This window comes from Klebsiella sp. 10, from assembly GCF_018223925.1.
Lineage (GTDB): Bacteria > Pseudomonadota > Gammaproteobacteria > Enterobacterales > Enterobacteriaceae > Klebsiella > Klebsiella pneumoniae.
On record NZ_JAGRRB010000010.1, the window covers coordinates 1 to 57,428 of the forward strand.

Sequence of the window (57,428 nt, forward strand, 5' to 3'; positions counted from 1 at the left end):
ATCCAACTTTATGGGGTCAGTCCACTGCGCTTGCCGGGCCTACAAATAGCCGCATAACGGTTTGATATTGCACTCTTTCGTAGGCCGGGTAAGGCGAAAGCCGCCACCCGGCAGACATGCGAGTACAATTTTGCGTTTACCTTACCCTCACCCCAGATACTCAATCACCGATAGCCCGCCGTTGTAATCGGTGCTGTAGATAATGCCCTGCGCATCGACAAACACGTCACAGGACTGGATCACCCGCGGGCGGCCGGGACGGGTATCCATCATTCTCTCAGGCGCAGCCGGCACCAGCGCCCCGGTCTCCAGCGGGCGATACGGGTTGGAAATATCGTAAGCCCGCACGCCGGCATTCTGATACGTGGCAAAAATCAGCGTTGAGCTGACAAAGCTCCCCGGCCGGTTCTCATGCAGGTTGTGCGGACCGAAATGCGCCCCTTTCGCCACATAATCCGCTTCGTCCGGCGGCGGGAAGGTGGCGATGCTCACCGGGTTGGTTGGCTCGCGGATATCAAACAGCCAGATCAGCTTCTCGCCGTCCTCCTGGTTGTCGAGCACCGCTTCGTCAAGCACCACCAGCAGATCGCGATCCGACAGCGGCAGCGCGGTATGCGTTCCGCCGCCGAACGGCGGGCTCCAGTTGCGATGACTAATCAGCCTCGGCTGGGTACGGTCTTTGACATCCAGCAGCGTCAGGCCGCCGTCGCGCCAGCTGCCGTAGGCGGTATCCCCGGCAATAATGGCGTGATGCAGCGCATAGCGTTTGCCCTGCGGCCAGTCCGGTGTTTCACCGCCCGCCTGGTGCATCCCCGGTAGCCACCAGCGCCCGGCCACTTTGGGCTTACGCGGATCGGCCAGATCGATGGTCAGGAAGATGTAGTCGGTAAAACCGTCGATCAGCGCAGACACATACGCCCAGCGCCCGCCGACGTACCAGATGCGGTGAATACCGATGCCGTTAAGCGACAGGAAACTGATTTCCCGCGGCTGCGCGGGAGTGGAAATATCAAAGATGCGCAGCCCGGCGCTCCATCCCTTGTCCTGCACATCGCTGACCGTGTCACCCACCGAGCGGGTGTAGTACACCTTCTCATCAGCAAAACGGGCGTCAGCAAACAGATCCCGGGCGTTGATCACCAGCAGCAGATCGTCATGCGCCTGGAGATGCACGTTCCAGGTGCCCGGCGGCGCGGCAATATAGTTGACGGTGGTGGGCCGGGTCGGATCGCGAACATCGACCACGGAAAAACCCTGCGACACCATATGGCCGATATAGGCGAATCCGCGGTGCACCATCAGCTGCACGCCGTCCGGACGACCGCCCTGATCGCTATGGCCAATCAGCCGCATATTGCGGCTGTATTCGGGGGAAGGTAATGCTGACATAGGGGATCCCTCTCGCCCGGTGGCATGGTTTTCCCCCTCTCCCTGCGGAGAGGGCCGGGGTGAGGGCACCAGGCCGCCACCCACCGCCACCCGGCTTGATTTTATTTGTTCTTCGCTTCCAGCGTCGAGAACCACGGCGCGATAAAGTCTTCGGTCTGGCCCCAGCCAGGGATAATTTTCCCCAGCGACGCCACGTTTACCGCTCCCGGCTGGGCCGCCAGCAGCGCCTGGGGAATCGCTGCCGCCTTGAAGTCGTAGGTGGCTGGCGTCGGCTCGCCGGCGATCTTGTTGGCGATCAGCCGCACGTTGGTCGCGCCGATAAGCTTCGGATCCACCGCCACGCTCACCTTCCACGGGCTGCCGGCCTCGCGCATCAGCTGCAAATCCTGGTTGGAAATATCAATGCTGTAGAGTTTGATCTCGGTGCGGCCATTCTCTTTCAGCGCTTTATAAGCTCCCTGGCTAAAGGCATCCCAAGTGCCCCAGATCGCGTCAATTTTCCCTTTCGGATACTTGGTGAGGATCGCCCCCACCTTGTTGGCAGTGTCGCCCTGCACATCGGATGACACGGCGCCGATCGACTCCAGCTCTTTAATCCCCGGGTTTTGCTTCAGCAGCGTCTGGTAAGCCGCCTGACGGCGCTCCATCGGCGGGAAGCCCGCCACCCACAGCTTGACGATATTGGCCTTACCGTTGAAGTCTTTCACCAGCTGGCCAAAGGAGAGCTCGGTCAGTGAGGCGTCATCCTGCTGGCTGACCGTCACCCCGGGGATCTCACCGCTTACCGCGGTATCGAACACCGCCACTTTGATCCCGGCGTCCACCGCCTTCTTCACCAGGGCGGTGGAATACGGGTCACGCCCCTGGGAGAGAATAATGCCATCGTATTTCTGGCTGATGGCCTGGTTGACGAAGTCCTGGAATTTGGCGTCATCGCCGTTGCTCAGGAAGGTGCTGATTTTGAAACCGAGCTTTTTGCCTTCCTGCAGCGCCCCGGCGACAAACTGGGTGGTGTTATCGTCAGACCCGAGGTTGCGGATCACGGCAATGCGGATCGGGCCGTTGTGTTCGGCAATCGCCGCCGGCACCGGCGTCGGGGCGGTGGCCAGCGCCGCCGTCGACTGCAGCAGACCCAGCGTCATCAGAGAGAGTGCGATCTTTTTCATGCGGTTTACCCTGTAAAATGTTAAGTACGGCGCTGAAAATAGGTCAGTGCCAGCGCGCCAGCCAGCACCAACCCTTTAATAATGTCCATCGCGTAATACGGCACCGAGAGCATCACCAGCCCGTTGGAGAGCACGCCGAGGATCACCGCCCCCACCAGCGTCCCCAGGGCGTTCGGTTTACCGGAGCCCGCCAGCGAAAAGCCGATCCAGGCCGCCGCCACCGCGTCCATCAGATAGCCGCCGCCGGCGTTGACCTGCGAAGAGCCGATGCGCGAGGCCAGCAGAATGCCGCCCAGCCCGGCCAGCAGCGAGGCAATCACGTATGCTGCGACTTTGTAACGCGTGATCCGCAGGCCGGAGAGCCGCGCCGCCTCCGGGTTGCCGCCGATGGCGTACATCCGCCGTCCGTGGGTAGTGAACGACAGCGCCAGCTGGGCGATCAGCGTCACCACCAGCATGATAATGACGATGGTCGGCACCTGCCCCAGCGCGCCAAAGGCCGCCGGGATAGTCCCCTCCGCCATCTCGCCGCTCGGCAGAACCATGTTTTCGGTAATCGACCCACCGTAGCTGTAGGTCATTGCCACGCCCTGAATCACAAACAGGCTGGCCAGGGTGGCGAGCATGTCAGGAATGCGCAGCACCACGATCAGAAAGGCGTTAAACAGCCCCACCAGGGTGCAGAGCGCGAGGGTTATCAGAATCGCTTCGGTGGTCCCCAGGCCATGCCAGACAAACAGGGAAATCACCAGCGCGTTAGCCAGCGATGCCGTCGATCCGACGGACAGATCGAAGCCGCCGATGGTGAGGGAAATCGACACCCCAATGGCAATCACCGTGACAATCGCGATCGAGCGCAGAATGTTGATGATGTTGAACGGGTCAAGGAAGTTGTCCGAGGCGAGGCCAAAGACCGCCACCAGCAGCACCACGGTCAGCAACATGCCCCACTTATAGAGAAAATCAAAAAATCGCTGACGGCCCGATACCGTCGCGTTTACTGCCAGGGCCTTGCTCACGCTGCCGCTCCTCCGGTTGAATAATAAAGCAGTGTCTCTTCCCGGGCTTCCGCGCCGGGGATCTCCGCTACGATCCGTCCGTCCCACAGTACGCAGATGCGGTCGCATAAACCGACCAGCTCGGCGAATTCACCCGAGGCATAAATCACCCCTTTGCCTTCCCGCGCCAGACCATCGATCAGCATGAACAGATCGGTTTTCGCTTTCACATCGACCCCTTTGGTCGGTTCGTCAAAAATCAAAACGTTGGCATCACCGCGCAGCCATTTGCCAATGGCCACCTTCTGCTGGTTGCCGCCAGAAAGACGGCGCAGCGTCTGACCGGGACCGGTAGCGCGCACGCCGAGGCGGGCAATCACCTCCTCCGCCCAGCGCCAGGCCTGCCGATGGCCAAACAGGCTCCAGCGCGAAAAGCTGTTATCGGCGCTGACCGCCAGGTTCATCGCGATCGGCTCTTCAATGAAAATGCCCTCTTTGCGTCGCTCCTCCGGGACCAGCGCCAGGCCGCGCCCCACCGAGTCGGCCGGATCGCGCGGTCGCCACGGCTGGCCGTTCAGCTCGCCACGCTGCACCCGGCTTTTGCTGGCGCCGAACAGCGCTTTGCACAGCTCGGTTTTGCCCGCGCCGGCCAGCCCGGCGATACCAAGAATTTCCCCCTTCCGCAGGCGCAGCGAAATATCCTGCAGCAACGCCTCATCATGCAGACCGTCAACCTGCAGCAGCACCTCTTCGCCGTGCGGCGGGCGCGGCGGCGGGAAGATATCGCTCAGCTCGTGGCCCAGCATCTTTTCGACGATCTGTTCGCCGCTCAGCGGCGCCATCGGGCCGCTCTCAATCAGCCGCCCGTCGCGCAGCACCGTCAGGGTGTCGCAGATCGCCTTCAGCTCATGGATACGATGCGAAATAAACACCATCCCGATCCCCTGATGCTGCAGACGGCGTACTACCGCAAACAGACGCTCACTTTCATGCTGATCCAACGGCGCGGTGGGTTCATCGAGGATCAAAAAGCGGCAATGGTGTGACAGGGCGCGGGCCAACAGGATTTGCTGTTTTTCGGCGAGCGTGCAGCTGTCAATGGAGCGCCGGACGTCCAGCGCCACATCCAGCTGCGCCAGCGCCTCGCGCGCCAGCTGCCGAACCCGCGACCAGCGGAAGGTCATGCCCGGCTCCGCCAGCCTGTCCAGCATAATGTTTTCGGCAATGCTCAGGCCCGGCACCAGCGCCACGTCCACCTCCTGCTGCACCAGGTGGATCCCCAGCTGTTTAGCATCCCGCGGCGAACGAATGGTGACCGGCAGGTCGTTGATCGTCACTTCGCCCTCATAGTGGGCGTGGGTGCCGCACAGCACGGCCATCAGCGTCGACTTACCCGCGCCGTTGGCCCCGGTCAGGGCATGCACCGACCCGCCATGGAGGGTAAAGTCCACCTTGTTCAGCGCCTGAAAGCCGGAGAAGGCCAGGCTAATGTTATGCATCTCAAGGCGATTCGCGCTCATCACTGCTCCCGTGCGGCAATTAATCTTCTGATTTAACGAATTTTTCATAGCCGCCGCTGGCTGACAACTGCGTAAAAAGCATAAGATACAACGAAATAATATTAGCCATCTGGATGTCCAGACATAACATCAGGTTAGCCCAACACCCATAAGGACAGCTTCCATGAGCAACAGCGATATCCGCGTCGTGCCCGGCCCGGCCAACTATTTCTCCCATCCTGGCAGCCTTGAGCGGCTGAGCGATTTTTTTAACGCCGACCAGCTCTCGCGAGCGGTGTGGGTCTATGGCGAGCGCGCTCTGGCCGGCGCCGAACCTTTTCTGCCGGCGGCCTTCCACCTGCCGGAGGCGAAAAAGATCCGCTTTACCGGCCACTGCAGCGAACGCGACGTGGCGGGGCTGGTGCAGGCCTCCGGTGACGATCGGGCGGTAGTGATTGGCGTCGGCGGCGGCACGCTGCTCGACAGCGCGAAAGTGCTGGCCCGCCGCCTGGGGGTACCGCTGGTGGCCATCCCGACTATCGCCGCCACCTGCGCGGCGTGGACGCCGCTGTCGGTGTGGTATAGCGACGCCGGACAGGCCCTGAATTTTGAGATCTTCGATGACGCCAACTTCCTGGTGCTGGTCGAACCGCGCATCATTCTCAACGCCCCGGCGGAGTACCTGCTGGCGGGCATTGGCGACACCTTAGCCAAATGGTATGAGGCCGTGGTGCTGGCGCCGCAGCCGGAGGCGCTGCCGCTCACCGTGCGGCTGGGGATTAACGGCGCGCAGGCGATCCGCGATGTGCTGCTGGCCAGCAGCGAAACGGCGCTGGCGGACCAGCGCCGCGGCGATCTGACCCAGGCGTTTCGCGATGTGGTGGAGGCGATTATCGCCGGCGGCGGGATGGTTGGCGGGCTGGGGGAACGTTACACCCGGGTCGCCGCCGCCCATGCGGTGCACAACGGACTGACGGTGCTGCCGCAGACGGATAAATTCCTCCACGGTACCAAAGTGGCCTACGGCATTCTGGTACAGAGCGCCCTGCTTGGTCAGGACGATGTGCTGGCGCAGTTAGTGCAGGCGTATCAGCACTTTAACCTGCCGACCACCCTGGCGGCGCTGGAAGTCGATATCAATAACCGCGCAGAGCTGGACCGGGTCATTGCCCATACCCTGCGCCCGGGCGAGTCGATTCACTATTTACCGGTGACGTTAACCCCTGAGGTTCTGCGCGCGGCGTTTGAGAAGGTGGAATACTTCAGCCGTTAATCACCCCGACCGTCTATACCTAATGATGATGCTCACCACTCTCGCAACGAGGTCATCATGCAGATCGATTTAACAGGTAAGAAGGCGCTGGTTACCGGCGCCAGCCGTGGGTTGGGTCGCGCCATCGCGCTGTCGCTGGCGCGCGCCGGCGCCGATGTGGTTATTACGTATGAAAAATCGGCCGATAAAGCCCAGGCGGTCGCCGATGAAATAAAGGCCCTGGGTCGGTACGGCGAAGCGGTACAGGCCGACAGCGCCAGCGCGCAGGCGATCCAGGAGGCGGTAACCCATGCGGCCCGGTCCCTCGGCGGGCTGGACATTCTGGTCAACAACGCCGGAATAGCCCGCGGCGGTCCACTGGAATCCATGACGCTGGCGGACATTGACGCGCTTATCAACGTCAATATCCGTGGGGTGGTCATCGCCACCCAGGAAGCGTTGGTGCATATGGCCGATGGCGGACGAATCATCAACATCGGCAGCTGTCTGGCTAACCGCGTGGCCATGCCGGGCATCGCGGTTTACGCCATGACCAAGTCCGCCCTCAACGCCCTGACCCGTGGCCTGGCGCGTGATTTAGGCCCTCGCGGGATCACCGTTAACCTTGTCCATCCAGGGCCGACCAACAGCGATATGAACCCGGAAGACGGAGAACAGGCGGAAGCCCAGCGCCAGATGATTGCGGTCGGCCACTACGGCCAGCCGGAAGACATCGCCGCGGCGGTCACCTTCCTCGCCAGCCCGGCCGCCGGGCAGATCTCCGGTACGGGGCTGGACGTGGATGGCGGATTGAACGCCTGATCGCACATTTTCTGCAAGCCTCTGTCGCCCGGCAGAGGCCTTTCCGCGCCGCCTCGACGGGTTGCGTTTTGCCTCTTACCTGCGTTTTTTCTCCGCTCTACAGTACCCCATAAGAAATTCGGAATTTATCTAATAGTCTTATTATTTCCTTATATTTTGTGTGGGCGTACAGTGGAGGTACGGATGAAAATTGTCTGGTCAAAAACGGCAGATAAGCAATTTTCTAAAATCGATACTCGGTATAAGAGCCGCATTAAATCCAGGCTGGAGAAGATGGATGATAAAGCTTCACCTATCTCGGATATCAAAAAATTGTCCTCTCCCGAAAACCACTACCGGCTGCGATTAGGTGATTACAGAGTCATCTACACCTTTGGGGATCCGCCGGGCGATACCTGCTACGTCGTGGCGGTTAAACGCCGAACCACCACCTACCTTCATGAGGAACATACCGAATATGACTATTCAGTACATCAAGGATGAAGAAGGAAAAGACCAGTATGTCGTCATTCCTTACAGCGATTACTTTCGTATGCGCCTGGCTCTGCTGGAGTACGACGACGAGGATGAAAGCGACTGGGAAGATATTCCTTATGAATCAGATATCTATGATGACGTCATGCTGCCGGGCGAAGTATGCGACGTGATGCATAAAGAAAACGTCAGCCTGCAGGCCGCGTGGCGCATCCTGCGCGGGATGTCCCAGCAGGAGGTAGCCGAAAAGCTTGGCATCAGCCAGTCCGCGGTGTCACAACTGGAAGCGCTGGACTCCCGTCCGCAGAAGCGCACCCACGAGAAGCTGGCGGCGATTTACGGCTGTACTCAGGAGCAGATCAGCCTCTATCTGCCGAAAGAGGGTTAACAGCACTTCGCCCCGCCCTTGCCGCCGTAGCGCGCGTCCTGGCGTTCGCGAAAGAACTCTTCATAGGTCATCGGCGTCTGATCCGGGTGGGTTATTCGCATGTGCTCGACGTAGTTATCGTAATCCGGCACGCCGATCATCATCTTTGCCGCCTGGCCCAGGTACTTACCTGCTTTGGAAAGGGTGTCAAACATAAGTCATTTCTCTTTTGTATCCCTCACCCCGAGCCTCTCCCAAAGGGAGAGGGAGGATCGGAAATGTAGGCCGGGTAAGGCGAAGCCGCCACCCGGCACACCGGTTAATGCGCCCCTTTCGCCTGGGTCTCAATCGCGTCCAGGTTTTCAGGCATTGGCTCATACGGCGTCTCTTTCGCCGTCGGTTTATCCTCTTTCAGCGCCGCCAGCGCGGTTTTAATCGAGAACAGCGCCAGCACCACCACCACAATCATAAAGAAGATGGTCAGCCCGGCATCGAGACGGTTGTTAAACACCAGCTGCGCCAGCTGTGATTCGGTATATTGCGGCGGAATGTTGCCGCTGTCGATCATCGCCTGGAATTTATTAGCGATCGCCAGGAAACCGACTTTGGTGTCCGGGCTAAACGACTTCTGCCAGCCGGCAGTCAACGTACAGATCAGCAGCCAGCTGGTCGGCAGCAGCGCCACCCACGCGTAGCGCTGGCGTTTCATCTTGAACAGGACCACCGCGCAGAGCATCAGCGCCATCCCCGCCAGCATCTGGTTGGCAATACCGAACAGCGGCCATAGGGTGTTAATCCCGCCCAGCGGATCGACCACCCCCTGATGCAGGAAGTAGCCCCACGCCAGCACGCACAGCGCGGTCGCCAGCAGGTTGGCCGGTAGCGAGCTGGTTTTTTTCAGCCCCGGGCTAATCACGCCCAGCAGATCCTGCAGCATAAAGCGCGCCGCGCGGGTGCCGGCGTCAACCGCCGTCAGGATAAACAGCGCCTCAAACAGAATGGCGAAGTGGTACCAGAACGAGACATCCATCAGTCCGCCCAGCGAGCCGTGCAGGATGTAGGCCATCCCCACCGCCAGCGTTGGCGCGCCGCCGGCGCGGGAGATAATCGACTGTTCGCCGACCTCGCTGGCGATTTGATGCAGCGTATCAGGCGTAATGCTAAAGCCCCAGCCGCTCACCACCTGCGCTGCCGAGGCGACGACATCGGTGGTACCCGCCGGCGCCAGCACCGCCATCGGGCTGTTCATCGCGAAGTAGACGCCCGGATCGATAATACAGGCCGCCACCAGCGCCATAATAGCGACGAAGGATTCCATCAACATGCCGCCGTAGCCGATAAAGCAGGCCTGGCTTTCGTTGGCCAACATTTTCGGCGTGGTGCCGGAGGAGATCAGCGCATGGAAGCCGGAGACCGCGCCGCAGGCGATGGTGATAAACAGGAACGGGAACAGGTTGCCGGTCCATACCGGGCCGGTACCATCGACGAACTTGGTCAGCGCCGGCATCGTCAGGGTCGGGCGCATAATCAGGATGCCAATCGCCAGCCCCACGATGGTGCCGATTTTCAGGAAGGTGGAGAGGTAGTCGCGCGGGGCCAGCAGCAGCCAGACCGGCAGTACCGCAGCCACAAATCCGTAGCCCACCAGGATCCAGGTCAGCTGTACGCCGGTGTAATCAAACCACGGCGCCCAGGTCGGGCTTTCCGCCACCCAGCCGCCGGAGATGATGGCGAACACCAGCATCACCAGGCCTATCACCGACACCTCGCCGATGCGTCCCGGACGCAGATAGCGGATGTAGATGCCCATAAAGATCGCCAGCGGAATGGTAAAGGCGACGGTGTATGTCCCCCACGGACTGTGGGTCAGCGCTTTCACCACAATCATCGCCAGGACCGCGAGGATGATCACCATGATCATAAAGCAGGCCACCAGCGCCAGGACGCCAGCGGTCGGTCCCATCTCCTCTTTAACCAGTTCGCCAAGCGAACGGCCATCGCGGCGGGTCGAAACAAACAGCACCATAAAGTCCTGTACCGCCCCAGCCAGCACCACGCCGGCGAGGATCCAGATCATCCCCGGCAGGTAGCCCATCTGCGCGGCGAGCACCGGGCCCACCAGCGGCCCCGCGCCGGCAATGGCGGCAAAATGGTGACCGAACAGCACTTTTTTGTCGGTTGGAACGTAGTCGAGGCCATCGTTATGCCGCACCGCGGGCGTCATCCGCGTCGGGTCAACGCCAAGCACGGTTTTAGCGATATACAGGCCGTAGAAACGATACGCGATCAAATAAACGCAGACCGCGGCGACGACAATCCACAGCGCGTTTATCTGCTCACCCCGGTTTAAAGCGATATAGCCGAGGGCGAAGGCTCCGATGACGGAGAGCAGCGCCCAGATAAGGTATTTCCCTGAATTATTCATTGTTGTGGTCCACCGGTAGGGTAATCAGGATGTTACATTTTGTTTCTAGATCACAACGCAGAATTTAACAACACCGAAACATCGCAGATGCCGTACACCCACAGAGATTTGTCTCACATTGCTAGCGAGATCACTTAAGGCAGGAAAATGAATGAAAGGGTTACCGTGAACGGTGCCGTTTTTTTTGTCGGGTGGCGGCTAACGCCTTACCCGACCTACAGATCCGTAGTCCTGCTAAGCGCAATGCGAGCAGGGAAACTCCCGGATGGCGGCGCGCTGCGCCTTATCCGGGCTACCCCATTGCGCCGATACGTAGCCCGGCTAAGCGTAGCGCAAGCCGGGGAAACAGCGGCTTCTTAGCCCAGCACCGCGGTGCCCAGACGACAGGTGCAACAGCGCCGCCCCTTCTCGTCATACACCACAATCTCCCAGCTCTGGCTCTGGCGACCAAGATGCAGCGGACGGCACTCGCCGCGCACTTTCCCGCTGGAGACGGCCCGGTGATGGCTGGCGTTAAGCTCAGTCCCGACGACGCACTGCCCTTCTTCGGTCATCAGCCAACCGGCCATCGAGCCCAGCGTCTCCGCCAGCGCCGCGGAAGCGCCGCCGTGCAGCAGGCCAAACGGCTGATGCGTGCGCGCATCCACCGGCATCTCCGCCTCCAGCAGCCCCTCTTCCAGTCGGGTGTAGATGATGCCAAGATGCGCCACCATGGTATTTTCGCTGCTGGCGTTCAGCGCCGCCAGCGTAAGCTCTCGCTTCCAGGCCATTTACGCCCCCAGCGTCGAGCCGCCATCAACCACGATATCCTGCAGGGTGATATGGCTGGCGTGAGAAGAGGCGAGGAACAGAATGGTATTGGCGATCTCCTGCGGGCGGGCGATTTTACCCAGCGGGATGCCGAGCTTAAACTGCTCGCCGAAGCCGCGGATCCGCTGCTGCTCTGCATCGTCGCTGACCCACAGGGTGCGCTGCATATCGGTATCGGTGGAGCCCGGCGACACCAGATTACAGCGCACCCCGCAGCCCGCCAGCTCAAGCCCGACGGTCAGCGCCAGGCTTTTCAGCGCCGCCTTCGAGGCGCCATAGGCGCTCATGCCGATGCGCGGCGTGTGCGCGGCATCGGAGGCGACGGTGACGATCGCCCCGCCCCGCTGGCGACGGAACTGGGCCATCGTCTGCTGAAACAGATTAAACGCGCCGCCGACGTTGACCGCGAAGGTCTGCTGCCAGTCTTCCGCGCTCAGCTGGTCGGTAGCGCCCATGCGCAGGATCCCGGCGGCGTTCACCAGCACATCTAAACGCTCGGTGTTCGCCAACAGCCGGCTGCATGCCTCGCGTACCTGGTCGGCATCGGCGACGTCCAGCGTTTCGGTGGTAAACGGGTAGCTTTCGCCGTCAAAGGCGAGGTCGAACCCGGTGACGTTGGCCCCGGCCTCGACGAAAGCCAGCGCGGTGGCATAGCCAATCCCTTTACCTGCGCCGGTCACCCACACGGTCTGGCCGTGAAAATCCAGCGCCGCCATTATTGCACCTCGCGGGTGAGCAGCGCCCACCAGGCGTCGATGGTCGGGTTTTTCGCCAGCATCACGAAGTCGATATCGCCGTGCACTTTGCGCCAGCGGGCGGCCAGGGCCATCATCCGCACCGAATCCAGACCGTAGTCGATCAGGTTTTCATCATCCAGCGGTTCATCGGATTCGTCGAGCAGCGGCAGGATCAGCGCGCGCAGCGCCGCTTTGGAGGCTGGGAGCGGTAGCAGCTCTTCGGTCATCACCACGCGGCCGGAGCGGCCAGCGACGTATTTCAGCGCCATCAGGTGCTCTTCACGGCTGAAATCTGCCAGCGCGTCGGCGACAAAGAACGGTTTGATATCGCGCATGAAAGCATCGGTGGCGGTGGTCATGCAGCCGATATGGGCGTAAACGCCGGTGATTATCAGCTGGTCGCGACCGGTCTCTTTCAGCATCTCCTCCAGCGGCGAGCGATGAAACGCGCTGTAGCGCCATTTCACCAGCACGGTATCGTCTTCATCCGGCGCCAGCGCGGCAATCACCTGCTGCTGCTCCGGCGAGCGGGTCAGACCCGGCCCCCACATATCATTCAGCAGGGCGCGGTCTTCATCGCTCTGCTCTTTCGGCTGGGCGGTGTAGTACACCGGAATGCCGTTCTGTTTGCAGAAGTCGCGCAGGGCGGCGATATTAGCCACCACTTTCTCCATCATCGCGCTGTTTTCGCCCCAGAAGTTGAGGAAATATTCCTGCATATCGTGGATCAGCAGCGCGGCGCGCGACGGCTCAAAGGCCCAGTTGACCTTGTTCGCCGGGATATCGCTGGCTTCCGGCAGCGCATATGCCTGTAATTTAGGGATTGCCATTCTCTGTTCTCCTTCAGCCCAGCTTGCCTTCGGCCAGCCACTGACGTAATTGTTTTTTATCGACTTTGCCCACCGGCGTCAGCGGCAGCGCGGCAACGCACTCCACGCGGTCCGGCAGTTTAAATTCCGCCACCCCCTGCTCGCGCAGGAAGCGGCGCACGGCGACGGCGCGCAGCGGCGAGGTCACCACCAGATAAGCGCAGCTTTTCTCGCCCAGCAGATTGTCTTCGATGCTGACCAGCGCGGCGTGGATCACCGCCTCATGGCGCAGCAGCAGGTTTTCGATCTCTTCAGCGGCGATCTTCTCGCCGCCGCGGTTGATCTGATCTTTTTCCCGGCCCTGGACGGTGATATACCCATCTTCGTCGATCGAAATCAGATCGCCGGAGCAATAAAACCCCTCGGCGTCAAAGGCTTCCGCGTTATGCTGCGGGCTGTTGTAGTAGCCGCGGAAAGTGTACGGCCCGCGGGTCATCAGGCGGCCCACTTCGCCGCGCGGCAGCGGGTTGCCGTCGGCATCCGCTACCCACACTTCATCGTCCGGGCACATCGGACAGCCCTGGGTATTGATGATCCGCTCCGGGCTATCGTTAAGGCGGGTGTAATTCACCAGCCCCTCCGCCATGCCGAACACCTGCTGCAGCTGGCAGCCGATTTCCGCCGGAATGCGCGCGGCGAGGGTCGCTGACAGGCGCGCGCCGCCGACCTGCAGCAGCTGCAGCGATTGCAGCTGGGCGTTGCTGCCCCATTCGTGAATCGCCTGCAGCCACAGGCTGACCGCCGGCGGCACCAGCGACGCGACGTTAATCTGATGTTTTTCGATCAGCGGGAAACAGAGCGTGGCGCTCGGGTCAGCGGCGAGGATCACCCGCCCGCCGGCGAGGAAGACGCCGAGCGAACCCGGGGAACTCATCGCATAGTTATGCGCCGCCGGCAGCGCGTTGAGGTAGCGCGTTTCAGCGTTAATCCCGCAGATCTCGTTGCTGCGGCGGATGCTGTAGTCGTAATCGTTATGGGTGCGAGGGATAAGCTTCGGCGTCCCGGTGCTGCCGCCGGAGAGCTGGAAAAAGGCCACTTCGTCGGCAGGGGTTGGATTGGCGATAAAGTTATCCGCCGGGCGGTTAATCTCCGTCGCCAGATCGCGCTCGCCGCCGTCGTTACGCAACAGTGCGACGCGCAGGGAAGGATGTTCCGCGATAAACGCGTGGAGAAAGCTATCGTCAGCAAACAGAGCGTGCTCGCGATCGGCAATCAGCAGCGCCGGTTTAATCTGCGCGGCGTAGGCGTTAAGTTCGCTGCGCTGGTGGTTGAACAAAGCGTTCACTGGCGCGACGCCGATGCGCAGCAGCGCAAAGAAGGTCATGTAAAACTCGGCGACATTGCCCAGCTGCACCAGCGCGGTCTCCCCGCGCTTCAGTCCCTGGCGCTGCAGCGAGCAGGCGAGGTTGTCCACCAGCTGGTTAAACTGGCGGTAGCTAATCTGCCGCTCGCCATCGATAATCGCCACGGCGTCATTGTCCGCGTGACGGGTGATCAGATTGGTTAACGGCAGATCCTGCCAGTAGCCTTTTTGACGATAGCGGGCCGCAAACTCTTCCGGCCAACGGGTAAATGCAATCATCCTTGCCTCTTAGTTCAAGCCAAATACGTTAAGCATGGTGGTCAGTTTGACGCCGGTTTCGCGCCATTCGCCCAGCGGCGAGGAGGCCGGAACAATGCCCGCGCCGGCAAACAGGCGCAGCGTACGCTGCTGCAGACGCGCGCAGCGGATAGTCACCACCCACTCGCCGTTGCCTTCGTCATCGCACCAGCCGACGATGCCGCCGAACAGCTGGCGATCGAAGGGTTCCAGTTCAGCAATCAGGCGCTTCGCCGCCTGATGCGGGAAACCGCTCAGCGCCGGCGTCGGGTGCAGCAGACAGGCCAGCGACATGGCGTTTTCTTCCGCCAGCGCGGTGCCTGCGATCGGCGTCGCCAGATGCCAGAGCGTCGGGGTGGTAATCAGCTGCGGCGACTCCGGTAGCGACAGCTGACTGCTGCGCGGGCCCAGCACGCTCTTCATCGCCTGGGTCACCAGCTCGTGCTCGTGGCGATCTTTGCCGGAGGCCAACAGCCTGTTGCCTGCTTCCCGGTCCAGCACATCGTCCGGCTGGCGACGGGCGGAGCCGGCCAGCGGCAGAGAGCTGAAGTGCTGTCCTTCTTTACGCAGCAGCAGCTCCGGGCTGGCGCCCAGCAGCACGCCGCCGTCGGAGAGCGGCACGTGGAAGTTAAAGCTGGCGGGGTTCTGGGCGATCAGTCGCTCCATCAGCGCGCCGCTGTCGACGCGGTCGCGGGTGGTAATATCGATAAGCCTTGATAGCACCACTTTGTCGACTTCCGGGGTGGCGGTCAGCGCGGCGGCGCGTTCCACCATGGCTAAAAACGCGTCCTGCTCCGGGATCTCCCGACGCTCCACCACCTCCATCGCCTCCAGCGGCGCGGCATAGCGGGCGGAACGCTGCTTTTCCGGGCGAGAGAACGCTTCCCAGCGCTCGGGGATATAGAGCTCGGAAGGCTGACAGGTGTCGAACGGGATAGCCCCGACCATCACCGGCTTGCGGATCCCCGCCGCCCGGGCCTCGGCAAAGGCGGCCGCCATCTGCTGCTGGAACTCGCCGTTCAGCGCATCGCCGCCAACGGCGGGCTGTGAGAAGCGACGGAAGCAGCCTGAAGTGGTAAAACTGCGGTACGGCGACATAAAGAAGAAGCTGTCCGGCGACAGGGTCCGGGTCGGTTTCTTTACATCCTCAGCCAGTGACGTTTCCATATCATCCTCCAAAAACGATAAAGATATTAAGAATAATTATCATTTATATTTTGGTTGGCTAACCTAAAAGGTATTGCCCGCCATGTCAACCGCGTTACGTCATGGCGCCGCCACTTTGGCTTGCATCCTGTTGACACAAAGTTGAAAATGAGACGCATTTATCACCTTTCAAATCAGGATGCGATGACGTGAACTTCTTTTCTTTCTGCCGCCGCGGTGCGCTGACCGGCATGCTGTTGCTTTTAGGAATTACCTCAGCCCAGGCGGCGGACTGGCCGCGCCAGGTCACCGACAGCTACGGGACGCATACCCTGCCGAGTCAGCCGCTGCGCATTGTCTCCACCAGCGTGACGCTTACCGGTTCGCTGCTGGCGATTGACGCTCCGGTGGTCGCCAGCGGCGCGACCACGCCGAACAACCGCGTCGCCGATAGCCAGGGCTTTCTGCGCCAGTGGAGCGAGGTTGCCAAAGCCCGCAAGCTGGCGCGGCTGTACATCGGCGAACCAAGCGCCGAAGCGGTGGCCGCCCAGATGCCGGATCTGATCCTGGTGAGCGCGACCGGTGGCGACTCCGCCCTGCCGCTGTACGATCAGCTTAAAACCATCGCCCCGACGCTGGTCATCAACTATGACGATAAAAGCTGGCAAACCCTGCTCACCCAGCTGGGGCAGATCACCGGTCATGAACAACAGGCCAGCGCGCGCATTGCCGACTTCAATAAACAGCTCGTTTCGTTAAAAGAAAAAATGAAACTGCCGCCGCAGCCGGTGACCGCCCTGGTCTATACCGCCGCCGCGCACAGCGCCAATATCTGGACGCCGGAATCGGCTCAGGGGCAGATGCTCGAACAGCTGGGCTTTAGCCTGGCGACGCTGCCGGGCGGCCTGCCCGCCAGCCATAGCCAGGGTAAACGCCACGATATCGTGCAGCTGGGCGGGGAGAACCTCGCGGCCGGTCTGAACGGCCAGAGTCTGTTCCTGTTCGCCGGCGACCAGAAAGATGCGGATGCCATCTACGCCAACCCGCTGCTGGCGCATCTCCCGGCGGTCGCAGGCAAACGCGTCTACCCGCTGGGCACCGAGACCTTCCGCCTTGACTACTACAGCGCTCTGCTGGTGCTCCAGCGTCTCTCCAGCCTGTTCGGCTAACGCGGGCTGCGCCATCAGGCCGGGCACTCGGCCTGCACACCTTGCCGGGCGGCGCTGCGCTTGCCCGGCCTACTGAGCTTGCACCGGCCTGCCGTACCCCAGGCCCGGTAAGGCGCAGCCGCCACCGGGCATCAGGCCGGGGCACGCAACCTGAACTCTTTGCCGGGCGGCGCTGCGCTTGCCCGGCCTACTGAGCTTGCACCGGCCTGCCGTACCCCAGGCCCGGTAAGGCGCAGCCGCCACCGGGCAAGCGCACCCTACTTAACTTTCGTTGACAATTTCCGGGCGCTGGAAACGGCGCAGCTCGCGTAGCAGCCCAACCAGCAGCACACCGACAAGCGCCAGCGCCCAGCCGCTGGCGCTGGCGGATGCCGCCGGCGTCATCACCGCCCCTAAGCCGCCGAGCAGCGCCGCGCCGATGGCGTCGCCGGTGACGTTTTGCGCGGTCCACAGACCGTTAATCCGCCCGAGCATATGTTCCGGCGTCTGGGTCTGGATCAGGGTGTACTGCAGCAGCGAGCTAATAGCGCTCAGCCAGCCAAACAGCGCCAGGCACAGCGCGCCCAACGCCCAGTGCGGCATCAGGCTGAACAGCGCAATGGCGACAAACGATCCCACCGTGGTCGCCAGCATCAGCGCGCCCGGCCGCACCGTCTGGGCCAGCTGGCCGCTGGTCAACGCCCCCAGCGCCGCACCGAGCGGAATAGCGGCGTACAACAGGCCAATCTGTCCGGCCGACATCTGCCAGCTACCGGCCAGCGCCGGATAGAGCACCCGCACCGCGCTGGCCATGGTCAGCAGACCGCCAAGCAGCGCAATCCCGCCGATAAGCGGGCTCCGGCAGAGGAAGGTCAGCCCCGCCAGCAGGGAGCGCAGCGGATGCTCGCGCGGCTGCGGAGGCGGCGGCAGCTGCGGCAGACGCAGCAGGGTTAAGGTGGTGATAAAGGTCCCCGCCGCCGCCAGGCCGAAGTTCCACGCCACGCCGCCGGTGGCCAGCAGCAGGCCGCCGATCATCGGCGAAATCACCGAGCCAAGGCGCACCGTCAACATGGTGATGGCCCCGGCCTGCATCAGGTTTTCCCGCCCCACCAGCGCCGGGGTCGCCGCCAGCAGCGCGGTCACCCCCAGCGAGGCGAAGAACCCATCCCAGATCCCCAGCAGATAAATCGCCGCCAGCGACGGCTCCGGCAGCAGGGCGTTCAGACACAGGCCGACAAAACCCACGCCGCAGGTGCCGCGCGCCAGCAGGATCAGGCGTTTACGTTCATAGCGGTCAGCCAGCACGCCCCCCACCATCAGACCAACAAACATCGACGCCCCGGTCAGCGTCACCGACAGCCCGACCTGCCAGGTCGAATGGGTCATCATCTGGATCTGCACCGGGATGGCCACGCCCAGCAGGCCAAGCGACAGAATAGAGATAAAGCGAGCGATAAAAACGGCGCGAAACGCCGGGTGAGTTTTCAGCAGGCTGAGATTGAGCAGCCAGGATTGTCGGTTCATTACAGCGCCTTGTCGTTATTTTTAATACCCTTTTTACTGTGGGTCATGCTACCATAGCTGAATAAAATCGATAACGATAATTACTATCATTATCATATCAGGGATGTCAGTTATGTCGTTTTCTACGACCGCGGTACGCTCTGTCGCCGTGCCCGGATTGTTGCTATTACTCGCCTTAGCCGCCGCGCTTAGCCTGACCATCGGCGCCAAATCGTTGCCGATCGGCACGGTATTCACCGCCTTCAGCGGAACCTGTCAAAGCGCTGATTGCACTATCGTGCTGGACGCGCGCCTGCCGCGCACTCTGGCCGGTCTGCTGGCCGGCGTCGCCCTCGGCCTCGCCGGCGCGCTGATGCAAACGCTCACCCGCAACCCGTTGGCCGACCCCGGCCTGCTGGGGGTCAACTCCGGCGCCAGCTTCGCCATCGTCCTCGGCGCGGCGCTGTTCGGGATCACTTCCCCGCAGGAGCAGCTGCTGCTGGCGTTCTGCGGCGCGCTCTGCGCCTCGCTGCTGGTAGCCTTTACCGGCAGCCAGGGCGGCGGTCAGCTGAGCCCGGTGCGCCTCACTCTCGCCGGGGTCGCCCTTGCGGCGGTACTCGAGGGGCTGTCCAACGGCATCGCCCTGCTCAACCCGGACGTCTACGATCAGCTACGCTTCTGGCAGGCCGGTTCGCTGGATATCCGCACCCTGCAAACGCTGAAAATTGTCCTGCTGCCGGTAGTCGTGGCGGGGATCGCCGCTCTGCTGCTGAGCCGGGCGCTGAACAGCCTGAGCCTGGGCAACGATACCGCCACCGCCCTCGGCAGCCGCGTCGCCCGCACCCAGCTGATCGGCCTGATCGTCATCACCGTCCTGTGCGGCAGCGCCACCGCCGTCGTCGGCCCCATCGCCTTTATCGGCCTGATGATGCCGCATATGGCGCGCTGGCTGGTGGGGGCCGATCATCGCTGGTCGCTGCCGGTCACCCTGCTCGCCACCCCGGCCCTGCTGCTGTTTGCCGACGTGATTGGCCGCCTGCTGGTGCCCGGCGAACTGCGGGTATCGGTGGTGAGCGCCTTTCTCGGCGCGCCGGTGCTGATCTGGCTGGTGCGCCGCCAGCCGCGGGGAGGTGGCCTGTGATTGCCCCGTCCCGCCGCCTGATAGCCAGCTGTCTGCTGCTAATGGCCGCCAGCCTGCTGATTTCCCTGCTCGGGCTGGCGCAAGGCCCGGTGCCCCTGACGATTGACCAGGTGTTCTCGGCGCTGTTCGGCGATGCGCCGCGCAACGTCGCGATGGTGGTGAACGAATGGCGGCTGCCGCGGGTGTTAATGGCGCTGCTCATTGGCGCCGCGCTCGGCGTCAGCGGCGCCATTTTCCAGTCGCTGACCCGTAACCCGCTCGGCAGCCCGGACGTGATGGGCTTTAACACCGGCGCCTGGAGCGGCGTGCTGGTGGCGATGGTCCTCTTCGGCCAGAACCTGACGGCGATCGCCCTGGCGGCGATGGCCGGCGGGGTGCTGACCTCGCTGGTGGTCTGGCTGCTGGCCTGGCGCAACGGGATCGAGACCTTCCGCCTGATCATTATCGGCATCGGCGTGCGCGCCATGCTGGTGGCATTCAACACCTGGCTGCTGCTGCGCGCCTCGCTGGAGACCGCCCTTTCTGCGGGCCTGTGGAACGCCGGATCGCTTAATGGCCTGACGTGGGGTAAAACCTGGCCGTCGGCGCCGCTGATCCTGTTGATGCTGGTGGGCAGCGCCCTGCTGGTTCGCCGGATGCGGCTGCTGGAGATGGGCGACGATACCGCCTGCGCGCTGGGGGTGCAGGTCGAGCGTTCGCGCCTGCTGCTGATGCTGGTGGCGGTGGTGCTCACCGCCGCCTCGACGGCGCTGGCCGGGCCGATCTCATTTATCGCGCTGGTGGCGCCGCATATCGCCCGCCGCCTGAGCGGCACGGCCCGCTGGGGACTGACCCAGTCGGCCCTGTGCGGCGCGCTGCTGCTGGCGCTGGCCGATTACGGCGCCCAACGGCTGTTTATGCCGTGGCAGCTGCCGGTTGGCGTGTTAACCGTCAGCCTCGGCGGTATTTACCTTATTGCATTGTTGATTCAGGAGTCCCGCAAAAAATGAGTGCTGTCCCCTCCCGTTTGCGCGGCGAGCAGTTAACCCTGGCCTACGGGAACAAGACCATCGCCGAGTCGCTGAACGTGACCATCCCTGACGGTCACTTCACCGCCATTATCGGCCCCAACGGCTGCGGCAAGTCGACGCTATTGCGCACCCTCAGTCGCCTGATGACGCCGGCCAGCGGCCACGTCTGGCTCGACGGCGCGCAGATCCAGCAGTACGCCAGTAAAGAGGTTGCCCGCCGCATCGGGCTGCTGGCGCAGAATGCCACCACCCCTGGCGATATCACGGTGCAGGAGCTGGTGGCCCGCGGGCGCTATCCGCACCAGCCGCTGTTTACCCGCTGGCGCAAAGAAGATGAAGAGGCGGTGAACAAGGCGATGCGGGCGACCGGGATCAGCGATCTGGCGCTGCAGAGCGTCGACACGCTTTCCGGCGGCCAGCGGCAGCGGGCGTGGATTGCGATGGTGCTGGCCCAGGAAACGGCGATTATGCTGCTGGATGAGCCGACCACCTGGCTGGACATCAGCCATCAGATCGACCTGCTGGAACTGTTGAGTGAGCTGAATCGCGAGAAGGGCTATACCCTGGCGGCGGTGCTGCACGATCTTAACCAGGCCTGCCGCTACGCCACCCACCTGATCGCCCTGCGCGACGGCAGGATCGTCGCCGAGGGGGCGCCGAAGGAGATCGTCACCGCCGATCTGATTGAACGGATTTACGGTCTGCGCTGCACGATCATTGAAGATCCGGTGGCGCATACGCCGCTGGTGGTCCCGCTGGGCCGCCGGTAATCTCCTCTTTCCCCGGCTTGCGCTACGCTGAGCCGGGCTACCTGCTGTAGCCCGAACTCAACCGTTACCCCAGAATCTCCCTGACCACCGGACCGATGGCCTCAAAGGCCTGCGGGGAGATGATATCGACGTGGGCGCAGTTCTGGCTGAACACCTCCAGTTCCCCCACCCACGGGCCCCATACGACCTGCGGATCCATCCCCTCCTGCCGCGTCTTCTCCGCCACGAACAGCGTCGCCTTGCCGTCAAACTTCGCGCTGTGGGCAGTAGTTAACAGCCGCACCGCATCGGCATAGTTGCCTTCGATGGCGCTGAACAGCTCGCCGGAGGCTTGCCCCTGCTGGGCGGCGAGGAACGCTTCGCGCTCGCGGTCGATCTCCGCCAGTACCTCGGGATCCAGCCCGTTGGCCTCTTTCTCTGCCCAGTTTTGCGTCTCCGGCGGCCAGGTATCCAGCAGGCCGAGGAAGGCCACCGCTTCGCCGCGCTGGCGCAAGCGGGCGGCAATCCCCTGGGCTAAGGTGCCGCCCAACGAATACCCGAACAGGTAATAAGGGCCGTGCGGCTGCTGCGCCAGCAGCGTTTGCAGATGATGCTCGCAGACCTCGTCGAGGCTGGCGGCGCTGGCCATCGGCCCCTGCGGGCGCGGCGACTGAATACCGGTAATTGACCAGCGCGGGCTGAGATAGCGCGCCAGCACGCTGAACTGCCAGGCGAAGCCGGAGGCCGGATGGAAGCAGAACAGCGTCGGACCGTCGCTCTCGCGCAGCGGCAGAAGCGTATCCAGCCCCAGGCGCTGAGCCTGCTCATCGCTGAGATCGGCGGCCAGCAGCGCGCTCAGTTTGCCCACCGTCGAGGCCACCATCACCTGCCCCGGGGTCACCTGCCGCGCCAGCTGGCGGCTGAGCTGTGCCGCCAGGCGCATCGCCAGCAGCGAATGACCGCCAAGGGCGAAGAAATCGGCGTCGATATCGTTCACCTCGCAGCCCAGCAGCTGGCTGAAGGCGGCGGCGACAAGAGTTTCCATGCCGGGCTCCGGCGGCCGGCCGCTGCGCTCGCCGCCGAGGGTCGGCAGCGGCAGCGCTTTGCGGTCCAGTTTGCCGTTGGCGCTCAGCGGCAGCTCAGCGAGCTGCATCAGCACCACCGGCACCATATGCGGCGGCAGCTGTTCCGCCAGCCGCGCTTTCAGCGCCGCGGTATCCAGCGGCAGGCCGGAGTCAGAGACCAGATAGCCCACCAGCTGTCGGGCATCACCGCCGGTCGCCGCCGCCTGGTTGAAGACGCAGGCGTGACTCACCGCCTGCCCCACGTCCGGCAGGGCCAACATCACCCGATCAATCTCGCCAAGCTCGATGCGCTGCCCGCGGATCTTCAGCTGATCGTCGCTGCGGCCAAGGTACTCCACCGCGCCGTTCGTCAGCCAGCGCGCCACGTCGCCGGTGCGATACATCCGCTCGCCGGGGGCAAACGGGTCGGCGATAAAGCGGCTGGCGGTGAGATCCGGGCGCCCCAGATAGCCCTGCGCCAGCTGGATGCCGGTGAGATAAAGATCCCCCGCCACCCCCGGCGGCACCGGGCGCATCGCGGCATCGAGAATGCGCAGCCCGGTGTTCCACACCGGCCAGCCAATCGGCACGCTGCTGCCGGTCACCGCCGCCAGCTCAGATCCGCAGGCCGGGTACCAGCTGACGTCCACCGCCGCCTCCGTCGGGCCGTACAGGTTATGCAGCGGCGCGCCGGTTAAGCGCTCCCACCCGCGGCACAATTCCGTCGGCAGCGCTTCGCCGCTGCAGAATACCCGCCGCAGCGTGCGGCAGGCAGCGACGCTGTCGGCATCCAGCGAGGCGACAAACGCCGCCAGCATCGACGGCACAAAGTGGGTGGTGGTCACGCCGTAGCGGGCGAAGAACTGCTGCATCGCCTGCGGGTCGCGGTGCGCCTCCGGCTCGGCCATCACCAGCTGCGCGCCGGCGATAAACGGCCACCAGAATTCCCACACCGACACGTCGAAACTGCACGGCGTTTTCTGCGCCACCACGTCGTCGGCAGATAACGGATAGCGATCCTGCATCCACAGCAGGCGGTTGACGATGGCGGTCTGGCCGACCATCACCCCTTTCGGCCGCCCGGTGGAGCCGGAGGTAAAGATGATGTAGGCGGTATGGTCTGGTTTTGACAGCGCCAGCGGCGCCTCATCCCCGGCGGCCAGCGGCTGCTGGTAGCAGAGGCTTTCCAGCCCGGGGATATCGCTGAAGCGGGCCAGTTGATCCTCCGTGGCGATCAGCAGCGACGGCCGGGCGTCTTCCAGCATCATCCGCAGGCGGTCGTCCGGGTAGCCGGTGTCCAGCGGCAGCCAGGCGGCCCCCGCTTCGACAATGCCGTGCAGCGCCAGGGTCAGGAACACCGAGCGCGGCAGGGCCACCGCCACGCTGTCCCCAGGCTTCACGCCGCGCTGACGCAGCAGCTGCGCGAGCGCCACCACCTGCTGACGCATCTCGCGATAGCTGAACTGCCAGCGGGCGTCCGCCAGCGCCGGCGCATCCGGGGTCTTCCGCGCCTGGTCGGCCACCAGCGCGCTGAGGGTGGTGGCAGGCAGCGGCACAGCGGTATCGTTGACCGCCGCCAGCCGGGCCAGCTCGTCGGCGGAGAGCATCTCTGCTTCGCCGCAGCGCAGCGTCGGATCGGCGGCGAACTGCGCCAGCAGCGCGGTCAGTCGCGCCATGTGGCGACGGAGCTCGGCTTCGTCGTACCGGGCCTTGTTGGCGAGGATTTCCAGCGACAGCCCGCCGGTCTCATCCGGGAACAGCGCCAGCTCGAGATCGTTGACCGGGCCGGTGGCGAGGGTGTGGGTCACTGCCTGCACACCATCGATATCCAGCTGGTAATCAAAGACTTTGACGTTCAGCACCGGGCCGAACAGCGGTTCGTCCCCTGCCGCTTTGCCGCTGTCGCGAACGATCTGTTCGGCGTCATAGCGCTGATGGCGGCGCATCTTTTTCAACTGACCGGCGAGGCGCATCGCCAGGTCCGCCAGCGTCTCCTGGGCGTCAATATGCACCGCCAGAGGCAGGACATTGAGCACCGGCCCCGTCGAGGTCAGCGCGGCTGAACCCATCCGGCGCATAAAGATAAAGCCCGCCGCGTAGTCCATCCGGTTGCACAGGCGGCCCAGCCACAGCGTGGTGAGCGCCAGCGCCAGGTCAGCGGGCTGACACTGCGGCGCATGGCTGGCCAGACGGCGGAAGGCGTCGGCGTTCATCTCCAGCTTCATCCGCCAGATATCGCTCCCGGCGGCGCGCCCGCCCAGTGGCGCGGCAGAGAGTGAGGCTGGCGCCGGTAACGCCTGGCGCTGGGCCTGCCAGAAGGCTTTATCCCGCTGCCAGGCCTCGCTGCCGGCGTAGCGCTGGTACTCGTCCACCACCTCGGCGAAGGGGGTGAAAGGCGACTCAGGAGTGGCTTCCCCACGCTGCCAGGCGCGGTAAATGGCGGCGATCTGCCGGGTTATCGCCGGGAAGCTGAAGCCATCCACCAGCAAGTGGTGATATCGCTGATACCAGTACCAGCGGTCGTCGCCGACGCACAGCAGCTGATGGCACACCAGCGGGTTGCCGCCGTCGACACGCAGATCCTGCGCCAGGTCCGCCTGCATCCGCTCCGTGGCGGCGCGATGCGGATCCGGCGCCGTACGCAGGTCAATGATCGACGGTTCGGCAAAGGTGCGGTCGGCCGCCAGCCACTGCCAGACTTCCCCCTCCTCTTCCTCAAAGCGCAGGCTGAGGGTGTCCGCCTGCTGCAGACCAGCGACAATCGCTTTTCCCAGCAGCGTCGGGTCGAGTGCGCCGCGCAGTTCAACATAGTGGGCCACGCTCCAGGCGCCTGGCAGAGTAGAGAGGCGCTCGGCCATCCAGATCCCCGGCTGCGCGGCAACCAGCGGTAAACGAGTGGTCATTGTCAGCTCCTTATGACGCATGATGGGCGGGGGTCAGGGTTGACCAGTTGGCCGCCAGCCAGGCGTTGCAGGCCTCGGCCGACTGCGGGGGGCACACCACCGTCCAGCCGGCAGGCAGGTCGCAGTGCGCCGGCCACAGGCTGTACTGCTGTTGATCATTGCGCAGAATGTAAAACTGCCCTTGCGGATTGTCGAAGGGGTTACTGAATTGCATATCAAACTCCTGTCGTAAAACGCGATGCTAAGGGTGCGACAGCAGAGGCTGCCAGAGCTGGATAAGCCCTGCCGTCAGCCCGCCGCGCCAGCAAAGCGCATCATGCCCGCCGTCAACCTGACGCCAGAAAATCGTCTGCTGTGTTGTGGTGAGTTGCGCCAGTAGCGCCTGGTTCGCGCGAAAAATGATCGGTTCGCGTTGGCCCGCTTCCAGCCAGACGCGCAGCCCGGCCGCGGACACCTCACCCTGGCGAAGCTGTTCGCCGATAAAGCCCGTCCCGCGGCCATCACGGTGCGGCCACCAGTAGGAGCCTGACTGGCTGAGCACGCAGCCAAAGCGCTGCGGCCAGTTGAGAGCGGCGAACATCGCCGCCAGACCGCCGAAGCTTTGCCCGGCCACCACCGTCCGATCCGGGCGGTCGCTGAACGGGGCATAGCCGTGGACCAGCGGCAGGAGCTCCTCCTGCACCGCCAGCCAGAAATCGCGGTGACAGGGCAGCTCAACCCCGCGGCGCTGGTTGTCGATCGCGTCGATCAGCAGGTAGACCGCCGGCGGCAGTCTCCCATCGCGGGTCAGGGCGGCCAGCGGCGACCACACCGGCATGCTCTCGGCCCAGAACTGGCCGTCGAGCAGGATCGCCAGCGGCCGCGTTTGCGGGTCGACAGCCTCGCCGGTGGTGTAGATCCAGACCCGGCGATGGTTGCCCAGACGCGCGCTGCGCCACTCAAGGCAACGGGCGGCAGGATGCGCCTCATTAAGCGGGTCCCAGCCGGGCTGCGCGGGGGCCTGCGGCATCTCCAGGGCGGACACGCCATGGCCGCGTCCGCCCCGCCAGCTGTGCGGGTTCAGCGGATCGGCTATCGCCCGCGGCAGCAGTTTGCGCCAGCCTTCGCGTAGCAGCGCGCGGTCGGGCGCATCAGCGCTGAACACCTCAGGGGAAAAATCATCGTCACGGTCGGAGGGAATAAAACAGTAGCTGCCGCGCCAGGTCGGCGACAGCGTAGTGCGCCAGAACCAGGCGTCGGTCCCGGGGAGACGTTGCAGCGATTGCGGACGCGCATTCTGATGGTGGTCGGTCACGCCGGTGATATAGAGCCATACCCGACGATGGGGAGAGCAGGTTTCATCCCCCGCCGGGTCCCGCCACCAGAACGTTACCTCGATGGCGCCATCCACTGCGCGGCACTGCGGCCCCCGCAGGGTTTGCCACCACTCCTCGCTTCCTGTCCTTAACATTCTGTCATTAACCCTATGTATAGCGTGACTTTTTTAATTAATTGTCATTATTTATTGATAATATTATTGATAACTATTTGCATTTGCAATAGCGTATTAGCGCGCCGTGGGAAGCGCGTCTTTCATCAGAACATGTCAAATCGGGCTTATTCAGCCAGCGACGGAGTGCCTTTGCCCGCTTTTGGCAACATTTATGCCGCCTCCCCTCCCGGTGGGAAGGGGCGTTTGGGGAACGTGGCGACAAAAAGCAGGAATAACAATGAATAACAGGATCAAATCCCTGGCCTTGCTGGTCAATCTGGGAATTTACGGGGTTGCTTTTCCGTTAAGCGCAGCGGAAACCGCCACCGACGATAAAAACAGCGCCGCTGAAGAGACCATGGTGGTCACCGCCGCCGAGCAGAACCTGCAGGCGCCGGGCGTCTCCACCATCACCGCCGATGAGATCCGCAAACGCCCCCCGGCGCGCGACGTCTCGGAGATCATTCGCACCATGCCGGGAGTCAACCTGACCGGCAACTCCACCAGCGGCCAGCGCGGCAACAACCGCCAGATTGATATCCGCGGCATGGGCCCGGAAAATACCCTGATCCTGATCGACGGCAAGCCGGTCACCAGCCGCAACTCCGTGCGCCTTGGCTGGCGCGGCGAGCGCGACACCCGCGGCGATACCAGCTGGGTGCCGCCGGAGATAATCGAACGTATCGAAGTGATTCGCGGCCCGGCCGCCGCCCGCTACGGCAACGGCGCCGCCGGCGGCGTGGTGAATATCATCACCAAAAAAACCGGCGATGAGTGGCACGGCTCATGGAACACCTATATGAACGCCCCGGAGCACAAGGATGAAGGCTCCACCAAACGCACTAACTTCAGCCTCAGCGGCCCGCTGGGCGGCGATTTTAGCTTCCGCCTGTTCGGTAACCTCGACAAAACGCAGGCCGACGCCTGGGATATCAACCAGGGCCATCAGTCCGAGCGTACCGGGATCTATGCCGATACTCTGCCGGCCGGGCGCGAAGGGGTGAAAAACAAAAACATCGATGGTCTGGTGCGCTGGGAATTCGCTCCGATGCAGTCGCTGGAGTTTGAGGCCGGCTACAGCCGCCAGGGCAACCTCTACGCCGGCGACACCCAGAACACCAACTCCAACGACCTGGTAAAAGAGAACTACGGCAAAGAGACCAACCGTCTGTATCGCAACACCTACTCGGTTACCTGGAACGGCGCCTGGGACAACGGGGTGACCACCAGCAACTGGGCGCAGTACGAACGCACCCGCAACTCGCGCAAAGGCGAAGGCCTGGCCGGCGGCACCGAGGGGATCTTTAACAGCAACCAGTTCACGGATATCGATCTGGCGGATGTGATGCTGCACAGCGAAGTCAGCATTCCCTTCGACTATCTGGTTAATCAGAACCTGACGCTGGGCAGCGAGTGGAATCAACAGCGGATGAAGGATAACGCGTCCAACACCCAGGCGCTGTCGGGAGGCGAAATTCCGGGCTACGACAGCACCGGCCGCAGCCCGTACTCGCAGGCGGAAATCTTCTCGCTGTTCGCCGAGAACAACATGGAGCTGACCGACACCACCATGCTGACTCCGGCGCTGCGTTTCGATCATCACAGCATTGTCGGCAATAACTGGAGCCCGTCCCTCAACCTGTCGCAGGGCCTGTGGGATGACTTCACGCTGAAGATGGGCATCGCCCGCGCCTATAAAGCGCCGAGCCTGTATCAGACCAACCCGAACTACATTCTCTACAGTAAAGGCCAGGGCTGCTACGCCAGTAAAGACGGCTGCTATCTGCAGGGTAATGACGACTTAAAAGCCGAGACCAGCATCAACAAAGAGATTGGCCTCGAGTTTAAACGCGACGGCTGGCTGGCGGGCGTCACCTGGTTCCGCAACGACTACCGCAACAAGATTGAAGCGGGCTATGCCCCGGTCTATCAAAACAATAAAGGTACCGATCTCTACCAGTGGGAAAACGTGCCGAAAGCGGTGGTGGAAGGTCTGGAGGGGACGTTGAACGTTCCGGTGAGCGAGACCGTCAACTGGACCAACAACATCACCTATATGCTGCAGAGTAAGAACAAAGAGACCGGCGATCGTCTGTCGATTATCCCGGAATACACGCTGAACTCCACCCTGAGCTGGCAGGTTCGCGATGACGTTTCGCTGCAGTCGACCTTCACCTGGTACGGCAAGCAGGAGCCGAAGAAGTACAACTACAAGGGTCAACCGGTCACCGGCAGCGAGAAGAACGAGGTTAGCCCCTACAGCATCCTCGGCCTGAGCGCGACCTGGGACGTCACCAAATACGTCAGTCTGACCGGCGGCGTGGATAACGTCTTCGATAAGCGCCACTGGCGCGCGGGCAACGCCCAGACCACCGGGGGCGCCACCGGCACGATGTACGGCGCCGGCGCCGAGACCTACAATGAATCGGGCCGCACCTGGTACCTGAGCGTCAACACCCACTTCTGATAGCGGGTTCTCCCTCCCCCGCCCTTGCTGGACAAAGGGCGGGGGCAACCGCGGTAACCTTATCCTATGCGCCACCATCGCACCGTTTTGCCTCTGGCCGGCTATACCATCCAGCAGATCGACTTCGACCCGGCGACTTTCCAGCCTGAAGATCTGTTCTGGCTGCCCTATCACGCCAGCCTGACCGGGTGGGGCCGCAAGCGGCAGGCGGAGCACCTGGCCGGACGCATCGCCGCGGCATACGCCCTGCGCGAGGTGGGGGAGAAACGGCTTCCCGCCATCGGCGATCGGCGCCAGCCGCTGTGGCCCACGCCCTGGTTCGGCAGCATAAGTCATTGCGGCCAGCGCGCGCTGGCGGTGATCGCCGATCGGCCGGTGGGCGTCGATATCGAGCGCCGGTTTACCCCACAGCTGGCCGCGGAGCTGGAGAGCAGCATTATCAGCCCGGCGGAAAAAACGGCGCTGCTGCACAGCGGCCTGCCCTTCCCGCTGGCGCTGACGCTGGCGTTTTCGGCGAAAGAGAGTGGGTTTAAGGCCTGGTCTTCACACGCTTTAGCCCTGCCCGGCTTCCACAGTGCCCGAATTGTGGCGCTCACTGCGCAGCAGGTTCATTTACGTTTTACCGCCAGCTTCTCCGTACAGCTTGCTGATTTCACCTTGCAAATCAATCATCTGATAAAAGACGATTTCGTTATTACCTGTACCTGCCCGCCTCGCGAAGCGTGATCCTTTTCGCTTTTTAAGAAATTACCTGTGCAAACCGTAGACAGTTCTGGCTGGCCGCTTTATGGTTACATTGAATAATAAATCATTATTGAATATATATTCAATGCGGAGATAATAATGAAAACTACCCTGATAAAGTCTGTTCTGTTTGCCTCCATGATGGCCGCATCTGGCTCACTTTTCGCCGCCGATAATGGCCTGATCGCGATCATTACCCCTTCACATGATAATCCATTCTTTAAAGCGGAGGCTGACGGCGCAGCGGCGAAAGCGAAAGAGCTGGGTTACAGCACCCTGGTCGCCTCCCACGACGACGACGTCAACAAACAAAACCAACTGATTGAAACGGCTATTGCGCGGAAAGCCAAAGCCATCATCCTGGATAACGCTGGCGCGGATGCCACCGTCGGCCCGCTGGAAAAAGCAAAAGCGGCAGGTGTGCCGGCATTTTTAATCGACAGAGAGATCAATAAAACCGGCGTCGCCGTGGCGCAGATCGTCTCTAACAACTATCAGGGCGCCCAGCTTGGCGCGGAAAAATTCGCCAGCCTCCTCAACGGTAAAGGCAAGTATGTCGAACTGTTAGGTCGTCAGTCCGACACCAACGCCAGCGTCCGCTCGCAGGGTTATCACGATGTGCTGGACGACTATCCGGAAATGAAAATGGTCGCCCAGCAGACGGCGAACTGGAGCCAGACGGAAGCCTTTACCCGTATGGAAGCTATTCTGCAGACCAATCCGGATATCGTCGGTGTGATTTCCGGCAACGATACCATGGCGCTGGGGGCGGAAGCGGCGCTGAAAGCCGCGGGTAAAAACGACGTGATTGTCGTCGGCTTTGACGGTAGCGACTACACCCGCGACTCGATACTCAAGCAGGGCAACATTAAAGCCACGGTTCTCCAGCCTGGCTGGAAGCAGGCGCAAATGGCCGTGGAACAGGCGGACTTTTTCCTGAAGAACGGGAAAGCCCAAAAAGAAGAGAAGCAGTTGATGGACTGCATCCTCATCGATAGTGGCAATGCGAAAAAACTCAACATGTTCAACCTCAGCGAGTAAGGCGGAAATGATGCGGTTAAAACAATGGGGCGCCGTGCTGATGGGCTGCGCCGCCCTGTTGCTGACGGCCTGCACGGTGGTGGACTTAGATGAGAATGGCAAGCCAGTGCTGCCTGCCGACCCGAACGCGAAACCCAGCTTCGACCATCTCACCCCGCAGCAGATCGCGCAACAAACCTGGCAATCTCGAGTGATTGACGCAGCGAACCAACATGCGCTGGACGCGACTGCGCTGGAAAAAGTGCGTCAGGCCTCTGGCGCGACGCCACAGAGCGTCTTTGTTCGCCTGAGCAGCGAAGTGACCGGGATTGACGTCAGCAACCCACGCGAGCAAAAGCTCACTCTTACGCTACACGGCCAGCCGTTGGTCGTGCAGCTGGGTCCTGTCATGCGGGGCAACGCCATTCGCGATGCCAGCGGGTTCAAATTTGAAGACTTTACCAACCAGGTGCAGTTTGCGCAGCTTTCACGCGCCTACAACCGGGAGGCGATAAAATCGTTGCCGACAGTGGACGCGAGCTGGGCAGGCAAACCTGTCGATATTCTCTTTGCGGCCACGGTGGTTAACGGCAGCCTGCAGGATGCGGCCGCTCTTGCGCTAAAACAGGAGGCGCGCTGATGGCCAGTTCACCCACAGAGGAGATCATTTTACGCACCCGTGGTATTTCCATGCTGTTCCCCGGCACGGTGGCGCTGGATAACGTCGACTACAACGTCTGGCGTGGCAAAGTTAACGTGATCATCGGCGAAAATGGCGCGGGTAAATCAACGCTCATGAAAATTCTCGCCGGTGTGCAACAGCCGAGCCTGGGCGAAATGGAGCTCAACGGTAAGCTTGTCCGTTTCTCCAGCACCCGCGAGGCCGCCGCCCACGGTATTGGTATGGTTCACCAGGAGCTGAACCTGTTTGAAAATCTTAGCGTCGCGGAAAATATCTTTCTTGGCCGCGAGCTACAGCGCGGGCTTACGCCAATTAACGAAGCAGAGCAGGAACGACAAGCCGCGGAGCTGTTGCAGCGACTCGACCAGCCGATCTCGCCGCGGGAGCTGGTGGGTAACCTGAAGGTCGGTCAGCAGCAGTTGGTCGAGATAGCCAAAGCGCTGGCGGAAAATGCGGACATTCTGATCCTTGATGAGCCCACCTCCGCCTTAAGCAAAACCGAGGTGGATATCCTGTTTCGGGTCATCCGCGAACTGACGCGTCAGGGGGTGTCCATCATCTACATCTCACACCGTCTGGAGGAGCTGATGGCCATCGGCGACGTCATTACCATTCTGCGTGACGGCAAATTCCAGGCGGAGGCCAGGGTGAGTGAAATTGATGTGCCATGGATCGTCCGTGAAATGCTGGGAAGCGATCCGGTAAGCCATTTTCTTCCCCCGGATCGTCGCTTCGGCGCCCCACTGCTGGAAGTGGAGAACCTGACCTGCGTGAATGCCGCGGGCAATACGGTGGTGGATAACGTCAGTTTTAAAGCACATGCCGGTGAAATTATTGGGATCTACGGCCTGATGGGCGCCGGACGAACCGAGCTTTTTGAATGTCTGCTGGGGACAGCGCGCCACTACTTTGGCAAGATCTGGCTGGACAGCAAACCGGTTCCCCAGCGGTTAACTACGGCCGAACGCATCCGCATGGGCATGAGTCTGGTGCCGGAAGATCGTAAGCGGACCGGGATTTTTCCCATCTCGTCAGTCGCCAGCAATCTGACCATTGCCAGCCTGTGGCGTCGTCTTCAGCGCGGGTTAACCATTGCCAATAAAGAGGAAGAGGCCGTCGTCGCCAGCACGATTGGCAATCTCTCCATTAAGGTCTCATCACCAGAGGTCGAGATCCAGGCGCTCAGCGGCGGCAATCAGCAAAAGGTGGTGATTGGCCGTTCGCTGTTAACCAATCCGAAGGTGCTGTTTCTTGACGAGCCTACGCGCGGAATCGACATCGGCGCCAAGGGGGATGTGTTTCGCATGATGGTGCAATTGTCGCAGCAGGGAATGGCGGTGGTGTTCTCCACCTCCGATTTAAAAGAAATCATGGCGGTCTCTGACCGTATCCTGGTGATGTCAGGCGGCAAACTGACCGCCGATATCGTTCGTGACCAGGCCGAAGAGTCGGCGCTGGTTTCAGCAAGCGCTCAGGGGTTCTAAGATGAAAATGACACAATCGGTCGCACTGGCGCCGCGCGGCGGAGCCTCTCTCTCCCGTGAAAATATCCTGCTGTTGTTATTAAAACTGCGCACCTTTATCGCGCTGTTTCTGATTGTCGGCTTCTTCACGATGACCGTGCCCGGATTTTTATCCGCTGGCAGCATGGTGATTATGATTAAACACATTGCGATTAACGCCTTTCTGGCGTTGGGGATCACCTTTGTCATTATCACCGCCGGTATCGACCTCTCGATTGGCGCCACGCTCGGTCTCTGCGGAATGATAGCCGGCTGGCTTATCACCAAAGGGATCGTCCTGCCGATGTTCGGCATCGCCATTTTTCCAAGCGTGTGGGTCATTGTGCCCCTGGTGCTGCTGATAGGCGCCCTGATTGGCGCCGTTAATGGCTGGATCATTACCCGCTACAATGTGGCGCCGTTTATCTGCACCCTCGGTACCATGTATGTGCTCCGCGGAGCCGCGATGCTGACCTCTGATGGCCAAACCTTCCCCGGGCTCGCGGGCAATCCGCAGCTGGGCAACACGGGTTTCGATGAAATTGGCGCAGGTGCGCTCTTTGGCATCCCGTGGGCCATCTGGCTGATGATCCTCCTGGCGCTGATCATCGCCTATATCGCCCGGCGTTTGCCTTTTGGCCGCCATGTTTATGCGATCGGTGACAACGAGCGCGCCGCCGAGCTTTCCGGCGTGAAAGTGAAGCAAATTAAAGTGCTGGTCTACACGCTGTCCGGTTTTTGCGCCGCCATTGCCGGGATCGTGGTCTCCGCGCAGCTGCTGGCCAGCCATCCGGCTAACGGTACCGCTTTTGAGATGAATGCTATCGCCGCCGTCGTACTGGGCGGAACATCGCTGGCCGGCGGCCGGGGAACCATTCTGGGTACGCTGATTGGTGCGTTTGTCATCGGTTTTCTCGCCGACGGGCTGGTGATGATGGGGGTGAGCGAGTTCTGGCAGATGGTCATCAAAGGGATCGTGATTATTGTGGCGGTCATTATCGATCAGATGCAAAACCGGATGCAGCAGAAAGCGGCGGTGGTCGCCCAGAAAGCGGTCATGGAGAATAAGTAACCGCAAGACCTCCTGTGGCTCAGGCCACAGGGGGAGCGGGCCTGACTCACGATGCGCCTTTCTCCGAGGCGCTTCGCAAAATCTCATCGAAAAATCCTGCCCCACGGCAAGCGGTGGTAGCATCCCGCCACTCTGCTCTGCCAGGCAAGGAAGCCATGAAAAAACGTCCGCACTCGACTCCGCACGACAGCCTGTTTAAACGCTTTTTGCGCGACAACGAAACCGCACGCGATTTTCTGGATATTCATCTGCCGCCCGCGCTGCGGCAACTGTGCGACTTAAGCACTCTGCACCTGGAATCCGGGAGCTTTGTTGAGGACAACCTGCGCGCCAGCTATTCCGATATTCTCTACTCTCTGCAGACCAGCAAGGGAGAGGGCTATATCTATGTGGTCATTGAGCATCAGAGCACCCCGGACAGCCATATGGCGTTCAGACTCCTGCGCTATGCCCTCGCGGCCATGCAACAGCATCTTGATCGCGGCCATAAAGCGCTGCCGCTGGTGATCCCCATGCTGTTTTATCATGGCACCATTTCTCCCTATCCCTTTTCACTGTGCTGGCTGGACGAGTTCCCACCTGACTCACCGGCAAAGCAGCTTTATCTCGGGGCTTTTCCGCTCGTCGATGTGACCGATATTCCCGACGACGCCATATTACAGCATCGGCGGATCGCGCTTCTGGAACTGGTCCAGAAACACATCCGTCAACGCGATCTTAGCCATATCCTCCAGCAGTTGGTGGAGGTGGTGCTGATGGGATACACTGACCACCAGCAGTTCAAAACGTTATTTACCTATATGTCGCTGCATGGCAATAGCGCCGACCCGGACAACTTTATCGACCAGCTGGTCGAACGTCTGCCGCAATATGAGGATACCCTGATGACGATTGCCGAGTACCTGAAGCAGAAAGGGCGCGAAGAGGGAAAACAACGCTGGTTACAGGAAGGCTTGAACGAAGGTTTACAGGCGGGTGAGCATCGCGAAGCCTGCCGCATCGCACTGATGATGTTAGAGAACGGCATGGACACTGAAACCGTATTGCGGATGACTCGCCTCAGCGCGGACGAACTGGCGATGCTGGCGCGCCAGGCACGCCAGTCTCCCCCCGCTTAGCCCTTAATTAACGCGCGCGCGGTCGGGAAGTCGGTGATCAGGACATCAATATAGTCGCCCTGCAACGCGCCGCGGATGGCGTTCTCTTTGTCCACGCCGCCGGCCAGCGCAATCACCTGCGGACAGCGACGAATTTGCTCAAGTTCCATACCGATCACCGGATCCTCATCCTGGCTCAGTACCGGTTTGCCCGCCGCATCATAGTAATGCAGGCAGATATCCCCCACCGCGCCGCGCGCCGCCAGCAGCTGGAGCATGGTTTCATTATAATAGTTACCGGAGTTTTTCAGCAGCTGCGAAGGCTCCAGTTCACCAATACCGACGATGGCCACATCCACTTCGGCAAATTTCGCCACCACCGCCGCGACGTCCGGGCTGTTTACCAGACGGCTGCGCTCCTCCACGGAGTGCTCAATACTCTGCGACGGCAACAGCCACGCCGGGCAGCCTAAATGCGCCGCCAGCTGCTGGGTTAAGATGGTGGCCTGCACGTTGCCGTTGGGACCGACGCCGCCCAACAGCTGAATCACCCCGGCGGCGCGAATGTTCTGCGGATGCATCTCATCCACCATGCAGCGGATCGTACTGCTCCAGGACGAGATCCCCACGAGGTCTTCCGGCCGCAGCCGCGTTTCGACATAGTGCGCCGCCGCGCTGCCGATGGCATGCTTTACCTGGCTGTAACTGGCGTTCTCGCCCACATCGACGACTATCGCCTGTCGAATGCCAAAACGCTCCTCAATCGCCTTTTCCAGATCGACAAAAATATTTGTCGGCTGGACCACGGTAATTTTCACCAGCCCCTCTTTCTGACAGCGGGTTAGCGCCCGTGAAACAAAAGACTGGGACAGATGCAGCAGCGAGGCGATCTCGGACTGCTTTTTATTCTCGCTGTAGTAAAGCGTGGCGATCTTCACCAGCAACCGCTGTTCATCCTGCTTCGACATGGCATTCCCCTCTGTTTTCTGCTCGTTATTTTTATGCATCATTGAATAGATAACAAGCGCAGCGCCCTTTTCCCGACGATCCAAATGTGATCATTTTCTCCTTTTTTAGAAAATAGGCCGTACAAATCGTGGACAAACCCCGTCACAGGGCATATCTTACCTATGTGAATAATAAATCAGTAGTGAATATATATTCAATCACTTATTAATACCTTGTTTTGTCGACGATTAAAGGTAGTCAGGATGGGAAGTGTTTTTTTACCCTGCTGGAATATTTATTCATACAAGAATTTACTTTCAAGAGGTGTTTTATGAATCCGTTTTCACTCTCCGTTAAGGAGTTAGAACAAAAAGCACGCGCCATCCGCCGCCGCATCATCGTCTTGAATGCGGAAAGCCCGGCAGGCGGCCACACCGGTGCCGATCTGTCACAAGTCGAACTGCTGACCGCCCTCTACTTTCGCATCCTTAACTGCTCCCCTGCGCGAAAAGAGAGCGACGACCGCGATATCTATATTCAGTCGAAGGGGCACGCTGTCGGTGGTTACTACTGCGTGCTGGCCGAAGCAGGCTTTATTCCCGTTGACTGGCTGGCAACCTATCAACACGCCGACTCGGCTCTGCCAGGACACCCGGTAAAGCACAAAACGCCAGGTATTGAGCTCAATACCGGTGCGCTGGGCCATGGTCTGCCCGTGGCGGTAGGCATTGCGCTGGCAGCGAAACGCGATAACAACCCGCGTCGCGTATTTGTCGTCACCGGCGATGGCGAACTGGCGGAGGGCAGCAACTGGGAGGCCGCGCTGGTCGCCGCCCACTACCAGCTGGATAACCTTATTATTATCAACGACAAAAATAATCTGCAGCTGGCCGGTGCGACCAAAGAGATCATGAATACCGATCCGCTGGATGAAAAATGGCGCGCTTTCGGCATGGAGGTTACGCAGTGCAACGGCAACGATATGGCGGAGGTGGTCGCCACGCTTGAGCGCTTGCAGCCGAACGGGAAACCACACGTCGTGATTGCCAATACCACCAAAGGCGCAGGTATTTCCTTTATTCAGGGACGCCCCGAATGGCATCACCGGGTACCGAAAGGAGAAGAAATTGAACTGGCGCTGGAGGAACTGAAAGATGAGTAATAGCGAACATCTCGCCACGGTGATGGTGAATGCCTTTATTGATGCTGTAGACCGCGGCGTGGATCTGGTGCCGGTGGTGGCCGACTCCACCTCAACGGCGAAAATTGCCCCGTTTATCAAAAGATTCCCTGGCCGGCTGGTCAACGTCGGCATCGCCGAGCAGACGCTGGTTGGCGCTGCCGCCGGCCTGGCGCTGGGGGGTAAAGTGGCCGTGACCTGCAACGCGGCGCCATTCCTTATTTCACGTGCTAATGAACAGATTAAGGTCGACGTTTGCTACAACAACACCAACGTCAAACTGTTCGGGCTGAACGCGGGCGCCAGCTACGGTCCACTGGCCAGCACCCACCACAGTATTGACGATATCGCCATTCTGCGCGGCTTTGGCAATATTGAAATTTACGCACCGTCCAGTCCCGGCGAGTGCCGGCAGATTATTGATTATGCCCTTGCCCACGTCGGGCCAGTGTATATCCGCCTCGACGGTAAAGCGCTGCCGGAACTGCATGATGAACATTACCGGTTTATTCCGGGCAACATTGATGTGCTGCGTCTGGGGCGCGATATTGCGCTGGTTGCCATGGGCTCAACGGTACATGAAATTGTGGAAGCCGCCGCACAACTCGCTGCAGAAGGTATTGACGCCACCGTTATCAGTGTCCCATCTATTCGTCCTTGTGATACCCAGGCGCTACTGGCGGCAATCCAGTCCTGTCCGGCCGCAATCACGGTGGAAGAACACAACGTCAACGGCGGCGTCGGGAGCCTGGTGGCGGAAGTGCTGGCCGAGGCCGGGTGCGCTATCCCGTTGCGGCGCTTAGGTATCCCTGACGGGCAATACGCCATTGCCGCCGATCGCGCCGCCACGCGTGCGCGCCATGAAATTGATGCCGCCGGGGTGGTGAAGCACGCCCGCAAGCTGCTCACAAAAAAAGCATGCTGAAAAATAACAAGAACATCTTACTGGAGAGAACGCAATGTCCCGTATTCCTCAACAACTCACCATGGGCGTCATTATTGGCAACCGGGGATTTTTCCCCAGCTACCTGGTCGCCGAAGCGCGCGAACAGGCGGTAGCGCTGTTTAGCCGCCTTGGGATTAACACTATTATGCTTGATCCATCCCAGACGGAACTGGGTGGCGTGGAAACCCGGCAGGATGCCAAAATTTGCGCCGAGCTGTTCCGCACCCACCGCGACAAAATTCACGGTGTCGTGGTGCTGTTACCCAACTTTGGTGATGAAAAAGCCATCGCCGAAACGTTGCGCCTCTCCGGTCTCAACGTCCCGGTGCTTATTCAGGCCGAAGAGGATAATCTGGATAAAATGGGGTTGTCGACTCGCCGCGATAGCTTTTGCGGCAAAATTTCCCTTTGCAACAACCTGCGCCAGTACGGTATCCCGTTTACGCTGACCACCCAGCACGTTTGCGCGCTTAGCGGCGAGGTGTTTGAGCAGGATCTCCGGCGCTTCAAGCAGATATGTCGCGTGGTGAACAGTATGCGCGGCGTGCGCGTTGGCGCGATTGGCGCCCGTCCAGCGGGCTTTAACACCGTTCGCTACAGTGAAAAACTGCTCGAACGTTTAGGCATCGCAGTGGAAACGTTAGATCTATCAGAGGTATTTACCCGGATTAAAGCCCTGCGTGATGACGATATTCGTGTCGATGAGAAGCGCCGCCTGCTGATCGATAATGCCGACGCCAGCGGTATTCCGGCAGATAAACTGATCACCATGGCGAAACTGTTTGTGGTCCTGAGCCAGTGGATTGTTGCCAACGACATCGACACCACCGCAATTCAGTGCTGGACCTCGCTGCAGGAAAATCTGGGGATTAACGTCTGCTCCATCATGAGCGTGATGTCCGGACAACTGATGCCAAGCGCCTGTGAGGTCGATGTCATGGGCGCGCTCTCCATGTACGCGCTCGCCAGCAGCAACCTGAGCCCCGCCTCGATCGCAGACTGGAACAATAACTTCGGCGACGATCGTGATAAATGTGTGCTGTTCCATTGTGGGAACTTTGCCTCGACCAGCCTCGAGTCGCCGCACATGGGAACGGCCGATATTATCGGCACCACCGTCGGCAAAGAAAACACCTGCGGTGCCGTGCACGGTCGCATGAAAAGCGGCGTGCTGACCTATTTTCGCCTCAGCACCGACGACCTGACTGGCGAAATCAAGGCCTACGTCGGAGAAGGTCAGTCAGTTGACGATCCCCTCGATACGGTAGGCTGTCGGGCGGTCATTCAGGTTCCCCACCTGGAAAATCTGCTGTCGTGGATCTGCCGCAACGGCTTTGAGCACCATGTCGCGATGAACCATTCTGCCAGTGCCGCAATTTTGCACGAGGCATTTACGCGCTACCTGGGCGTGTCGACCTATCTCCACCAGTAAGGCCGGAGGCCGCTATGTCGGTAAACAAGGATATTATTATTGCCCTCGATGAGGGCACAACCAATGCCAAAGCCGTTGCCTTCGACAGCCACGGGCGGGTAATCGCGCAATTTTCCCGCGCGCTTGAGATCGCTACGCCGCAGGAAGGATGGGTTGAACAGTCAGCGGAGCTTCTCCTTGCCGCGTCGCTGGAGGTGATTTCTCGCACAGTGGCCGCCGTTGGCGAGGAGCGTGTGGCGGCCCTGGCGATCAGCAACCAGCGCGAAACCGTCGTGGGCTGGTATCGGGAAACGGGCGAGGCCATAGCGCCTGCCCTGAGCTGGCAATGTTCACGTACTGCCGCATTTTGCCACATACTGCGTGAACAAGGTCATGAGCCGCAGATCAAGGCGGTAACCGGCCTGCCAGTCGCCCCGCTCTTTTCCGCCTCGAAAATGCGCTGGCTGCTGGACCACACTCCGGATGGTCTGAACCGAGCGAAAGATGGCGAGATTTGCCTCGGTACGGTGGATAGCTGGCTACTCTGGCACCTGACGCAAGGCCAGCATTTTTGTTGTGATTACGCCAACGCGTCTCGTACACAGCTCATGAATTTGCAAACAGCGGACTGGGATACCGATATGCTCGCCCTGTTTGGCATTCCGTGTGCAGCACTTCCGGTGATAAAACCTTCAAGTGGACTGTTTGGTTACACCGCTGGTTTAGCCACCCTCCCTGATGGGATCCCGGTAATGGCGATGATTGGCGATTCGCATGCCGCCCTTTTCGCCCACGGTCTGGGCGCCGCCGGTTGTGTTAAAGCCACTTACGGTACAGGGACCTCGGTGATGGCGCCCGTCGATTCGGTGGCGTTTCACGTCAGCAATCTCGCCACCACGGTGGCCTGGCACGACGGAGAAAAGCTGGTCTACGCACTCGAGGGGAACATTCCCCATACCGGCGATGCGGTGGCGTGGATGGCCGACAGTACCGGATTGAGCGAACGCTCTCCCGCCGAACTGGCCCAGGCGCTGAATGCTCTGCCCCGTTCGGTAGATTCCACCTTAGGCGTCTTTTTTGTGCCGGCGCTCACCGGCATGGGCGCCCCCTGGTGGGACGATAAGGCCCGCGGTTTGATCCATGGATTAAGCCGGGGCGTGAAGCGGGCCCATCTCATTCGTGCCGCGCTAGAATCAATTACCTACCAGATTGCCGATGTAATCACTGCGATGCGTGCCCATCATGGCTTTACGCTCAACACGCTGCTGGTGGATGGGGGACCCACCAAAAACGACTGGTTAATGCAGTACCAGGCCGACCTGCTAGGTTGTCCGGTGATGCGCAGCGATGTGGCCGAGCTGTCGGCGACCGGCGCGGCACTGCTGGCGCGTAAAGCGTTGCACAAGCTGACGGTGGCAGAGCTTCAGCCCTTTTTACCAGAACACATCACTTATGCACCAGACCTGATCCGGCATCATCGGCTTGTGCAACGATGGCAGTCCTGGCAACACGCGGTGACGCTGGCAAGACGCTGAGCGCAACCCAGCCGGGCGATAACGTCTTCGTCCGGCTGCAATCCAACGCCCCCTGCCGTTAACCCAGCGGATACTGTTGAAACGCCGGCAGCGCCTCTCCCTTCTCCGCCAGCGCGCGAATATGTGGAAACTCAGCTGCCGACACCACCGCCGGGATCATCAACTGGATAAAGGACCAGACCACCGTGCTGGTGACCAGCACCTGATCCGGCTGCGCGGCGGCGACGCGGTCTGCCAGCCGGGCGTCCCACTCCCGACAGGCGGCCAGCAGTTGGCCGGTCACCCGGGCTATCCACGGCTGATGCTGCTTCTCTTCCGGCCGCAGACGGTGCTCATAAACATGCTGGACCGCTTTTTCACAGGCGGCGAGGATCACCCCCAGCAGGTGCAGATCGCGGGCCAGCGCCTCGGGATGCGTGGGAAGCAGCCGGCGCCCGGCCGGATTGGTCGTTTCGAAATAGTGGAGGATCAGCGTGGAGTCCATCAGCTGCGTCCCGTTATCGAGCACCACCGTCGGCGCCTTGACCACCGGATTAATGCGGGAAAATTCGTCAAAGCCGCTAAAGACCGATAGCGGCAGGCTCTCGAATTCCACGCCATAGAGCGCCAGAGAAACCGCCACGCGTCTTACATAAGGTGAATCCATCATACCAATGAGTTTCATCGTCACTCCTGCCTGCGATAAAGATGTTGCGGCTTTACCTTACTGGAAAACCGATGCCGCGAATATCACCAGATACTTACCGCAACAGTTAGTAAAACTAACAGATTGGCGACTCGCGGTAGCCCTCCAATCCCCCTTGTGCTATACCGACTGAGGCAGCATTTAGCCCCTTTTTCAGCCTGTTCGCGGCGGCTATAAAACCCGCTAACCCGGTAGTAACGTTAACGTATCGACTCACTGACTGAGAGATCACCATGGCAGATTTTCCCCCTATCGCCAGCCTGCGCAGCTTTGAGGCGGTGGCGCGCCTCGGCAGCGTAACGCAGGCCGCCCACGAGTTGAGCGTGACCCATTCGGCGGTCAGCCAGCACATCAAACAGCTGGAAGCCCTGGTCGGCGTCACGCTCTTTATCCGCCACGGCCGCGGAGTGCGCATCACGGAAGAAGGACGGCTCTATGCCCTGCAAATCCGCGAGGCGTTACAGCACATCGCCGACGCCACGCGCATGGTGCAGATCAAACCCCGCACCCTGGAAGTGACCCTGGCGACGATCCCCTCCTTTGGCTGCCACTGGCTGCTGCCGCGGCTGGCGCGCTTTCAGGCGCGGCATCCGCAGATCGCGGTGCGCCTGCTGACCAGCCTGGCGGTGGTTAACCTGCAACAGGAGGGTATCGATCTGGCCATTCGCATGGGGCAAGGCGATTGGGAGGGAATGGAAAGTCGGCATCTGTTTGCCGATGAACAGCTGGTGGTCGCCGCCCCCGGCTATCGCGGCGGTAACCTGCCGACCACCCCGCAGGCGATCGCCGCCAGCGATATTATTTTTTCCATGGAGTCCTGGCATGCCTGGTGCAGCCAGGCGGGGCTGGAAAAGCCGATCGTCCCCGCAGGCCTGCGCCTGAACGACTCCAATCTGGTGCTGGAGGCGGTCCGCCTGGGGGCCGGCGTGGCGCTGGAGCGGCGCTCCCTGGTGGCGGGGGCGATAGCCCGCGGCGAGCTGGTGCAGCTCACCGCCGTCACCGTCCCCTACCCCTGGCACTACTGGCTAACCGTCTCCCCGCAGGCGGAGAACCGGCCGGAAGTCGCCCGGTTCATCGCCTGGCTGGAGGAGGAGATCGCCCTCTGGCGCCAGCAGATCAGCGCTTAGCCTTCGGCCGACGGCGGCAGGCCCGTCCGGGCGGCGTGCTCCTGGGAGAGACGCCAGAAATCGTGCCCGGCGGGATACTGATAGAGGCGCAGGGAAAACTGTCCGGCCACCGCAGTAATGTACTCAAATATCGCCGACTGGGTGTTTTCGTAGTCTTTCCATAGCGTTGAGGTGGTGAAGCAGTAAATCTCCAGCGGGATGCCCGACGGCGAAGGTTTCAGCGTTCTCGCCACAATGTACATCTCCTTAATAATATCCGGCCGCTCGGCGAGATAGTGCATCATATAGTGGCGAAACAGGGTCAGGTTGGTCAGCCCGTTATCGACAAACCAGCGGTCGGCCACGCCGCCGGGATCCCGGCCGTCAAGCAGCGTCGCCAGAGGCTCACTCACCCCGCGGATGGTCAGCATCGAGGAGAGCATCTCCTGGTCGAGAAAACGCACCGAGTGTTGATCGATGGCGATACTGCGCATGATCCGCCGCGCCCCGGAGGAGAACATCGCCTGCCAGTTGGTATAGGTCTCGGTGAGGAAATTCTTGGTCGGGATACGGGAGATGGTATTGTCCCAGTTGCGGATGGTAATGGTGTGCAGCGCGATATCCGTCACCTCACCGCTGAGGTTCTTGTCAGGCATTTCAATCCAGTCCCCCAGCTGGAGCACGTCGTTGGACGACAGCTGAACGTTCGCCACCAGCGACAGCAGAGTATGCTGGAACACGATCATCAGTACCGCCGCCACGGCCCCCAGGCTGGAGATAATAATGATCGGCGATTTGTTCGACATCACGGCGAGGATCATAATCGCCGCCAGGATGTGGACTAAGATTTTGCCTATCTGGATATAGCCCTTAATGGAATGATTTTTACGTTTGGTCTTTCGCAGATAGGAGCTGTTGACAATATCCAGCATCTCGTTGAAAAACACCGACATAAAAATAAAAAACAAGATCCCGCAGATAGTATTAATCGCCGTCACCAGCGATGCCGGCATCGCCGGCATAAACTGCAGAACGTAATAGACGATAATAACCGGAATGAAATTGGACAGCTTTTCGGCGATACGTCGATCCTTCTCCAGCGGCACATCCTGTTTGTGGCTACTAAAGAAGACCTTACGCACCACTTTAATCAGCAAGAACTTGCATAAAAGATGGGCAAATATGCCGGAGAGCAGCAGCAGAATAAGATTAAACCCCACCGCCAGCGCCGGATTACTCTCAATAAACGTCAGTAGATGATTCACATACGCCATGCTTTATCGCCTGAATAACTATGCCACTTCGCTAACTGCTTTATCCCAAGGGCATATATTTGGAAAATAAATCAATCCGCATCATGGCATATCGCTTAGCGTAACGTCCATGCGCGCACCGCCTCTAATAATTCACAGAAAATATGTCAGAGTTTGCATTAATCATTCTCTACGCTCACTATAAAGAGGCTTGTTATGAGGACGGAATAAGTCCAGGAGGAAACATGTTTAAAGCTCTTACCGCTATCGTCGCCTTAGCCGCCTCCGCCAGCGTTATGGCGCAAGGCGATGTCACGCTGAACAGTCTGGCTCACGATGCCGCCACCCGGGCGTCGTTTAACCAGATGGTCAAAGGCCATCAGCTGCCCGCCTGGGTGACCACCGGCGGCACCGGTTCGCCCGCGCAGACGGTGAAACTGGGTAGCGAATCCTGGCAGGTGTTAAGCGCCTGCAAACCCCACGACTGCGGCCATGAACGTATCGCGGTGATCTGGTCGGAAAAAAGCAAACAGATGTCCGGTGTTTACTCGGTGGTCGATGAAAAAACCGACCAGGAGAAGCTGACCTGGCTTAACGTCAGCGATGCCCTGTCCATCGATGGCAAAACCGTGCTGTTTGCCGCCCTCAGCGGCAGCCTCGACAACCATCCGGACGCCTTTAACTACCAGTAACGACCATCGCCCCCGTCAGCCTTTCCCCGACGGGGGCTTCCCTGATTAGCCATCCGGGAACATCACGCTGTTCCCCGGCGCTTCCCGATGCAGATGGATAAAGTTCAGGTGCCGCTCGTACTGGTCGAGAATATCGGTGATCACCTGCTCTTTGCTGTAGTCCATCAGGTCGTTACCCTGACTGCCCTCCAGCAGGAAGGTCTCCAGCCGGTAATAGGTGGATTTCCCGCTGCGCGCCCGATAGGTAAAGCCCGGCACCGAGTACTGCTGCGGCCAGATCTTGTAGATAAAGTTCTGCTCGTCGCCCATGTGCACCAGCAGATCGAGGTGGCCAAGGTTCTCACCCTCTTCCGGCGGCAGGCTCTTCAGTTCCACCGCGGCGCCGCGCAGCCGCAGCTCCTGGGCCACCTCCTCCATCGCCGGGTAGCACACCGTCTCCATCATCAGTTTGGTATAGCGCGTGCCGGGGTAATTCATCAGCCGCGACAGGCGCTTCTTCCAGCTCAGACGATCCTGGAGGCCCATCGGGCGCGGGGCGGTGTCGCGGCTGGCGCTGACCCTGCGGTAATCTTCCACTTTCAGAGATTTATACAGTCCGGCCATCACGAAGAAAATCACAAAGCTGAACGGCAGCCCCATGATCACCGTGGTGTTCTGCAGCGCCGAGATGCCGTTGGTCATCAGCATCCCGAGGGTCAACAGACCGATGGCCACCGACCAGAAGATGCGCAGCCAGTTCGGGGCGTCGCTGTTGATGTCCTTCAGCTTCGAGGTGAAGTTCCCCAGCACCAGCGCGCCGGAGTCGGCGGAGGTAACGTAAAACAGCAGACCGGTGATGGTCGCCACCGACGCGCTAAAGGTAAACGCCGGATACTGCGCCAGCAGGCTGTAGAAGCCGCGCTCCGGGTGGGCCATCGCCTCCTGGGCAAAGACCGCGTCGCCGTGGATGATCTCATACAGCGCGCTGTTGCCGAACACCGACAGCCACAGCAGGGTAAAGGTGAAGGGAATAATCAGGGTGCCCATCACAAACTGGCGGATGGTGCGCCCGCGCGAAATGCGCGCCAGGAACAGGCCCACAAACGGCGACCAGGCCACCCACCACGCCCAGAAAAAGAGCGTCCAGTTGTTCATCCATTCTACCGGCCGGTCGAAGGCGAAGCTGTTCAGCGTCATGCCCATAAAGCGATTGACGTAGTCGCCGACGTTGAGCACTAACGCATTGAGCAGGAAGGAGGTATCCCCCATGAACAGCACGAACAGGATCAGCCCCAGCGCGAGGGCGACGTTCAGTTCGGAGAGCACGCGGATGCCCTTGTCCACCCCGGAGGTGACCGAGATGGTGGCGATGATCACCGACAGCGCAATCAGGGCCGCTTTCGCCGCCAGCGAGTCCGGAATATCGAACAGCACGCTCAGACCGTAGTTGAGCTGCACGACGCCGATACCGAGGGTGGTGGCGATGCCGAAGATGGTGCCGATCACCGCCGCAATATCGACGCTGTGGCCGATGGGCCCATTGATCCGTTTGCCAAAAATCGGGTACAGCGCCGAGCGGATGGTGAGCGGCAAATTATAACGATAGCTAAAGTATCCCAGCGCCATGCCCATCAGGGCATACATTGACCATCCGGTTAAGCCATAGTGAAACAGGGTCCAGACCATCGCCTGGCGCGCCGCCTCGATGGTCTGCCCCGCCCCTTCCGGCGGCTGCATATATTGCGTCACCGGCTCGGCGACTGAGAAGAACATCAGGTCGATGCCGATGCCGGCGGCGAACAGCATCGCCGCCCAGCTCAGCAGGCTGAACTCGGGCTTTGACTGCTCCGGCCCGAGCTTCACCGAGCCGAAGCGCGAGCAGGCAATGCAGACGACGAAGACGATATACAGCGTCGCCGCCAGCAGATAGTACCAGCCGAAGGTTTTCGACACCCAGTCCAGGGTGCGCCCAATCCACTCGGCAGAAAAATCGCGAAAAAAGATCGTCATCAGGGAAAACAACAAAATCAGTCCGGCCGAGGTATAAAAAACCACCGGATTGATTTTGTCCTTTTCTCTGCTTTGCGAAAGATCTGTCATCCAGTATCCCCACTGTTTTTGTAACTATTAAAATCCAAATCCGCAACAATTAAGACACATTTTATATTGAACGTCCAATCAAAAACCGCTTTAATAGTTAACCAACGCTGATGAATGGAGTGGCAAAAATGCCCAAACTGGGGATGCAGCCGATCCGGCGCAGGCAGCTGATCGACGCCACGCTGGACGCAATAAATGAAGTCGGTATGCACGACGCGACCATCGCGCAGATTGCCCGGCGGGCGGGCGTATCGACGGGGATCATCAGTCACTATTTCAAAGACAAAAATGGTCTGCTGGAGGCGACCATGCGCGACATCACCAGCCAGCTGCGCGACGCGGTGCTCAACCGTCTGCACGCTCTGCCGGACGGCAGCGCCAGCCAGCGCCTGCAGGCGATTGTCGGCGGCAACTTTGATGAGACGCAGATCAGCAGCGCGGCGATGAAGGCCTGGCTGGCCTTTTGGGCCAGCAGCATGCACCAGCCGATGCTTTATCGGTTACAGCAGGTCAGCAGCCGTCGCCTGCTGTCGAACCTGGTGTACGAATTCCGCCGCGAGCTGCCGCGCGAGCAGGCGCAGGAGGCCGGCTACGGGCTGGCGGCGCTGATAGACGGCCTGTGGCTGCGGGCGGCGCTCAGCGGCAAACCGCTGGATAAAACGCTGGCGCAGTCGCTGACCAGCCACTTTATTCGTCAGCATTTACCGAACCCATAACCGAGGAGGCGTTATGTCCCGAATGGCAGAACAGCAGCTTTATATTAATGGTGGTTATACATCGGCCACCAGCGGTCGCACCTTCGAGACCATCAACCCTGCCACTGGCGAGGTGCTGGCGACCGTTCAGGCTGCCGGACGCGAGGATGTCGACCGCGCCGTCGAGAGCGCGCAGCGTGGGCAAAAAATCTGGGCGGCGATGACCGCCATGGAACGCTCGCGCATCCTGCGTCGCGCCGTCGACCTTCTGCGCCAGCGCAACGACGAGTTGGCGCGACTGGAGACCCTGGATACCGGGAAACCCCTCAGCGAAACCGCCGCCGTTGATATCGTCACCGGCGCCGACGTGCTGGAATATTACGCCGGATTGATCCCGGCGCTGGAAGGCAGCCAGATCCCGCTGCGCGACAGTTCCTTCGTCTACACCCGTCGCGAACCGCTGGGGGTGGTAGCCGGGATCGGCGCGTGGAACTACCCGATCCAGATCGCCCTGTGGAAATCGGCGCCAGCGCTGGCCGCTGGCAATGCGATGATTTTCAAACCGAGCGAAGTCACCCCGCTGACCGCCCTCAAGCTGGCGGAAATTTACAGCGAAGCGGGCCTGCCGGACGGGGTGTTTAACGTCCTGCCAGGGATCGGCGCGGAAACCGGCCAGTATCTGACAGAGCATCCGGACATCGCCAAAATATCCTTCACCGGCGGCGTCGCCAGCGGCAAAAAAGTGATGGCCAACTCGGCCGCTTCATCACTGAAAGAGGTCACCATGGAGCTGGGCGGCAAATCGCCGCTGATTATCGCCGACGATGCCGACCTCGACCTCGCCGCCGATATTGCCATGATGGCCAACTTTTACAGCTCCGGCCAGGTGTGCACCAACGGCACCCGGGTGTTTGTCCCGGCGAAACGGAAGGCGGAATTCGAGCACAAGATCCTCGAGCGGGTGGCCCGCATCCGCCCCGGCGATCTGTTTGCCGATGACACCAACTTCGGCCCGCTGGTCAGCTTCCCCCATCGCGACAACGTTCTGCGCTATATCGAGAGCGGCAAACGCGAAGGCGCGCGCCTGCTGTGCGGCGGCGAGGCGCTGAAAGGCGACGGTTTCGATAACGGCGCGTGGGTCGCCCCGACGGTGTTTACCGATTGCAGCGACGAGATGACCATCGTGCGCGAAGAGATCTTCGGCCCGGTGATGTCGATCCTCAGCTATGCCGACGAAGCGGAGGTCATTCGCCGCGCCAACGCCACCGAATACGGCCTCGCCGCCGGCGTGGTGACGCCCAACCTCAACCGCGCTCACCGAATTATCCACCAGCTGGAAGCCGGCATCTGCTGGATCAACAGCTGGGGGGAATCCCCGGCGGAAATGCCGGTTGGCGGCTACAAACACTCCGGCATTGGCCGCGAGAACGGCGTGATGACGCTGCAGAGTTACACCCAGGTGAAGTCCATCCAGGTTGAGATGGGTAAATTCCAGTCCATATTTTAACCGGGAGGTTTTTTTGCAATTTGACTACATCATTATTGGTGCCGGCTCCGCCGGCAACGTTCTGGCAACACGACTGACTGAAGATCCAAACACCACCGTCCTGCTGCTGGAAGCCGGCGGCCCTGACTACCGGTTCGATTTCCGCACCCAGATGCCCGCCGCGCTGGCTTATCCGCTGCAGGGCAAGCGCTACAACTGGGCCTACGAAACCGAACCGGAGCCGTACATGAACAATCGCCGCATGGAGTGCGGACGCGGCAAAGGGCTCGGCGGATCCTCGCTGATCAACGGCATGTGCTACATTCGCGGTAACGCGATGGATCTGGATAACTGGGCCAAAGAGCCGGGTCTGGAACACTGGAGCTATCTCGACTGCCTGCCCTACTACCGGAAAGCGGAAACCCGCGATATCGGGCCTAACGACTACCACGGCGGCGATGGCCCGGTGAGCGTGACGACACCGAAGCCGGGCAATAATCCGCTCTTCGAGGCGATGGTTGAAGCCGGGGTGCAGGCGGGCTATCCGCGTACCGACGATCTCAACGGCTACCAGCAGGAAGGCTTTGGCCCGATGGACCGCACCGTGACGCCGCAGGGCCGTCGCGCCAGCACCGCCCGCGGCTATCTCGACCAGGCGCGCGGTCGCCCGAACCTGACCATCCGCACCCATGCGCTGACCGATCACATTATTTTTGCCGGCAAGCGCGCGGTGGGCGTCGAGTGGCTGGAGGGAGAGAGCACGATCCCGTCAAAAGCGACGGCCAACAAAGAGGTGCTGCTGTGCGCCGGGGCGATTGCCTCGCCGCAGATCCTGCAGCGCTCCGGCGTGGGTAACCCGGAGCTGCTCAGGCAGTTCGATATCCCGGTGGTGCACGATCTCCCCGGCGTGGGTGAGAACCTGCAGGACCATCTGGAGATGTATCTGCAGTACGAGTGCAAAGAGCCGGTATCGCTCTACCCGGCGCTACAGTGGTGGAACCAGCCGAAGATCGGCGCCGAGTGGCTGTTCGGCGGCACCGGCATCGGCGCCAGCAACCAGTTCGAAGCGGGCGGTTTTATCCGCAGCCGCGCAGAATTCGCCTGGCCGAACATTCAGTACCACTTCCTGCCGGTGGCGATTAACTACAATGGCTCCAACGCGGTGAAAGAGCACGGCTTCCAGTGCCACGTCGGCTCGATGCGTTCGCCCAGCCGCGGCCACGTGCGCCTGAAGTCGCGCGAACCGCACGCCCATCCGGCGATCCTGTTTAACTATATGTCCCATGAGCAGGACTGGCAGGAGTTCCGCGACGCCATCCGCATTACCCGGGAGATCATGAACCAGCCGGCGCTGGATAAGTATCGCGGCCGCGAAATCAGTCCGGGAATAGAATGCCAGAGCGATGCCGAACTGGATGAGTTTGTGCGCAACCACGCCGAGACCGCGTTCCACCCGTGCGGGACCTGTAAGATGGGTTACGACGAGATGGCGGTGGTCGATGGCGAGGGCCGCGTCCACGGTCTGGAAGGATTGCGGGTGGTCGACGCCTCGATCATGCCGCAGATCATCACCGGCAACCTCAACGCCACCACCATTATGATCGGCGAGAAGATGGCCGACGCCATTCGCGGCCGCCAGCCGCTGCCGCGCAGCACCGCGACGTATTATGTCGCTGGCGACGCGCCGGTTCGCCGTTAACAGGTCAATGCCGGGCGGCGACTACGCCTTGCCCGGCCTACCCTGAGGCGATGTAACGTAGCCCCGGTAAGCGCAGCGCGACCGGGGTGCCGTTCCGGGTTTTGACCCCATAGGTTGATGTTAGCGAAACGCCTCCAGGCGCTTAATCTGCTGACCGTCGGCAGTAAAGTTCTCCGCCGCCAGCCACGCCCGCAGCGCCGCATCGCGCGCAGGCCACTCGCCGTCGATGATGGACAGCATATCGCTGTCGCGCGTCCGCCCTTTACGCACCAGCCTCTGCCGCAGACGTCCTTCCCAGCTAAAGCCCAGCCGCTCGGCGGCGCGGCGCGAGGCGACATTCATCGAATCGCATTTCCACTCCAGCCGACGATAGCCATGGTCAAAGCCGTTTTTGAGCAGCAGCCAGACCGCTTCGGTACCCAGCGGGGTGTTTTTCATCCGTCGCGACCAGGTGACATGGCCGATCTCAACCGTGCCCATTTCCCGCTCGATCGCCATATAGCTGACGATGCCCACCGCCTGCTCGCTACGCAGGTCAACCACCGCATACGGCACCAGAGCATCATCATTCACCTTGCCCGCGATCCAGTGGGCGGTCGCCGCCACGCTCTCCGGCCGCGTAGACGCCAGCCACGTCCAGTCGCTGTTGTCGCCGAGCGCATAGGCGGCAAACAGATCCGCCGCATGACGGTCAACGTCCAGCGGCTCCAGGCGGCAAAAACGGCCATTTAACGCTGTCCGCCGCAGGACTTGCGCCCCCTGCCAGCCAGGGACCAGGTCGTTCACCTGCTGGCCATACTCATTGATTTCCGGCACACCCACCTCCTCGCAATAGACAATGCGTTATAGCAAGAACCCCGCAGCGGAGAAAGGCGCTTCTGCGCGACCGGCAATAACCTGTCGTTCTTGAATATGCGTTTTTAGCATAAGGATATCCTTATTTTGACTTTACGCCTTATGGCAAGCGGCCTAACGTAGCGAGGCATAAAACAATAAAATAACCATTCTTCAGGGATTGCACATGACCAAAAAACTGTTGCCTTTACTGCTACTGTCGGCGCTCTCCGCCGCCGCGCATGCCGCCACGCCGCCCAACACGCTGGTGGTCGCCCAGGGTCTCGACGATATCGTCAGCCTCGACCCGGCGGAAGCGAACGAACTCTCCAGCATTCAGACGGTCCCCAGCCTCTATCAGCGTCTGGTGCAGCCGGACCGCAACAACCCTGAAAAAATCGTACCGATCCTCGCCGAAAGCTGGCAGGCCGATCCGGCGGCGAAAACCCTGACCATTAAACTGAAGCCGGATGCCAAATTCGCCTCCGGTAATCCGCTGCGCCCGGAAGATGTGATTTTCTCTTATACCCGCGCGGTGAAGCTGAATAAATCGCCAGCGTTTATTCTCAACGTGCTCGGCTGGCAGCCGGACAACATCGCCAGCCAGCTGAAAAAGGTTGATGACCATACCCTGACGCTGCACTGGACCGCCGACGTCAGCCCGGCGGTGGCGCTGAATATTCTCTCCACCCCCATCGCCTCTATCGTTGATGAAAAACAGGTGGCGCCGAACGCGAAAAATAACGACTTCGGCAACGACTGGCTGAAAATGCACTCGGCGGGCAGCGGGGCCTATAAAATGCGCGTCTACCAGCCCCATCAGGCCATCGTGCTGGAGGCCAACGCCAGCTCCCCCACCGGCGCGCCGAAGATCAAGAGCATCATTATTAAAAACGTCCCCGACCCGGCTTCCCGCCGCCTGCTGATCCAGCAGGGGGATGCCGACGTGGCGCGCGATCTCGGCGCTGACCAGATTGCCGCCCTGCAGGATAAACCCGGCGTGAAGGTGCTGAGCATCCCGTCCGCCGAGCAGAACTACCTGGTGTTTAATACCGCCAACAGCGCCAACCCGCTGCTCAATAACCCGGCCTTCTGGGAGGCGGCGCGCTGGCTGGTTGATTATGAGGGCATCACCAAAAATCTGCTGAAAGGCCAGTACTTTATTCACCAAAGCTTCCTGCCGGCCGGCCTGCCGGGGGCGCTGGAGACTAATCCGTTCACCTTTGACCCGCAAAAAGCTAAGGCTATCCTTGATAAAGCGGGCATTAAGGATGCCCACTTCACCCTCGATGTGGAGAACAAACCGCCGTTTATCACCATCGCCCAATCGCTGCAGGCCAGCTTTGCCCAGGGCGGGGTGAAGGTGGATCTGCTACCCGCCGCCGGCAGCCAGGTCTATGCCCGGGTGCGCGCGAAGCAGCATCAGGCGGCGATCCGCCTGTGGATCCCGGACTACTTTGATGCCCACTCCAATGCAAGCGCCTTTGCCTGGAACGATGGTAAATCCAGCACCGTGGCCGGGCTCAACGGCTGGCAGATCCCTGAGCTGAATAAAGCCACCCTCGCCGCGGTGGCGGAGCCGGACCCGGCGAAACGCCTCGGCCTGTACAAAACGATGCAGGAAACCCTGCTCCAGCATTCGCCGTACGTCTTTATTGACCAGGGGAAAACCCAGATCGTGGTGCGTGACAACGTGAAGGGCTATCAGCAGGGACTGAACGCCGACATGGTCTGGTACGATAACGTGACCAAGTAAGCGGGTTTTGTCACCGGGTACGGCGGCCTTGTCTGCCCGGATGACCGACTCCTCACCCGGGCCCGGTCGGCATCGCGCCGCCGGGTACAATGCTGATATACCAGGAATTTCCATTCTCCATGCCATCGTTTTCCACTCACCTTACCCGCCTGCTGCAGGGGCTGTTTACGCTGCTGCTCACGCTGTTCGGGCTGTTGCTGGTCACCTTCTCGCTCTCCGCGCTGTCGCCCGTCGACCGCGTACTGCAGATCGTCGGCGACCATGCCAGCCAGTCGACCTATGACCAGGTTCGCCATCAGCTGGGTCTCGACCAGCCGCTGCCGGTGCAGTTCTGGCACTACCTGGTCAACCTGGCCCATGGCGATCTTGGCATCGCCAGCGCCACCGGCCAGCCGGTGCTCCACGACCTGCTGGCGGTCTTTCCGGCGACCCTTGAGCTGGCGACCCTGGCGCTGATCGTCGGCGCGGTACTGGGCATCGTCGCCGGGGTGCTGTGCGCCCGTTACGCCGGTTCGCCGTGGGATCTGGCGGTTCGCACCTTTACCCTGTTGGGCAACTCGGTGCCCATTTTCTGGCTCGGCCTGCTGATGCTGGCCCTGTTCTACGCCCGGCTGCAGTGGGCGCCGGGCCCGGGTCGCCTCGACGATATTTATCAGTACACCGTCGAGCCACGCAGCGGTTTTGCGCTGATCGACACCTGGCTCTCCGGCGATACCGCGGCGTTTAAAAATGCGATCGGCCATCTGGCGCTGCCGGTGCTGGTGCTGGCCTATTACTCGCTGGCCAGCATCACCCGCCTGACCCGCTCCGCCTGCCTGAGCGAGATGAACAAAGAGTACATTCTGCTGGCGCGGGCCAAAGGGGCCGGAGAGATGACGATTCTGCTGCGCCACGTCCTGCCCAATATCCGCGGCACTCTGCTGACGGTGACCGCCCTCGCCTGGACCTCCATGCTCGAAGGGGCGGTGCTCACCGAAACCGTCTTCTCGTGGCCGGGGATCGGCCGCTACCTCACCACGGCGCTGTTCGCCGGGGATACCACGGCGATCATGGGCGGCACGCTGCTGATCGGCGTGAGTTTTGTGCTGATCAATAATCTGACCGACCTGCTGGTACGGTTAACCGACCCGAGGGTGCGCTGATGCCGACTTATCTGTTTTTACGCCGTCTGCGCCGCTCACCCGCCGCCTTCAGCGGCCTGACCCTGGTGATCCTGCTGGTACTGACCGCGCTGTTTGCCCCGTGGCTGGCGCCGCACGATCCCAACTGGCAGGATGCCGCCGCTCGTCTGCAGGGGCCCGGGGCGGGACACTGGCTCGGCACAGACAGCTACGGCCGCGACCTGCTGTCGCGCTTGCTCTACGGCGCCCGCCCGGCGCTGGGTCTGGTGGCGCTGGTGACCGCCATTACCCTGCCCGTCGGGCTGCTGGTAGGTATCCTCTCCGGCTACTATGGCGGGTGGCTGGAGCGGATACTGATGCGCTTTACCGACGTGGTGATGTCGATGCCGCGCCTGATCCTCGCCTTCGCGTTCGTGGCGATGCTCGGCCCGGGGCTGGTCAACGGCGCGCTGGCGTTAGCCCTGACCACCTGGCCGGCCTACGCCCGTCAGGCGCGCAGCGAAATTCAGCGCCTGCGCCATAGCGACTACCTCGCCGCGGCGGAGATGCTGGGCATCCGCGGCGGGCGGCTGCTGGTCGGCCATATTCTGCCGCTGTGTCTGCCGTCGGCGATTGTCCGTCTGGCGCTCGATCTGGCGGGCATTATCCTCGCCGCCGCCGGGCTCGGCTTTCTCGGCCTGGGCGCCCGCCCGCCGATGGCGGAGTGGGGAGCGATGATTGCCGACGGGATGCAGGTGATTTTCGACCAGTGGTGGATCGCCGCCATCCCCGGCGCGGCGATCCTGCTTGCCAGCCTGGCGTTTAACCTGCTGGGCGATGGCCTGCGCGATATTCTGGAGCCGCAACATGACTGACATCCGACTGACCGTCCAGGGACTCGCCGTCGACTATCCCACCGCCCGGGTGGTGGACAACGTCAGCTTCACCCTCGGCAACGAGCGGCTGGCGCTGGTGGGCGAATCCGGCTCCGGCAAATCGATGACCGCCCGGGCGCTGATGGGCCTGGTGCGCAAGCCCGGGGTGGTGAGCGCTGAACGGCTGGAGGTGCTGGGGCGCGATGTGCTGACCCTCAGCGCCCGCGGCTGGCGCGCGCTGCGCGGCAACGATATCGCCATGGTGCTGCAGGACCCGCGCTATGCGCTGAATCCGGTGCAGTCCATTCAGACGCAGCTGGAGGAGGCGTTAACCCTCCATCAGCGTCTGAGCCGCCGCGCGCGCGCCGAGGCGGTCAAAGACGCCATCGCCGCCGTCGGTCTGGATCTGCCGGTCCTCAGCCGCTATCCCGGCGAACTCTCCGGCGGGATGGGACAGCGGGTGATGATCGCCCTCGCGCTGCTCAATAACCCGAAGGTGCTGATAGCCGATGAGCCGACCTCGGCCCTCGACGCCCGCCTGCGCAACCAGATCCTCGAGCTGCTGGTGGAGCAGTGCGCGCAGCGGCAGATGGCCATGTTACTGATCAGCCACGATCTACCGCTGGTAGCCGCGCATTGCGATCGCGTGCTGGTGATGTACCAGGGAAGACAGGTCGACGAGATGCCGGCGCGGGCGCTGCCGAGCGCGACGCACCCTTACACCCGCACCCTGTGGACCTGCCGGCCAAATGCGCACACCTACGGCCAGATGCTGCCGACCCTCGACAGAACCCTGGACTTTACGGAGACAGCCCATGGCGATCGTTAATCTTCAGGATTTACAGGTTACATTCGGCGCGAAGACGGCGGTCTCCGCCGCCAGTTTCCGTGTCGACGCCGGGGAAACCTTCAGCCTGATCGGCGCCTCGGGCTGCGGCAAATCGACGATTTTGCGCGTGCTGGCCGGATTGCAGCGTGAATGGCGCGGCAGCGTGGATCTGCTCGGCCAGGCCATTACGCCGGGCTTCCGCTTTCAGGGCGATCTGCGGCGCAACGTGCAGATGGTGTTTCAGGATCCGTATGCCTCGCTGCATCCCAACCATACCCTGTGGCGCACCCTGGCGGAGCCGCTGCAGATCCACGGCATCCGCGACGTTGCCCCGCGAGTAACCACCGCCCTTGAGCAGGTGGGTCTGGCCGCCGACGCCGTGCGCCGCTATCCGCATCAGCTCTCCGGCGGCCAACGGCAGCGCGTGGCCATTGCCCGCGCCCTGCTGCTGCGCCCGCAGATCCTGCTGCTGGATGAGCCGACCTCGGCGCTGGATATGTCGGTACAGGCGGAAATCCTTAATCTACTTAATCGTCTGAAACAGGAGCACGGCATGACCTATCTGCTGGTCAGCCATGATGCCGACGTCATCGCCCATATGTCCGATCGGGCGGCGTTTATGGCGGAGGGCGTGATCCAGCGCTTTTTCGATCGCGAAGCGTTGGTCAACGGAGAGCACCGGATGAGGTGAGGTCAGCGGATGTGCGGTTGTTTTGTCGGGTGGCGCTTCGCTTACCCGACCTACTGTCCGTGCGGCCTGCCGTTAATTTATTCACCATTGTTGCTGAAACTGCCGGTGTTGCGGCCTCAACATCGCTGAGACGTTCCCGGAAGGCCGGGGCAGCCCGCATGGATGCGGGCTGAGGGCCGTGTTTTGCACGGACGCTGCCTCGGCCCGACCCGAAGCCTGCAGGGATAAGTCGAAGGGACCGCGTAGCGGCGATGTTGCTGGCCGGAGCCCGGGGGTACAGGGGGCGGCGGCGACTGGCCGCCCCCTGTGCGCTCCCTGCGCCATGAGTGACATAGCGCAGACAATTAACCGGGAGCGCAATGTGCGCTGAAGCCACAGATAACATAAGGGACTCCCCGGCGGTGCTTTCCCTCACCCTGGCCCTCTCCCGGAGGGAGAGGGAACCGTCCGGCTGGCGTTTAGGCCCGTGCAAGCGCATGGACTGCACCCCAAAAGTTGGAC

The 57,428-nt window shown here is 61.2% G+C and carries 49 protein-coding genes; 29 read left to right on the plus strand and 20 right to left on the minus strand.

Annotation, left to right across the window (positions count from 1 at the left end; translation table 11 throughout):
• Nucleotides 1-147: 147 nt before the first annotated feature.
• The 4 genes from KHQ26_RS11750 to KHQ26_RS11765 form a co-directional block, all read right to left on the minus strand.
• Nucleotides 148-1,389: an LVIVD repeat-containing protein gene (locus KHQ26_RS11750; protein WP_004176902.1), complete on the minus strand. Its 1,242-nt coding sequence runs from the start codon at nt 1,387-1,389 to the stop codon at nt 148-150.
• 101 nt (nt 1,390-1,490) lie between these two features.
• The gene (locus tag KHQ26_RS11755) at nt 1,491-2,555 is read right to left on the minus strand and encodes a sugar ABC transporter substrate-binding protein (protein WP_004176904.1); all 1,065 of its coding nucleotides are present in this window, start codon (nt 2,553-2,555) and stop codon (nt 1,491-1,493) included.
• A gap of 20 nt (nt 2,556-2,575) precedes the next feature.
• The gene (locus KHQ26_RS11760; RefSeq protein ID WP_004176906.1) at nt 2,576-3,574 is read right to left on the minus strand and encodes an ABC transporter permease; all 999 of its coding nucleotides are present in this window, start codon (nt 3,572-3,574) and stop codon (nt 2,576-2,578) included.
• Nucleotides 3,571-5,073, minus strand: a complete 1,503-nt coding sequence (locus KHQ26_RS11765) for a sugar ABC transporter ATP-binding protein (protein WP_211777889.1) — start codon at nt 5,071-5,073, stop codon at nt 3,571-3,573. Before KHQ26_RS11765 ends, KHQ26_RS11760 begins: the two co-directional genes overlap by 4 nt.
• A 163-nt stretch (nt 5,074-5,236) precedes the next feature.
• Here KHQ26_RS11765 and KHQ26_RS11770 point away from each other — a divergent pair, with 163 nt between their 5' ends.
• The 4 genes from KHQ26_RS11770 to KHQ26_RS11785 all read left to right on the plus strand — a co-directional run bounded on the left by KHQ26_RS11770 (nt 5,237) and on the right by KHQ26_RS11785 (nt 7,988).
• A complete protein-coding gene (locus KHQ26_RS11770; protein ID WP_004176908.1) occupies nt 5,237-6,325 on the plus strand; it encodes an oxidoreductase in 1,089 nt (362 codons plus the stop codon).
• Between the two features lie 57 nt (nt 6,326-6,382).
• Complete coding sequence (locus KHQ26_RS11775) at nt 6,383-7,126, plus strand: SDR family NAD(P)-dependent oxidoreductase (RefSeq protein WP_004176909.1); 744 nt, start codon at nt 6,383-6,385, stop codon at nt 7,124-7,126.
• A 183-nt stretch (nt 7,127-7,309) separates the two neighbouring features.
• A complete protein-coding gene (locus KHQ26_RS11780) occupies nt 7,310-7,609 on the plus strand; it encodes a type II toxin-antitoxin system RelE family toxin (RefSeq protein ID WP_004176910.1) in 300 nt (99 codons plus the stop codon).
• Nucleotides 7,584-7,988, plus strand: a complete 405-nt coding sequence (locus KHQ26_RS11785) for a helix-turn-helix domain-containing protein (protein WP_049125096.1) — start codon at nt 7,584-7,586, stop codon at nt 7,986-7,988. The genes KHQ26_RS11780 and KHQ26_RS11785 overlap by 26 nt, the downstream gene beginning before the upstream one ends.
• On the opposite strand, the gene KHQ26_RS11790 is transcribed toward KHQ26_RS11785, so the two are convergent.
• The 7 genes from KHQ26_RS11790 to entC all read right to left on the minus strand — a co-directional run bounded on the left by KHQ26_RS11790 (nt 7,985) and on the right by entC (nt 15,575).
• Nucleotides 7,985-8,182, minus strand: a complete 198-nt coding sequence (locus tag KHQ26_RS11790) for a YbdD/YjiX family protein (protein ID WP_002893903.1) — start codon at nt 8,180-8,182, stop codon at nt 7,985-7,987. The genes KHQ26_RS11785 and KHQ26_RS11790 overlap by 4 nt on opposite strands.
• A gap of 104 nt (nt 8,183-8,286) precedes the next feature.
• A complete protein-coding gene (gene cstA, locus KHQ26_RS11795; RefSeq protein WP_002893896.1) occupies nt 8,287-10,392 on the minus strand; it encodes a pyruvate/proton symporter CstA in 2,106 nt (701 codons plus the stop codon).
• A 356-nt stretch (nt 10,393-10,748) separates the two neighbouring features.
• Nucleotides 10,749-11,162, minus strand: a complete 414-nt coding sequence (gene entH / locus KHQ26_RS11800) for a proofreading thioesterase EntH (protein WP_002893892.1) — start codon at nt 11,160-11,162, stop codon at nt 10,749-10,751.
• Nucleotides 11,163-11,909, minus strand: coding sequence for a 2,3-dihydro-2,3-dihydroxybenzoate dehydrogenase EntA (entA, locus tag KHQ26_RS11805; protein ID WP_029497307.1), 747 nt, complete (start codon nt 11,907-11,909; stop codon nt 11,163-11,165). It lies immediately after the preceding gene.
• Between the two features lie 8 nt (nt 11,910-11,917).
• Nucleotides 11,918-12,769, minus strand: a complete 852-nt coding sequence (entB, locus tag KHQ26_RS11810) for an enterobactin biosynthesis bifunctional isochorismatase/aryl carrier protein EntB (protein WP_004210873.1) — start codon at nt 12,767-12,769, stop codon at nt 11,918-11,920.
• Nucleotides 12,770-12,782: 13 nt separating this feature from the next.
• Nucleotides 12,783-14,390: a (2,3-dihydroxybenzoyl)adenylate synthase EntE gene (gene entE, locus KHQ26_RS11815; RefSeq protein ID WP_012068426.1), complete on the minus strand. Its 1,608-nt coding sequence runs from the start codon at nt 14,388-14,390 to the stop codon at nt 12,783-12,785.
• Nucleotides 14,391-14,399: 9 nt separating this feature from the next.
• Complete coding sequence (entC, locus tag KHQ26_RS11820) at nt 14,400-15,575, minus strand: isochorismate synthase EntC (RefSeq protein WP_004176916.1); 1,176 nt, start codon at nt 15,573-15,575, stop codon at nt 14,400-14,402.
• 188 nt (nt 15,576-15,763) lie between these two features.
• On the opposite strand from entC, the gene fepB reads away from it, so the two are divergent.
• On the plus strand, nt 15,764-16,723 hold the full coding sequence (fepB, locus tag KHQ26_RS11825) for a Fe2+-enterobactin ABC transporter substrate-binding protein (protein WP_004147526.1): 960 nt from the start codon (nt 15,764-15,766) through the stop codon (nt 16,721-16,723).
• Between the two features lie 261 nt (nt 16,724-16,984).
• Here fepB and entS read toward each other — a convergent pair whose 3' ends face one another.
• Nucleotides 16,985-18,226, minus strand: coding sequence for an enterobactin transporter EntS (gene entS, locus KHQ26_RS11830; protein ID WP_004147525.1), 1,242 nt, complete (start codon nt 18,224-18,226; stop codon nt 16,985-16,987).
• Between the two features lie 112 nt (nt 18,227-18,338).
• On the opposite strand from entS, the gene fepD reads away from it, so the two are divergent.
• Genes fepD through fepC form a run of 3 tightly spaced genes read left to right on the plus strand, consistent with a single transcriptional unit; the run spans nt 18,339 to nt 21,126 of the window.
• Nucleotides 18,339-19,346, plus strand: coding sequence for a Fe(3+)-siderophore ABC transporter permease (gene fepD, locus KHQ26_RS11835; protein ID WP_004176917.1), 1,008 nt, complete (start codon nt 18,339-18,341; stop codon nt 19,344-19,346).
• Nucleotides 19,343-20,335, plus strand: coding sequence for an iron-enterobactin ABC transporter permease (gene fepG / locus KHQ26_RS11840; RefSeq protein WP_004147521.1), 993 nt, complete (start codon nt 19,343-19,345; stop codon nt 20,333-20,335). The genes fepD and fepG overlap by 4 nt, the downstream gene beginning before the upstream one ends.
• Entirely contained in the window at nt 20,332-21,126 is a 795-nt protein-coding gene (fepC, locus tag KHQ26_RS11845) for an iron-enterobactin ABC transporter ATP-binding protein (protein ID WP_002893737.1), read from the plus strand. Before fepG ends, fepC begins: the two co-directional genes overlap by 4 nt.
• Nucleotides 21,127-21,190: 64 nt before the next feature.
• Here the strand turns inward: fepC and entF are convergent, their stop codons facing one another.
• Genes entF through fes form a run of 3 tightly spaced genes read right to left on the minus strand, consistent with a single transcriptional unit; the run spans nt 21,191 to nt 26,522 of the window.
• Complete coding sequence (gene entF, locus KHQ26_RS11850; RefSeq protein ID WP_020803785.1) at nt 21,191-25,072, minus strand: enterobactin non-ribosomal peptide synthetase EntF; 3,882 nt, start codon at nt 25,070-25,072, stop codon at nt 21,191-21,193.
• Between the two features lie 10 nt (nt 25,073-25,082).
• The gene (locus KHQ26_RS11855) at nt 25,083-25,286 is read right to left on the minus strand and encodes an MbtH family protein (protein WP_004176919.1); all 204 of its coding nucleotides are present in this window, start codon (nt 25,284-25,286) and stop codon (nt 25,083-25,085) included.
• Nucleotides 25,287-25,313: 27 nt separating this feature from the next.
• Nucleotides 25,314-26,522, minus strand: coding sequence for an enterochelin esterase (gene fes / locus KHQ26_RS11860; RefSeq protein WP_049125125.1), 1,209 nt, complete (start codon nt 26,520-26,522; stop codon nt 25,314-25,316).
• A gap of 259 nt (nt 26,523-26,781) precedes the next feature.
• On the opposite strand from fes, the gene fepA reads away from it, so the two are divergent.
• From fepA to KHQ26_RS11895, 7 genes are all read left to right on the plus strand, one after another.
• The gene (gene fepA, locus KHQ26_RS11865; protein ID WP_004210903.1) at nt 26,782-29,010 is read left to right on the plus strand and encodes a siderophore enterobactin receptor FepA; all 2,229 of its coding nucleotides are present in this window, start codon (nt 26,782-26,784) and stop codon (nt 29,008-29,010) included.
• Between the two features lie 66 nt (nt 29,011-29,076).
• Complete coding sequence (gene entD, locus KHQ26_RS11870) at nt 29,077-29,736, plus strand: enterobactin synthase subunit EntD (protein ID WP_020803782.1); 660 nt, start codon at nt 29,077-29,079, stop codon at nt 29,734-29,736.
• Nucleotides 29,737-29,853: 117 nt separating this feature from the next.
• Complete coding sequence (locus KHQ26_RS11875) at nt 29,854-30,795, plus strand: D-ribose ABC transporter substrate-binding protein (protein WP_004178959.1); 942 nt, start codon at nt 29,854-29,856, stop codon at nt 30,793-30,795.
• A gap of 10 nt (nt 30,796-30,805) precedes the next feature.
• Nucleotides 30,806-31,414, plus strand: coding sequence for a DUF2291 family protein (locus tag KHQ26_RS11880; protein WP_004893534.1), 609 nt, complete (start codon nt 30,806-30,808; stop codon nt 31,412-31,414).
• The gene (locus tag KHQ26_RS11885; protein WP_004893537.1) at nt 31,414-32,940 is read left to right on the plus strand and encodes a sugar ABC transporter ATP-binding protein; all 1,527 of its coding nucleotides are present in this window, start codon (nt 31,414-31,416) and stop codon (nt 32,938-32,940) included. The genes KHQ26_RS11880 and KHQ26_RS11885 overlap by 1 nt, the downstream gene beginning before the upstream one ends.
• A gap of 1 nt (nt 32,941) precedes the next feature.
• On the plus strand, nt 32,942-34,030 hold the full coding sequence (locus KHQ26_RS11890) for an ABC transporter permease (protein WP_004885708.1): 1,089 nt from the start codon (nt 32,942-32,944) through the stop codon (nt 34,028-34,030).
• A 155-nt stretch (nt 34,031-34,185) separates the two neighbouring features.
• Nucleotides 34,186-35,148 carry an Rpn family recombination-promoting nuclease/putative transposase gene (locus tag KHQ26_RS11895; protein WP_020803776.1) on the plus strand — a complete coding sequence of 321 codons (963 nt, stop codon included), beginning with the start codon at nt 34,186-34,188 and terminating at the stop codon, nt 35,146-35,148.
• Here KHQ26_RS11895 and KHQ26_RS11900 read toward each other — a convergent pair.
• Nucleotides 35,145-36,095, minus strand: coding sequence for a sugar-binding transcriptional regulator (locus KHQ26_RS11900; protein WP_004893547.1), 951 nt, complete (start codon nt 36,093-36,095; stop codon nt 35,145-35,147). The genes KHQ26_RS11895 and KHQ26_RS11900 overlap by 4 nt on opposite strands.
• A gap of 311 nt (nt 36,096-36,406) precedes the next feature.
• Between KHQ26_RS11900 and KHQ26_RS11905 the strand changes: the two genes are divergently transcribed.
• Genes KHQ26_RS11905 through KHQ26_RS11920 form a run of 4 tightly spaced genes read left to right on the plus strand, consistent with a single transcriptional unit; the run spans nt 36,407 to nt 41,147 of the window.
• Nucleotides 36,407-37,237 carry a transketolase gene (locus KHQ26_RS11905; protein WP_004178953.1) on the plus strand — a complete coding sequence of 277 codons (831 nt, stop codon included), beginning with the start codon at nt 36,407-36,409 and terminating at the stop codon, nt 37,235-37,237.
• The gene (locus KHQ26_RS11910; protein WP_004178952.1) at nt 37,230-38,180 is read left to right on the plus strand and encodes a transketolase family protein; all 951 of its coding nucleotides are present in this window, start codon (nt 37,230-37,232) and stop codon (nt 38,178-38,180) included. The genes KHQ26_RS11905 and KHQ26_RS11910 overlap by 8 nt, the downstream gene beginning before the upstream one ends.
• Before the next feature lie 34 nt (nt 38,181-38,214).
• Nucleotides 38,215-39,633 (plus strand): L-fucose/L-arabinose isomerase family protein, encoded by a 1,419-nt coding sequence (locus KHQ26_RS11915; RefSeq protein ID WP_020803780.1) that lies wholly within the window; start codon nt 38,215-38,217, stop codon nt 39,631-39,633.
• A gap of 14 nt (nt 39,634-39,647) precedes the next feature.
• Nucleotides 39,648-41,147 carry an FGGY family carbohydrate kinase gene (locus tag KHQ26_RS11920; RefSeq protein WP_020803781.1) on the plus strand — a complete coding sequence of 500 codons (1,500 nt, stop codon included), beginning with the start codon at nt 39,648-39,650 and terminating at the stop codon, nt 41,145-41,147.
• A gap of 58 nt (nt 41,148-41,205) precedes the next feature.
• Here the strand turns inward: KHQ26_RS11920 and KHQ26_RS11925 are convergent, their stop codons facing one another.
• Complete coding sequence (locus tag KHQ26_RS11925; RefSeq protein ID WP_020803773.1) at nt 41,206-41,811, minus strand: glutathione S-transferase family protein; 606 nt, start codon at nt 41,809-41,811, stop codon at nt 41,206-41,208.
• 254 nt (nt 41,812-42,065) lie between these two features.
• Between KHQ26_RS11925 and KHQ26_RS11930 the strand changes: the two genes are divergently transcribed.
• Nucleotides 42,066-42,959, plus strand: a complete 894-nt coding sequence (locus KHQ26_RS11930; RefSeq protein ID WP_032410183.1) for a LysR substrate-binding domain-containing protein — start codon at nt 42,066-42,068, stop codon at nt 42,957-42,959.
• Here KHQ26_RS11930 and KHQ26_RS11935 read toward each other — a convergent pair.
• Nucleotides 42,956-44,212, minus strand: coding sequence for a mechanosensitive ion channel family protein (locus tag KHQ26_RS11935; RefSeq protein WP_020803771.1), 1,257 nt, complete (start codon nt 44,210-44,212; stop codon nt 42,956-42,958). The genes KHQ26_RS11930 and KHQ26_RS11935 overlap by 4 nt on opposite strands.
• 224 nt (nt 44,213-44,436) lie before the next feature.
• Here KHQ26_RS11935 and ivy point away from each other — a divergent pair, with 224 nt between their 5' ends.
• Complete coding sequence (gene ivy / locus KHQ26_RS11940; protein ID WP_004178946.1) at nt 44,437-44,883, plus strand: Ivy family C-type lysozyme inhibitor; 447 nt, start codon at nt 44,437-44,439, stop codon at nt 44,881-44,883.
• Nucleotides 44,884-44,928: 45 nt separating this feature from the next.
• Here the strand turns inward: ivy and betT are convergent, their stop codons facing one another.
• Complete coding sequence (betT, locus tag KHQ26_RS11945) at nt 44,929-46,962, minus strand: choline BCCT transporter BetT (protein WP_049124879.1); 2,034 nt, start codon at nt 46,960-46,962, stop codon at nt 44,929-44,931.
• Between the two features lie 128 nt (nt 46,963-47,090).
• Between betT and betI the strand changes: the two genes are divergently transcribed.
• Genes betI through betA form a run of 3 tightly spaced genes read left to right on the plus strand, consistent with a single transcriptional unit; the run spans nt 47,091 to nt 50,842 of the window.
• A complete protein-coding gene (gene betI, locus KHQ26_RS11950; protein WP_004151671.1) occupies nt 47,091-47,678 on the plus strand; it encodes a transcriptional regulator BetI in 588 nt (195 codons plus the stop codon).
• 13 nt (nt 47,679-47,691) lie between these two features.
• Nucleotides 47,692-49,164, plus strand: a complete 1,473-nt coding sequence (betB, locus tag KHQ26_RS11955; RefSeq protein WP_004191424.1) for a betaine-aldehyde dehydrogenase — start codon at nt 47,692-47,694, stop codon at nt 49,162-49,164.
• Nucleotides 49,165-49,177: 13 nt separating this feature from the next.
• A complete protein-coding gene (gene betA / locus KHQ26_RS11960) occupies nt 49,178-50,842 on the plus strand; it encodes a choline dehydrogenase (protein ID WP_020803772.1) in 1,665 nt (554 codons plus the stop codon).
• Between the two features lie 120 nt (nt 50,843-50,962).
• Here betA and KHQ26_RS11965 read toward each other — a convergent pair whose 3' ends face one another.
• Nucleotides 50,963-51,658 carry a GNAT family N-acetyltransferase gene (locus tag KHQ26_RS11965; protein ID WP_002893466.1) on the minus strand — a complete coding sequence of 232 codons (696 nt, stop codon included), beginning with the start codon at nt 51,656-51,658 and terminating at the stop codon, nt 50,963-50,965.
• Nucleotides 51,659-51,863: 205 nt separating this feature from the next.
• Here KHQ26_RS11965 and KHQ26_RS11970 point away from each other — a divergent pair, with 205 nt between their 5' ends.
• From KHQ26_RS11970 to KHQ26_RS11990, 5 genes are all read left to right on the plus strand, one after another.
• The gene (locus KHQ26_RS11970) at nt 51,864-53,432 is read left to right on the plus strand and encodes an ABC transporter substrate-binding protein (RefSeq protein WP_020803786.1); all 1,569 of its coding nucleotides are present in this window, start codon (nt 51,864-51,866) and stop codon (nt 53,430-53,432) included.
• A gap of 119 nt (nt 53,433-53,551) precedes the next feature.
• Nucleotides 53,552-54,574: an ABC transporter permease gene (locus tag KHQ26_RS11975; protein WP_004176937.1), complete on the plus strand. Its 1,023-nt coding sequence runs from the start codon at nt 53,552-53,554 to the stop codon at nt 54,572-54,574.
• Complete coding sequence (locus KHQ26_RS11980) at nt 54,574-55,407, plus strand: ABC transporter permease (RefSeq protein ID WP_004142505.1); 834 nt, start codon at nt 54,574-54,576, stop codon at nt 55,405-55,407. Before KHQ26_RS11975 ends, KHQ26_RS11980 begins: the two co-directional genes overlap by 1 nt.
• A complete protein-coding gene (locus tag KHQ26_RS11985; protein WP_020801577.1) occupies nt 55,400-56,236 on the plus strand; it encodes an ABC transporter ATP-binding protein in 837 nt (278 codons plus the stop codon). The genes KHQ26_RS11980 and KHQ26_RS11985 overlap by 8 nt, the downstream gene beginning before the upstream one ends.
• Nucleotides 56,223-56,927: an ABC transporter ATP-binding protein gene (locus KHQ26_RS11990; protein ID WP_020803777.1), complete on the plus strand. Its 705-nt coding sequence runs from the start codon at nt 56,223-56,225 to the stop codon at nt 56,925-56,927. The genes KHQ26_RS11985 and KHQ26_RS11990 overlap by 14 nt, the downstream gene beginning before the upstream one ends.
• Nucleotides 56,928-57,428: the final 501 nt, after the last annotated feature.

Excerpts from the sequence above, each read along its gene's own strand:
- KHQ26_RS11750 (WP_004176902.1), bottom strand. The coding sequence starts at position 1,389 with ATGTCAGCATTACCTTCCCCCGAATACAGCCGCAATATGCGGCTGATT.
- KHQ26_RS11755 (WP_004176904.1), bottom strand. The coding sequence starts at position 2,555 with ATGAAAAAGATCGCACTCTCTCTGATGACGCTGGGTCTGCTGCAGTCG.
- KHQ26_RS11765 (WP_211777889.1), bottom strand. The coding sequence starts at position 5,073 with ATGAGCGCGAATCGCCTTGAGATGCATAACATTAGCCTGGCCTTCTCC.
- KHQ26_RS11770 (WP_004176908.1), top strand. The coding sequence starts at position 5,237 with ATGAGCAACAGCGATATCCGCGTCGTGCCCGGCCCGGCCAACTATTTC.
- KHQ26_RS11775 (WP_004176909.1), top strand. The coding sequence starts at position 6,383 with ATGCAGATCGATTTAACAGGTAAGAAGGCGCTGGTTACCGGCGCCAGC.
- KHQ26_RS11780 (WP_004176910.1), top strand. The coding sequence starts at position 7,310 with ATGAAAATTGTCTGGTCAAAAACGGCAGATAAGCAATTTTCTAAAATC.
- KHQ26_RS11785 (WP_049125096.1), top strand. The coding sequence starts at position 7,584 with ATGACTATTCAGTACATCAAGGATGAAGAAGGAAAAGACCAGTATGTC.
- KHQ26_RS11790 (WP_002893903.1), bottom strand. The coding sequence starts at position 8,182 with ATGTTTGACACCCTTTCCAAAGCAGGTAAGTACCTGGGCCAGGCGGCA.
- cstA (WP_002893896.1), bottom strand. The coding sequence starts at position 10,392 with ATGAATAATTCAGGGAAATACCTTATCTGGGCGCTGCTCTCCGTCATC.
- entH (WP_002893892.1), bottom strand. The coding sequence starts at position 11,162 with ATGGCCTGGAAGCGAGAGCTTACGCTGGCGGCGCTGAACGCCAGCAGC.
- entB (WP_004210873.1), bottom strand. The coding sequence starts at position 12,769 with ATGGCAATCCCTAAATTACAGGCATATGCGCTGCCGGAAGCCAGCGAT.
- entE (WP_012068426.1), bottom strand. The coding sequence starts at position 14,390 with ATGATTGCATTTACCCGTTGGCCGGAAGAGTTTGCGGCCCGCTATCGT.
- entC (WP_004176916.1), bottom strand. The coding sequence starts at position 15,575 with ATGGAAACGTCACTGGCTGAGGATGTAAAGAAACCGACCCGGACCCTG.
- entS (WP_004147525.1), bottom strand. The coding sequence starts at position 18,226 with ATGAACCGACAATCCTGGCTGCTCAATCTCAGCCTGCTGAAAACTCAC.
- fepD (WP_004176917.1), top strand. The coding sequence starts at position 18,339 with ATGTCGTTTTCTACGACCGCGGTACGCTCTGTCGCCGTGCCCGGATTG.
- fepC (WP_002893737.1), top strand. The coding sequence starts at position 20,332 with ATGAGTGCTGTCCCCTCCCGTTTGCGCGGCGAGCAGTTAACCCTGGCC.
- entF (WP_020803785.1), bottom strand. The coding sequence starts at position 25,072 with ATGACCACTCGTTTACCGCTGGTTGCCGCGCAGCCGGGGATCTGGATG.
- KHQ26_RS11855 (WP_004176919.1), bottom strand. The coding sequence starts at position 25,286 with ATGCAATTCAGTAACCCCTTCGACAATCCGCAAGGGCAGTTTTACATT.
- fes (WP_049125125.1), bottom strand. The coding sequence starts at position 26,522 with ATGTTAAGGACAGGAAGCGAGGAGTGGTGGCAAACCCTGCGGGGGCCG.
- fepA (WP_004210903.1), top strand. The coding sequence starts at position 26,782 with ATGAATAACAGGATCAAATCCCTGGCCTTGCTGGTCAATCTGGGAATT.
- entD (WP_020803782.1), top strand. The coding sequence starts at position 29,077 with ATGCGCCACCATCGCACCGTTTTGCCTCTGGCCGGCTATACCATCCAG.
- KHQ26_RS11875 (WP_004178959.1), top strand. The coding sequence starts at position 29,854 with ATGAAAACTACCCTGATAAAGTCTGTTCTGTTTGCCTCCATGATGGCC.
- KHQ26_RS11880 (WP_004893534.1), top strand. The coding sequence starts at position 30,806 with ATGCGGTTAAAACAATGGGGCGCCGTGCTGATGGGCTGCGCCGCCCTG.
- KHQ26_RS11885 (WP_004893537.1), top strand. The coding sequence starts at position 31,414 with ATGGCCAGTTCACCCACAGAGGAGATCATTTTACGCACCCGTGGTATT.
- KHQ26_RS11890 (WP_004885708.1), top strand. The coding sequence starts at position 32,942 with ATGAAAATGACACAATCGGTCGCACTGGCGCCGCGCGGCGGAGCCTCT.
- KHQ26_RS11895 (WP_020803776.1), top strand. The coding sequence starts at position 34,186 with ATGAAAAAACGTCCGCACTCGACTCCGCACGACAGCCTGTTTAAACGC.
- KHQ26_RS11900 (WP_004893547.1), bottom strand. The coding sequence starts at position 36,095 with ATGTCGAAGCAGGATGAACAGCGGTTGCTGGTGAAGATCGCCACGCTT.
- KHQ26_RS11905 (WP_004178953.1), top strand. The coding sequence starts at position 36,407 with ATGAATCCGTTTTCACTCTCCGTTAAGGAGTTAGAACAAAAAGCACGC.
- KHQ26_RS11910 (WP_004178952.1), top strand. The coding sequence starts at position 37,230 with ATGAGTAATAGCGAACATCTCGCCACGGTGATGGTGAATGCCTTTATT.
- KHQ26_RS11915 (WP_020803780.1), top strand. The coding sequence starts at position 38,215 with ATGTCCCGTATTCCTCAACAACTCACCATGGGCGTCATTATTGGCAAC.
- KHQ26_RS11920 (WP_020803781.1), top strand. The coding sequence starts at position 39,648 with ATGTCGGTAAACAAGGATATTATTATTGCCCTCGATGAGGGCACAACC.
- KHQ26_RS11925 (WP_020803773.1), bottom strand. The coding sequence starts at position 41,811 with ATGAAACTCATTGGTATGATGGATTCACCTTATGTAAGACGCGTGGCG.
- KHQ26_RS11930 (WP_032410183.1), top strand. The coding sequence starts at position 42,066 with ATGGCAGATTTTCCCCCTATCGCCAGCCTGCGCAGCTTTGAGGCGGTG.
- KHQ26_RS11935 (WP_020803771.1), bottom strand. The coding sequence starts at position 44,212 with ATGGCGTATGTGAATCATCTACTGACGTTTATTGAGAGTAATCCGGCG.
- ivy (WP_004178946.1), top strand. The coding sequence starts at position 44,437 with ATGTTTAAAGCTCTTACCGCTATCGTCGCCTTAGCCGCCTCCGCCAGC.
- betT (WP_049124879.1), bottom strand. The coding sequence starts at position 46,962 with ATGACAGATCTTTCGCAAAGCAGAGAAAAGGACAAAATCAATCCGGTG.
- betI (WP_004151671.1), top strand. The coding sequence starts at position 47,091 with ATGCCCAAACTGGGGATGCAGCCGATCCGGCGCAGGCAGCTGATCGAC.
- betB (WP_004191424.1), top strand. The coding sequence starts at position 47,692 with ATGTCCCGAATGGCAGAACAGCAGCTTTATATTAATGGTGGTTATACA.
- KHQ26_RS11970 (WP_020803786.1), top strand. The coding sequence starts at position 51,864 with ATGACCAAAAAACTGTTGCCTTTACTGCTACTGTCGGCGCTCTCCGCC.
- KHQ26_RS11975 (WP_004176937.1), top strand. The coding sequence starts at position 53,552 with ATGCCATCGTTTTCCACTCACCTTACCCGCCTGCTGCAGGGGCTGTTT.
- KHQ26_RS11980 (WP_004142505.1), top strand. The coding sequence starts at position 54,574 with ATGCCGACTTATCTGTTTTTACGCCGTCTGCGCCGCTCACCCGCCGCC.
- KHQ26_RS11985 (WP_020801577.1), top strand. The coding sequence starts at position 55,400 with ATGACTGACATCCGACTGACCGTCCAGGGACTCGCCGTCGACTATCCC.
- KHQ26_RS11990 (WP_020803777.1), top strand. The coding sequence starts at position 56,223 with ATGGCGATCGTTAATCTTCAGGATTTACAGGTTACATTCGGCGCGAAG.